This window comes from Pseudomonas aegrilactucae (assembly GCF_019168305.1).
Lineage (GTDB): Bacteria > Pseudomonadota > Gammaproteobacteria > Pseudomonadales > Pseudomonadaceae > Aquipseudomonas > Aquipseudomonas aegrilactucae.
This window is the reverse complement of record NZ_JAHTBI010000047.1, coordinates 1-54,989: the sequence shown is the minus strand read 5'-3', so window position 1 is coordinate 54,989 and position 54,989 is coordinate 1. Positions and strand designations below refer to the sequence as shown.

Annotated in this window: 55 protein-coding genes, 2 tRNA genes and 1 pseudogene (1 of these 58 running past the window's edge); 35 read left to right on the top strand and 23 right to left on the bottom strand. The window is 64.1% G+C overall.

The features are described from left to right. Window positions 1–1,378, top strand: partial view of a glutamine--tRNA ligase/YqeY domain fusion protein gene (locus tag KUO17_RS13745; protein WP_217976094.1) — the 3' portion only. Its footprint begins 326 nt before the window's first position; 1,378 of the gene's 1,704 nt are visible here — the last part of the coding sequence; its start codon lies off the left edge, out of view; its stop codon occupies window positions 1,376–1,378. A gap of 10 nt (window positions 1,379–1,388) precedes the next feature. Then, window positions 1,389–2,771, top strand: coding sequence for a cysteine--tRNA ligase (gene cysS, locus KUO17_RS13740; RefSeq protein ID WP_217976093.1), 1,383 nt, complete (start codon window positions 1,389–1,391; stop codon window positions 2,769–2,771). 102 nt (window positions 2,772–2,873) lie between these two features. On the opposite strand, the gene KUO17_RS13735 is transcribed toward cysS, so the two are convergent. The 3 genes from KUO17_RS13735 to KUO17_RS13725 form a co-directional block, all read right to left on the bottom strand. Then, entirely contained in the window at window positions 2,874–4,262 is a 1,389-nt protein-coding gene (locus KUO17_RS13735) for a sensor histidine kinase (protein ID WP_217976092.1), read from the bottom strand. Further along, window positions 4,240–4,920: a response regulator transcription factor gene (locus KUO17_RS13730; protein ID WP_217976091.1), complete on the bottom strand. Its 681-nt coding sequence runs from the start codon at window positions 4,918–4,920 to the stop codon at window positions 4,240–4,242. The genes KUO17_RS13735 and KUO17_RS13730 overlap by 23 nt, the downstream gene beginning before the upstream one ends. A gap of 173 nt (window positions 4,921–5,093) precedes the next feature. After that, entirely contained in the window at window positions 5,094–6,113 is a 1,020-nt protein-coding gene (locus KUO17_RS13725; RefSeq protein ID WP_217976090.1) for a branched-chain amino acid aminotransferase, read from the bottom strand. Between the two features lie 333 nt (window positions 6,114–6,446). On the opposite strand from KUO17_RS13725, the gene KUO17_RS13720 reads away from it, so the two are divergent. After that, a complete protein-coding gene (locus KUO17_RS13720) occupies window positions 6,447–6,977 on the top strand; it encodes a cysteine hydrolase family protein (protein ID WP_217976089.1) in 531 nt (176 codons plus the stop codon). Here the strand turns inward: KUO17_RS13720 and KUO17_RS27195 are convergent. From KUO17_RS27195 to KUO17_RS13710, 3 genes and pseudogenes are all read right to left on the bottom strand, one after another. Further along, on the bottom strand, window positions 6,888–7,658 hold the full coding sequence (locus tag KUO17_RS27195) for an ATP-binding cassette domain-containing protein (protein WP_425274857.1): 771 nt from the start codon (window positions 7,656–7,658) through the stop codon (window positions 6,888–6,890). The two genes, KUO17_RS13720 and KUO17_RS27195, sit on opposite strands and share 90 nt — an antisense overlap. Window position 7,659: 1 nt before the next feature. Beyond that, window positions 7,660–8,064: pseudogene (locus tag KUO17_RS27190) on the bottom strand (ATP-binding cassette domain-containing protein); the annotation flags it as partial. 227 nt (window positions 8,065–8,291) lie between these two features. Next, on the bottom strand, window positions 8,292–8,906 hold the full coding sequence (locus tag KUO17_RS13710; RefSeq protein ID WP_217976088.1) for a LysE family transporter: 615 nt from the start codon (window positions 8,904–8,906) through the stop codon (window positions 8,292–8,294). Between the two features lie 211 nt (window positions 8,907–9,117). On the opposite strand from KUO17_RS13710, the gene KUO17_RS13705 reads away from it, so the two are divergent. From KUO17_RS13705 to KUO17_RS13680, 6 genes are all read left to right on the top strand, one after another. Continuing rightward, a complete protein-coding gene (locus tag KUO17_RS13705; RefSeq protein ID WP_163943153.1) occupies window positions 9,118–9,342 on the top strand; it encodes an MbtH family protein in 225 nt (74 codons plus the stop codon). 10 nt (window positions 9,343–9,352) lie between these two features. Then, window positions 9,353–10,072: a thioesterase II family protein gene (locus tag KUO17_RS13700; RefSeq protein ID WP_217976087.1), complete on the top strand. Its 720-nt coding sequence runs from the start codon at window positions 9,353–9,355 to the stop codon at window positions 10,070–10,072. 113 nt (window positions 10,073–10,185) lie between these two features. Continuing rightward, a complete protein-coding gene (locus KUO17_RS13695) occupies window positions 10,186–10,737 on the top strand; it encodes a hydrolase (protein WP_217976086.1) in 552 nt (183 codons plus the stop codon). A 15-nt stretch (window positions 10,738–10,752) separates the two neighbouring features. After that, window positions 10,753–11,247 carry a DUF1543 domain-containing protein gene (locus tag KUO17_RS13690; protein WP_217976085.1) on the top strand — a complete coding sequence of 165 codons (495 nt, stop codon included), beginning with the start codon at window positions 10,753–10,755 and terminating at the stop codon, window positions 11,245–11,247. Between the two features lie 184 nt (window positions 11,248–11,431). Further along, window positions 11,432–11,737: a DUF6482 family protein gene (locus tag KUO17_RS13685; RefSeq protein ID WP_217976084.1), complete on the top strand. Its 306-nt coding sequence runs from the start codon at window positions 11,432–11,434 to the stop codon at window positions 11,735–11,737. 42 nt (window positions 11,738–11,779) lie between these two features. Further along, window positions 11,780–12,859 (top strand): DUF1615 domain-containing protein, encoded by a 1,080-nt coding sequence (locus KUO17_RS13680; RefSeq protein WP_217976083.1) that lies wholly within the window; start codon window positions 11,780–11,782, stop codon window positions 12,857–12,859. A 14-nt stretch (window positions 12,860–12,873) separates the two neighbouring features. Here KUO17_RS13680 and KUO17_RS13675 read toward each other — a convergent pair whose 3' ends face one another. The 3 genes from KUO17_RS13675 to pvdM form a co-directional block, all read right to left on the bottom strand. After that, window positions 12,874–14,208, bottom strand: a complete 1,335-nt coding sequence (locus KUO17_RS13675; protein ID WP_217976082.1) for a lysine N(6)-hydroxylase/L-ornithine N(5)-oxygenase family protein — start codon at window positions 14,206–14,208, stop codon at window positions 12,874–12,876. 113 nt (window positions 14,209–14,321) lie between these two features. After that, the gene (gene pvdN, locus KUO17_RS13670) at window positions 14,322–15,605 is read right to left on the bottom strand and encodes a pyoverdine-tailoring periplasmic protein PvdN (protein WP_217976081.1); all 1,284 of its coding nucleotides are present in this window, start codon (window positions 15,603–15,605) and stop codon (window positions 14,322–14,324) included. An 18-nt stretch (window positions 15,606–15,623) separates the two neighbouring features. Then, the gene (pvdM, locus tag KUO17_RS13665; protein WP_217976080.1) at window positions 15,624–16,970 is read right to left on the bottom strand and encodes a pyoverdine-tailoring dipeptidase-like protein PvdM; all 1,347 of its coding nucleotides are present in this window, start codon (window positions 16,968–16,970) and stop codon (window positions 15,624–15,626) included. A gap of 179 nt (window positions 16,971–17,149) precedes the next feature. On the opposite strand from pvdM, the gene KUO17_RS13660 reads away from it, so the two are divergent. After that, the gene (locus tag KUO17_RS13660) at window positions 17,150–17,602 is read left to right on the top strand and encodes a hypothetical protein (protein ID WP_217976079.1); all 453 of its coding nucleotides are present in this window, start codon (window positions 17,150–17,152) and stop codon (window positions 17,600–17,602) included. A gap of 40 nt (window positions 17,603–17,642) precedes the next feature. On the opposite strand, the gene pbpG is transcribed toward KUO17_RS13660, so the two are convergent. Beyond that, entirely contained in the window at window positions 17,643–18,566 is a 924-nt protein-coding gene (gene pbpG / locus KUO17_RS13655) for a D-alanyl-D-alanine endopeptidase (RefSeq protein ID WP_217976078.1), read from the bottom strand. Window positions 18,567–18,894: 328 nt separating this feature from the next. Here pbpG and KUO17_RS13650 point away from each other — a divergent pair, with 328 nt between their 5' ends. Beyond that, complete coding sequence (locus KUO17_RS13650) at window positions 18,895–19,710, top strand: shikimate 5-dehydrogenase (protein WP_217976077.1); 816 nt, start codon at window positions 18,895–18,897, stop codon at window positions 19,708–19,710. Between the two features lie 62 nt (window positions 19,711–19,772). Here KUO17_RS13650 and KUO17_RS13645 read toward each other — a convergent pair whose 3' ends face one another. Then, window positions 19,773–20,417 (bottom strand): YceH family protein, encoded by a 645-nt coding sequence (locus KUO17_RS13645; protein WP_217976076.1) that lies wholly within the window; start codon window positions 20,415–20,417, stop codon window positions 19,773–19,775. Between the two features lie 124 nt (window positions 20,418–20,541). On the opposite strand from KUO17_RS13645, the gene KUO17_RS13640 reads away from it, so the two are divergent. Further along, window positions 20,542–21,051, top strand: coding sequence for a DUF1993 domain-containing protein (locus KUO17_RS13640; RefSeq protein ID WP_217976075.1), 510 nt, complete (start codon window positions 20,542–20,544; stop codon window positions 21,049–21,051). Window positions 21,052–21,117: 66 nt separating this feature from the next. Here KUO17_RS13640 and sstT read toward each other — a convergent pair whose 3' ends face one another. Together sstT and nhaR are read right to left on the bottom strand one after the other, a co-directional pair. Continuing rightward, on the bottom strand, window positions 21,118–22,329 hold the full coding sequence (gene sstT, locus KUO17_RS13635) for a serine/threonine transporter SstT (protein WP_217976074.1): 1,212 nt from the start codon (window positions 22,327–22,329) through the stop codon (window positions 21,118–21,120). 234 nt (window positions 22,330–22,563) lie between these two features. Then, window positions 22,564–23,469 (bottom strand): transcriptional activator NhaR, encoded by a 906-nt coding sequence (nhaR, locus tag KUO17_RS13630; RefSeq protein WP_217976073.1) that lies wholly within the window; start codon window positions 23,467–23,469, stop codon window positions 22,564–22,566. 117 nt (window positions 23,470–23,586) lie between these two features. On the opposite strand from nhaR, the gene KUO17_RS13625 reads away from it, so the two are divergent. Continuing rightward, window positions 23,587–23,853, top strand: coding sequence for a hypothetical protein (locus KUO17_RS13625; RefSeq protein WP_217976072.1), 267 nt, complete (start codon window positions 23,587–23,589; stop codon window positions 23,851–23,853). Window positions 23,854–23,884: 31 nt separating this feature from the next. Further along, on the top strand, window positions 23,885–24,643 hold the full coding sequence (locus KUO17_RS13620; protein ID WP_217976071.1) for a TerC family protein: 759 nt from the start codon (window positions 23,885–23,887) through the stop codon (window positions 24,641–24,643). An 86-nt stretch (window positions 24,644–24,729) separates the two neighbouring features. Here the strand turns inward: KUO17_RS13620 and KUO17_RS13615 are convergent, their stop codons facing one another. After that, window positions 24,730–24,891, bottom strand: coding sequence for a hypothetical protein (locus tag KUO17_RS13615; protein WP_217976070.1), 162 nt, complete (start codon window positions 24,889–24,891; stop codon window positions 24,730–24,732). A 216-nt stretch (window positions 24,892–25,107) separates the two neighbouring features. Between KUO17_RS13615 and KUO17_RS13610 the strand changes: the two genes are divergently transcribed. Further along, complete coding sequence (locus KUO17_RS13610) at window positions 25,108–25,788, top strand: peptidase C39 family protein (protein ID WP_217976069.1); 681 nt, start codon at window positions 25,108–25,110, stop codon at window positions 25,786–25,788. 18 nt (window positions 25,789–25,806) lie between these two features. Here KUO17_RS13610 and KUO17_RS13605 read toward each other — a convergent pair whose 3' ends face one another. Continuing rightward, window positions 25,807–27,090 (bottom strand): NAD(P)/FAD-dependent oxidoreductase, encoded by a 1,284-nt coding sequence (locus KUO17_RS13605; RefSeq protein ID WP_217976068.1) that lies wholly within the window; start codon window positions 27,088–27,090, stop codon window positions 25,807–25,809. 204 nt (window positions 27,091–27,294) lie between these two features. Here KUO17_RS13605 and KUO17_RS13600 point away from each other — a divergent pair. Together KUO17_RS13600 and KUO17_RS13595 are read left to right on the top strand one after the other, a co-directional pair. After that, window positions 27,295–27,371: transfer RNA gene (locus KUO17_RS13600), tRNA-Val, on the top strand. A 157-nt stretch (window positions 27,372–27,528) separates the two neighbouring features. Next, window positions 27,529–27,605: transfer RNA gene (locus KUO17_RS13595), tRNA-Val, on the top strand. Window positions 27,606–27,722: 117 nt separating this feature from the next. On the opposite strand, the gene KUO17_RS13590 is transcribed toward KUO17_RS13595, so the two are convergent. After that, window positions 27,723–27,941 carry a hypothetical protein gene (locus tag KUO17_RS13590; protein ID WP_217976067.1) on the bottom strand — a complete coding sequence of 73 codons (219 nt, stop codon included), beginning with the start codon at window positions 27,939–27,941 and terminating at the stop codon, window positions 27,723–27,725. Window positions 27,942–28,087: 146 nt separating this feature from the next. Between KUO17_RS13590 and KUO17_RS13585 the strand changes: the two genes are divergently transcribed. Beyond that, entirely contained in the window at window positions 28,088–28,642 is a 555-nt protein-coding gene (locus tag KUO17_RS13585; protein ID WP_217976066.1) for an NADPH-dependent FMN reductase, read from the top strand. A 111-nt stretch (window positions 28,643–28,753) separates the two neighbouring features. Here KUO17_RS13585 and phnX read toward each other — a convergent pair whose 3' ends face one another. Continuing rightward, window positions 28,754–29,581, bottom strand: coding sequence for a phosphonoacetaldehyde hydrolase (gene phnX / locus KUO17_RS13580; protein WP_217976065.1), 828 nt, complete (start codon window positions 29,579–29,581; stop codon window positions 28,754–28,756). A 213-nt stretch (window positions 29,582–29,794) separates the two neighbouring features. Between phnX and KUO17_RS13575 the strand changes: the two genes are divergently transcribed. The 17 genes from KUO17_RS13575 to KUO17_RS13495 all read left to right on the top strand — a co-directional run bounded on the left by KUO17_RS13575 (window position 29,795) and on the right by KUO17_RS13495 (window position 50,763). Further along, window positions 29,795–30,667 (top strand): LysR substrate-binding domain-containing protein, encoded by an 873-nt coding sequence (locus KUO17_RS13575; RefSeq protein WP_217976064.1) that lies wholly within the window; start codon window positions 29,795–29,797, stop codon window positions 30,665–30,667. A 2-nt stretch (window positions 30,668–30,669) separates the two neighbouring features. After that, window positions 30,670–31,683 carry an AraC family transcriptional regulator gene (locus KUO17_RS13570; RefSeq protein ID WP_217976063.1) on the top strand — a complete coding sequence of 338 codons (1,014 nt, stop codon included), beginning with the start codon at window positions 30,670–30,672 and terminating at the stop codon, window positions 31,681–31,683. 82 nt (window positions 31,684–31,765) lie between these two features. Further along, complete coding sequence (locus KUO17_RS26965) at window positions 31,766–36,334, top strand: NEL-type E3 ubiquitin ligase domain-containing protein (RefSeq protein ID WP_217976062.1); 4,569 nt, start codon at window positions 31,766–31,768, stop codon at window positions 36,332–36,334. Window positions 36,335–36,472: 138 nt separating this feature from the next. Continuing rightward, window positions 36,473–38,125, top strand: coding sequence for an AMP-binding protein (locus KUO17_RS13560; protein ID WP_217976061.1), 1,653 nt, complete (start codon window positions 36,473–36,475; stop codon window positions 38,123–38,125). A gap of 9 nt (window positions 38,126–38,134) precedes the next feature. Beyond that, on the top strand, window positions 38,135–38,902 hold the full coding sequence (locus KUO17_RS13555; protein WP_217976060.1) for an SDR family NAD(P)-dependent oxidoreductase: 768 nt from the start codon (window positions 38,135–38,137) through the stop codon (window positions 38,900–38,902). A gap of 13 nt (window positions 38,903–38,915) precedes the next feature. Next, window positions 38,916–40,103, top strand: a complete 1,188-nt coding sequence (locus tag KUO17_RS13550; protein ID WP_217976059.1) for an acetyl-CoA C-acyltransferase — start codon at window positions 38,916–38,918, stop codon at window positions 40,101–40,103. An 8-nt stretch (window positions 40,104–40,111) separates the two neighbouring features. Continuing rightward, window positions 40,112–41,239, top strand: a complete 1,128-nt coding sequence (locus KUO17_RS13545) for an acyl-CoA dehydrogenase (RefSeq protein ID WP_217976058.1) — start codon at window positions 40,112–40,114, stop codon at window positions 41,237–41,239. Between the two features lie 14 nt (window positions 41,240–41,253). Continuing rightward, on the top strand, window positions 41,254–42,027 hold the full coding sequence (locus tag KUO17_RS13540) for an enoyl-CoA hydratase (protein WP_217976057.1): 774 nt from the start codon (window positions 41,254–41,256) through the stop codon (window positions 42,025–42,027). 122 nt (window positions 42,028–42,149) lie between these two features. Beyond that, entirely contained in the window at window positions 42,150–43,670 is a 1,521-nt protein-coding gene (gene exaC / locus KUO17_RS13535; protein ID WP_217976056.1) for an acetaldehyde dehydrogenase ExaC, read from the top strand. 108 nt (window positions 43,671–43,778) lie between these two features. Beyond that, window positions 43,779–43,850 carry a pyrroloquinoline quinone precursor peptide PqqA gene (pqqA, locus tag KUO17_RS13530; RefSeq protein WP_020289857.1) on the top strand — a complete coding sequence of 24 codons (72 nt, stop codon included), beginning with the start codon at window positions 43,779–43,781 and terminating at the stop codon, window positions 43,848–43,850. Window positions 43,851–43,976: 126 nt separating this feature from the next. Then, window positions 43,977–45,140 carry an alcohol dehydrogenase-like regulatory protein ErcA gene (gene ercA / locus KUO17_RS13525; protein WP_217976055.1) on the top strand — a complete coding sequence of 388 codons (1,164 nt, stop codon included), beginning with the start codon at window positions 43,977–43,979 and terminating at the stop codon, window positions 45,138–45,140. Next, window positions 45,124–46,806 carry a PAS domain-containing hybrid sensor histidine kinase/response regulator gene (locus KUO17_RS13520; RefSeq protein WP_217976054.1) on the top strand — a complete coding sequence of 561 codons (1,683 nt, stop codon included), beginning with the start codon at window positions 45,124–45,126 and terminating at the stop codon, window positions 46,804–46,806. Before ercA ends, KUO17_RS13520 begins: the two co-directional genes overlap by 17 nt. Window positions 46,807–47,055: 249 nt before the next feature. After that, on the top strand, window positions 47,056–47,460 hold the full coding sequence (locus tag KUO17_RS13515; protein ID WP_163947534.1) for a TraR/DksA family transcriptional regulator: 405 nt from the start codon (window positions 47,056–47,058) through the stop codon (window positions 47,458–47,460). 162 nt (window positions 47,461–47,622) lie between these two features. Further along, window positions 47,623–49,230, top strand: a complete 1,608-nt coding sequence (locus KUO17_RS13510) for a methyl-accepting chemotaxis protein (protein WP_217976053.1) — start codon at window positions 47,623–47,625, stop codon at window positions 49,228–49,230. 115 nt (window positions 49,231–49,345) lie between these two features. Beyond that, entirely contained in the window at window positions 49,346–49,555 is a 210-nt protein-coding gene (locus KUO17_RS13505) for a hypothetical protein (RefSeq protein WP_217976052.1), read from the top strand. Window positions 49,556–50,092: 537 nt separating this feature from the next. Continuing rightward, window positions 50,093–50,560 (top strand): hypothetical protein, encoded by a 468-nt coding sequence (locus KUO17_RS13500; protein ID WP_217976051.1) that lies wholly within the window; start codon window positions 50,093–50,095, stop codon window positions 50,558–50,560. Then, window positions 50,557–50,763, top strand: coding sequence for a hypothetical protein (locus KUO17_RS13495; RefSeq protein ID WP_217976050.1), 207 nt, complete (start codon window positions 50,557–50,559; stop codon window positions 50,761–50,763). Before KUO17_RS13500 ends, KUO17_RS13495 begins: the two co-directional genes overlap by 4 nt. A gap of 24 nt (window positions 50,764–50,787) precedes the next feature. On the opposite strand, the gene KUO17_RS13490 is transcribed toward KUO17_RS13495, so the two are convergent. The 6 genes from KUO17_RS13490 to mbhE all read right to left on the bottom strand — a co-directional run. Beyond that, entirely contained in the window at window positions 50,788–51,153 is a 366-nt protein-coding gene (locus tag KUO17_RS13490) for a Na+/H+ antiporter subunit G (protein ID WP_217976049.1), read from the bottom strand. Next, window positions 51,150–51,428 carry a K+/H+ antiporter subunit F gene (locus KUO17_RS13485; protein WP_043860103.1) on the bottom strand — a complete coding sequence of 93 codons (279 nt, stop codon included), beginning with the start codon at window positions 51,426–51,428 and terminating at the stop codon, window positions 51,150–51,152. Before KUO17_RS13485 ends, KUO17_RS13490 begins: the two co-directional genes overlap by 4 nt. Further along, the gene (locus tag KUO17_RS13480; protein WP_217976048.1) at window positions 51,425–51,913 is read right to left on the bottom strand and encodes a Na+/H+ antiporter subunit E; all 489 of its coding nucleotides are present in this window, start codon (window positions 51,911–51,913) and stop codon (window positions 51,425–51,427) included. The genes KUO17_RS13485 and KUO17_RS13480 overlap by 4 nt, the downstream gene beginning before the upstream one ends. After that, window positions 51,910–53,595 carry a monovalent cation/H+ antiporter subunit D gene (locus KUO17_RS13475; protein ID WP_217976047.1) on the bottom strand — a complete coding sequence of 562 codons (1,686 nt, stop codon included), beginning with the start codon at window positions 53,593–53,595 and terminating at the stop codon, window positions 51,910–51,912. The genes KUO17_RS13480 and KUO17_RS13475 overlap by 4 nt, the downstream gene beginning before the upstream one ends. Then, window positions 53,592–53,936, bottom strand: coding sequence for a Na+/H+ antiporter subunit C (locus KUO17_RS13470; RefSeq protein ID WP_010224297.1), 345 nt, complete (start codon window positions 53,934–53,936; stop codon window positions 53,592–53,594). The genes KUO17_RS13475 and KUO17_RS13470 overlap by 4 nt, the downstream gene beginning before the upstream one ends. Further along, on the bottom strand, window positions 53,936–54,989 hold a 1,054-nt coding region (gene mbhE, locus KUO17_RS13465), incomplete at its 5' end, for a hydrogen gas-evolving membrane-bound hydrogenase subunit E (protein WP_217976046.1). The genes KUO17_RS13470 and mbhE, both read right to left, overlap by 1 nt.

The window sequence follows — 54,989 nt, the reverse complement described above, 5'->3', positions numbered from 1 at the left end:
GGTGCGCTACGCCTCGCAGTACTTCGACCAACTGCATGCGTGGGCCGTCGATCTGATCAAGGCGGGTAACGCCTACGTCTGCGACCTGACCCCCGAGCAGGCGCGCGAATACCGTGGCAACCTGACCGAACCGGGCAAGAACAGCCCGTTCCGCGAGCGCAGCGTCGAGGACAACCTCGACCTGTTCGCACGCATGAAGGCCGGCGAGTTCAAGGACGGCGAGCGCGTGCTGCGCGCCAAGATCGACATGGCCTCGCCGAACATCAACCTGCGCGACCCGATCCTGTACCGCATCCGTCATGCCCATCACCACCAGACCGGTGACACATGGTGCATCTACCCGATCTATGACTTCACCCACGGCCAGTCGGACGCCATCGAGGGCATCACGCATTCGATCTGCACCCTGGAGTTCGAAAGCCACCGCCCGCTGTACGAGTGGTTCCTCGAGCACCTGCCGGTGCCGGCCAAGCCGCGCCAGTACGAGTTCAGCCGCCTGAACCTGAACTACACCATCACCAGCAAGCGCAAGCTCAAGCAACTGGTCGACGAAAACCACGTCAATGGCTGGGACGACCCGCGCATGTCCACGCTGTCGGGCTTCCGTCGTCGTGGCTACACCCCGGCCTCGATCCGCAACTTCTGCGAAATGATCGGCACCAACCGTTCCGACGGCGTAGTCGACATGTCGATGCTCGAGTTCAGCATCCGTGACGACCTGGACCGTACCGCGCCGCGCGCCATGTGTGTGCTGCGCCCGCTGAAGGTGGTCATCACCAACTACCCCGAAGGCCAGGTCGAGCAGCTCGAACTGCCGCGTCATCCCAAGGAAGACATGGGCGTGCGTGCACTGCCGTTCGAGCGTGAAATCTACATCGATCGCGACGACTACATGGAAGCGCCGCCCAAGGGCTACAAGCGCCTGGAGCCGGCCGGTGAAGTGCGCCTGCGTGGCAGCTACGTGATCCGTGCCGACGAGGCGATCAAGGATGCCGAGGGCAACATCGTCGAGCTGCGCTGCTCGTACGACCCCGACACCCTGGGCAAGAACCCCGAGGGGCGCAAGGTCAAGGGCGTGATCCACTGGGTGCCGGCAGCGGCCAGCGTCGAGTGCGAAGTGCGCCTGTACGACCGTCTGTTCCGCTCGGCCAACCCCGAGAAGACCGAAGACGGCGGCACTTTCCTTGACAACATCAATCCCGATTCGCTGCAGGTGCTGAGCGGTTGTCGTGCGGAACCTTCACTGGGCCAGGCCCAGCCGCAAGACCGCTTCCAGTTCGAGCGCGAAGGCTACTTCTGCGCCGACCTGAAAGACTCCAAGCCGGGTCAGCCGGTGTTCAACCGCACCGTGACCCTGCGCGATTCGTGGGGCAGCTAAGGAACTCGTCGTGCTAAGCATTTACAACACCCTGAGCAAGACCAAGGAAGTTTTCGTTCCGCTCGATGGCAACAAGGTCCGGATGTACGTCTGCGGCATGACCGTGTACGACTTCTGCCACCTGGGCCATGGTCGCAGCATGGTCGCGTTCGACCTGGTCACCCGCTGGTTGCGTTACAGCGGCTACGACCTGACCTACGTGCGCAACATCACCGACATCGACGACAAGATCATCAACCGTGCCAACCAGAACGGCGAGTCGTTCGAGGCGTTGACCGCACGCATGATCGACGCGATGCACGAGGACGAGCGGCGCCTGAACATCCTGCCGCCCGACCAGGAGCCGCGTGCCACCGACCATATCGCCGGCATGCACGCGATGATCCAGACCCTGATCGACAAGGGCTACGCCTACGCGCCGGGCAATGGCGACGTGTACTACCGTGTCGGCAAGTTCGTCGGCTACGGCAAGCTGTCGCGCAAGAAGATCGAAGACCTGCGCATCGGTGCGCGCATCGAGGTCGACGAGGCCAAGCAGGACCCGCTCGACTTCGTGCTGTGGAAGGGCGTCAAGCCTGGCGAGCCGAGCTGGCCGTCGCCGTGGGGCGCAGGCCGTCCGGGCTGGCATATCGAGTGCTCGGTGATGTCGACCTGCTGCCTGGGCGAGAGCTTCGACATCCATGGCGGGGGTAACGACCTGGAGTTCCCGCACCACGAGAACGAGATTGCCCAGAGCGAAGCGGCCACCGGCAAGCAGTACGCCAAGGCGTGGATGCATTGCGGCATGATTCGCATCAATGGCGAGAAGATGTCCAAGTCGTTGAACAACTTCTTCACCATTCGCGACGTGCTCGACAAGTATCACCCGGAGGTGGTGCGCTACCTGCTGGTGTCGAGCCACTACCGCAGCTCGATCAACTACTCCGAAGACAGCCTGCGCGAGTCCAAGGGGGCGCTGGAGCGCTTCTACCATGCGCTGCGTGGCTTGCCGCGCGTGGCGGCGCAGGGTGGCGAGGCGTATGTCGAGCGCTTCACCGCGGCGATGAACGACGACTTCGGTACGCCGGAAGCCTGTGCAGTGCTGTTCGAGCTGGTGCGCGAGATCAATCGCGTGCGCGAGGCCGAGCCAGAGGTCGCCGCTGGCCTGGCGGGCCGTTTGCGCGAGCTGGCTGAACTGCTGGGTGTGTTGCAGCTGGAGGCCGATGACTTCCTGCGTGCCGGTGCCGAAGGCAAGGTCGATGCGGCCGAAGTGGAGGCGCTGATCCAGGCGCGTCTGCAGGCGCGTAGCGACAAGAACTGGGCCGAATCGGACCGTATCCGCGACCAGCTGACCGCCATGGGCGTGGTGCTGGAAGACGGCAAGGGTGCGACGACCTGGCGTTTGGCTGACTAGCCCGCGCTGACCCTTTCGCTGGCAAGCCAGCTCCCACAGGTACAGCGGTGCCTTCAAGATCACCGCATACCCTGTGGGAGCTGGCTTGCCAGCGAAGAGGCCCTAACCGGCCACCTTCGGCCGACACTGCAACACCAGCCGCGCCCCACCCAATTCGCTGTCCCCCACCTCAAGCCCGAAGCCGTGCAGGTCGACGATCGCCGCAACGATCGACAACCCCAGCCCGAACCCGGTGTGCCGATGGCCTTCCTCGCTGCGGTAGAAACGTTTCAGTACCGCCTCTCGCTCGTGCGCTGCAATCCCCGGCCCGCTGTCTTCTACCTCGATCAGCACGCCCTGGGCATCCCCACGCGCACGCATCAGTACCTGGCCGCCGGCCGGAGTGAACTTGATCGCATTGCTCAGCAGGTTGGCCAGCGCCTCGAACAGCAGCTCGCGGTCGCCCTTGAGCGCCGGCAGCGTGTCGGGTAGCGCCAGGGTCAGCTGGATCTCGCCATCCTCGGCCAGCGGCAGGTAGAAGTCGTGCAGCTCTACCAATAGCGCCCGTGGGTCGAGCTCGACAAACCCGGCCCGGCGCTGGCGGTCTTCCAGTTCGCTGATGCGCAGCAAGCCGCGAAACCGCGCCATCAGCGTGTCGGTTTCACTGATGGCCTGGTCCAGCTGATCGGCCTGGGCCGAGTCTTCCCCGGCCTGCTGGCGGATCCTGTACAGCTGGGCACGCAGGCGCGTGAGTGGCGTACGCAGGTCGTGTGCAATGTTGTCGCACACACCCTTGACCTCATGCATCAGCCGCTCGATGCGGTCGAGCATGGCATTGACGATGGCCGCCAGCATGTCCAGCTCGTCACGCCGTTGCGACAGCGGCAGGCGATGGGTGAGGTCACCGGCCACGATCAGTTCGGCGCTGTCCTGAATCGCGCGGATGCGCTTGAGTGGCCGCCGGCGCAGCAGGTACCAGCCGGCTATGCCGGGAATGATGGTCAGCGACAGGCCCCAGAGCAGGGCATGCAGGATGATCCGCGTGACCACGAACAGCGAGCCGTTGTCCCTGACCAGCACCAGCCAGCGGCCGTCGCGTACCTTGAGGGCCACCGCGTCGCAGCTGTCCTTGGGGGTGCGCGGGTCGTCGGCGTCCAGGCAGCGGCTCAGTTCATGGATCTTGCCGTCCAGGCCCAGCTCGGGCGGCACCTGGCGAACCTGCCCGCCCAGCGGGTTGAACTGCGCGTCGAACAGCCCGTAGGCGTCGAAGCTGCGCTCATCGAACGCCTGGCTGGCGATCAGGGCATCGTCCAGTTGCTTGCCGCTCATGTGCGCGAACAGGTGCTGGCGCTGCAGCAGCGAGTGGCGGGTGAGTTTGTTGAGGTAGCCGGACACCTCGAAGTACAGCACCCCCATCAGGATGCTGCTCCAGGCCACGAACAGGAAGCTGTACAGCGCCAGCAGGCGGCTGGTGGACGAGCTCCAGCCCTTAGACGGGTTCGGCAATGGCATAGCCGCAGCCCCGCACCGTGCGAATCAACGGGGTCTGGCCGGCAGCATCGATCTTCTTGCGCAGGCGCCCGATGTGCACATCGATCAGGTTGGTGCCGGGGTCGAAATGATAGCCCCAGACTTCCTCGAAAATCATCATGCGGGTAATCACCTGGCCGGCGTGGCGCATGAGGAATTCCAGCAGTTTGTATTCGGTAGGCAGCAGGTTGAGGGTCTGTTCGCCGCGGCGGGCTTCGTGGCTGATCAGGTCCAGCTCCAGGTCCGCGACCTGCAGGCGGGTTTGCGCCATCGGTACGCTGTTGCGGCGCAGCAGCACTTCCACGCGCGCTGCCATCTCGTCGGAGGCGAAGGGTTTGGTCAGGTAGTCGTCACCGCCGGCGCGCAGGCCGCGAACGCGTTCGTCGACATCGGAGAGGGCGCTGATCATCAGGATCGGTGTGGTGATCTTGAGGTTGCGCAGGGTGGTGACGATGGTCAGGCCATCGACCTCGGGCAGCATGCGGTCGAGGGTGATCAGGTCGTAGCCGCCGGCAATGGCCTTGGCCAGGCCTTCACGGCCGTTGTCGGCCCAGTCGACCTCCAGGCCATGGGCAGAAAGTTCGGCAACGATTTCCTGGCCGGTGACGGCATCGTCTTCGATAGTCAGTACGCGGGGCATGCTCTTACCTGGGCGGCGTGTGGAGACTTGATTGTGCCAAAGAATAGGCGGGGCCCGGGTTAAAGAAAAATTCATCTTGCAAAGGCGGGCTGCTGCACAGCCCATCGCGGGTCAAGCCCGCTCCTACAAGGATCGCATCGGTCCGTGTGGGAGCGGGCTTGCCCGCGAGACGCTTAGGCGACCTTGACGATCCAGCCTGCTGGCGCTTCGACGTCGCCGCTCTGGATGCCGGTCAGCTCGTTGTAGAGCTTCTGGGTCACCGGGCCAACCTCGGTCTCGCTATGGAACACGTGCAGCGTGCCGTCGTACTGGATGCCACCGATCGGGGTGATCACCGCGGCGGTACCGCAGGCGCCGGCCTCGATGAAGCGGTCCAGCTGGTTGATCAGCACGTCGCCCTCGATCACCTTCAGGCCCAGGCGCGATTCGGCCAGTTCCATCAGCGACAGACGGGTGATGCCCGGCAGCACGGAGGCGGATTTTGGCGTGATGAACTCGTTGTTGGCGGTGATGCCGAAGAAGTTGGCCGAACCCACTTCCTCGATCTTGCTGTGGGTCAGCGGGTCGAGGTAGATGCAGTCGGCGAAGCCGGCTTTCTTGGCCTCGTAGCCTGGCTGCAGGCTGGCTGCATAGTTGCCGCCGACCTTGGCTGCGCCAGTGCCTTGGGGGGCGGCACGGTCGAAGTCGGAGATCAGGAACTTGTGCGGGGTCATGCCGCCCTTGAAGTACGAGCCGACCGGGATGGCGAAGATCGAGAAGATGAACTCGGGGGCCGTGCGCACGCCGATGTTGTCACCCACGCCGATCACGAACGGACGCAGGTACAGCGCGCCCTTGCCATGCGGCGGCACGAAACGCTCGTTGGCCTTGACCACCTGCTTGCAGGCTTCGATGAACTGCTCGGTGGGCACCCGCGGCATCAGCAGGCGGTCGCAGCTGCGCTGCATGCGCAGGGCGTTCTGGTCGGGGCGGAACAGGTTGATCGAGCCATCCTTGCAGCGGTAGGCCTTCATGCCTTCGAAACATTGCTGGCCATAGTGCAGGGCGGTGGAGCCTTCGCTGATGTGCAGCACGTTGTCTTCAGTCAGGGTGCCCTGGTCCCACTCGCCATCACGGAAGTGGGAAAGGTAGCGCTTGTCGGTCTTGATATAGTCGAAGCCCAGCTTGTCCCAGTTAATGCTTTCGTTACTCATGGCACCCTCGATCGGTTGGCAAATGCCTGTATGGTCAGGCCACGCATCTTGCGCAAGCAGCCACGATAATACATCCCGTGCAGATCGGGAACGGGCAGTCGAAGATTGGCCGACCGTTCGTGTGTCTGTCGGGTATTGACCACCCGTGCGCCGATGCCGCACTGTATTGGCATGACGAACCTGCCGCTCACCTCGACCGCCACCACCACGACCGCCAACGGCGGGCGTCGGGCGACTGTGTAGCGTACCTGCAGCAGGTAACCCAAGGCCCCGCCAGCAATGGACGGGGCCTTTTCGTTGGCGCCTCCGGCTGGCCTTTCAAGGAGAGGCACCATGCCCATACAGCGCGCACTACTGATTCTGGATATGCAGGTCGGCCTGTTTCACGGCCCCGAACAGCCCTGGCAGGGCGAGCGGGTGCTGAACAACATCAACCGCCTGATCAAGACCGCACACGCCGCACAGGCCCCGATCTTCGCTGCCCGCCATACTGGCCCGCAGGGTTCGCCGATCGAGGCAGGCAGTGCACTGTGGCAACTGCTCCCGACACTGGTGATCGATCCGCAGCGCGACAGGCTGTTCGACAAGACCCGGCCCAGCGCTTTCTACGGCACGCCCTTGCGCGAGTGGTTGCAGCAGGCGGCGGTCGAGGAGGTGGTAATCGCCGGCATGAAGACTCAGTACTGCGTCGACACCACCTGCCGTATCGCCGCCGAACTGGGCGTACGGCCTGTGCTGGTCAGCGATGCGCACACCTGCATGGACACGCCCGGCCTAAGCGCCGAGGCCATCGTCGCCCATCACAACCTCACCCTGGCGGGAGCCTTCGCCACTGTCTGCGCCACCGAAGCTGTGCAGTTCTGAACAGGGTAGGTGCAGTTGCTCGGTCAACTGCAATCGCTGCAGGAACACCGCGTCGTGGGACGCCACCACCAGCGTCCCCCGATACTGGCAGAGCATCTGTTCAAGGGCTTGCAGTGACGGCAGGTCAAGGTGGTTGCTGGGTTCGTCGAGCAGCAGCAACTGCGCTGGGTGATCGCTGTAGAGCAGCGCGGCGAGGGCGGCCTTGAGCCGTTCGCCACCGCTGAGCAGGCCGCTGGGCAGGGCAATGCGCCGAGCATCCAGGCCCAGTTGGGCCAGGCGCGTACGCAAGCTGGCGTGATCGAGCAGGCGACACGCATCGCGCAGTTGCGCCAGTACCGGCAGGCAGGGGTCGAGCAGGCTGCAGTGCTGGTCCAGGTACGCCACGCTGGCGCGGGTCTGGCAGTCGCCCTCCCTTGGCGGCAACTGCCCTGCCAGCACCTTGAGCAGGGTGGACTTGCCGTTGCCGTTGGCGCCGGTGAGGGCGATACGCTGGCCAGCCTGCAACACCAGGTTGAACGGGCAGGGGTGTGCCACATGGGGCAACCGCAGGTCGTGCAGCCAGGCGATCTGGCTGCCGTGCTGCAACTGGCACGCAGGGGCGTGCAGCACCATGGCTTGGGTGTGGTCTACCCGCTGGGCGGCCGCCGTAGCTGTGCAGGCCTGCAGGCGACAGCTAGACAATGCGCAGCATGCCGAGCTGTTCGCGGGCGAGATGAGCGTGCAGCTGTTCGCGTATGTTCCAGCGCTCGCCGACGGTTTCGAATTCTGCGGGGGAGGTACTGCCGGCTTCGATACGTTGCACGGCTTCGATCACGTGGCGCACCTGGGCCAGGTCAGCGACGGTGGTATCGGCAGTGATCACCTGCTGGGCGAGGTAGTGGGCGCGGCCGTGGCGATGGCAGCGGCCCAGGGTGGGGTCCAACTGGCCGGCCAACAGGCGCGCGAGTACCGACTTGCCCACGCCGTTACGCCCCACCAGGCCGGTGCGGCGTTGGTCGAAACGTTCGTTGAGGTTGGAAAACAGCAACCTGCCATCGGGCAGTGCATAGGTGACGCTGTTCAGCGTCAGGGATGACGTGTTCGTCATGCGAACCTCCAAGGATGCCTGGTGCTTCCCCCGGTAAAGGGGTTGAAGACGGGCCGTCTGGAACGACGGTGGCATCAATGGCGCATTGGACGAACACCTCGGGAGTACGGTTGAAGGCCTGCAGCTTAAGGGGCCATTGGGGGGCGGAAAAGCCTCTCGTGCTTCATTTCGCCTCACTTGCCGCGCCGCTGGAAGGTTCGGCAAGTGTGGTAGACCCGCGCCAGGCGTCAGCGCAGTACCGCCAGCTTGATGCTGAACCCCACCAGGCACACACCTGCCAGGCGCTCCAGCAGGTTGGATACCGTGGGGTTGGCACGCAACCGTTCCGCCAGGTTGTGGGTCAGCAGCACCGCAATCAGGCCATACAGGAAGGTCAGCACCGCGATGGTCAGCGCCATGAAGCCGAACGTCACCAACCCCTGGTGCCTGACCGGGTCGACGAACAGCGGAAAGAACGCCATGTAGAACATGATCGCCTTGGGGTTGAGCACGGTGATCATCATGGTCTGGCGCAGGTAGTGGTTGGACTTCATGGCCCGTACCGGCGCGCTGCCAGGCTTGGCCAGTGCCATGCGCAGCCCGAGGTAGGCCAGGTACGCCGCACCCAGCCATTGCACGGTATGGAAGGCCGCCGGGTACGCGGTCAACAGCGCGGCAACGCCCGCCACCGCCAGCCACAACAGCACCTGGTCACCGAAAATGATGCCGAAAGTGGCGGCCAGGCCACCTTTTATCCCGCCCTTGCCGGTCGCGGTGATCAGCGCGAAATTGCCAGGCCCCGGGATCGCGAGCAGCACGATGAAAGCAATCACGAATGCGCCGTAGTCCGTTACACCAAGCATATGGATCAGCTCCTGAGTTGTGATGTGCACACTTTATACCCGGTAGAGGGGAACTGGTTACGGGATATTTCATGATTGAGGCCCGCGCGCCCGAGGCTGCCGGGGCCTGATTTTCGCCGAACGGCTAATTTATCCGGGCCTTGGCTCGTTCCCTCAATAGCGCCCGTACGCCTTTTGCGCGACGCGCCTCATTCAACGAAGGAGACAGGCAATGACTTCCGTATTCGATCGCGACGATATTGTGTTCCAGGTTGTGGTCAACCACGAGGAACAGTATTCCATCTGGCCAGATTACAAGGCTATCCCGAATGGCTGGCGCACCGTCGGCAAGAGTGGCCTGAAGCCGGAATGCCTGGCCTACATCGATGAGGTCTGGACGGACATGCGACCGCTGAGCCTGCGCCAGAAGATGGCCGAAACCGCTACGGCGCAGTGAGGGCTGGCTTGTGTCGTCATTGACCCTGCTGTGCCTGCCGTATTCGGGCGCCAGCGCCATGGTCTACAGCCGCTGGCGACGCAAGTTGCCGGCCTGGCTGAATGTGCGCCCGGTGGAACTCCCCGGGCGTGGCGCGCGCCTGGGCGAACCGCTGCACACCGACATGCAGGCGCTGGCCCGGCAACTGGCCAGTGAACAGTGCCTGACGGCCCACCAGCCGTATGCGGTGCTTGGCCATAGCCTGGGGGCGTTGCTCGCGTTCGAGTTGGTGCACGAGCTGCAGGCACTCGGCTGTCCGCCACCGGTGGCGCTGTTTGCCTGCGGTACGGCCGCGCCGACCCGTCGCGAGGACTACGATGGCAAGGGCTGGCGCGACCCCAAGACCGATCCGGAACTGATCGACGAGTTGCGCACCCTGGGCGGGACCCCGGAAGAGGTGCTGGCCAATCAGGAACTGATGAGCCTGACCTTGCCGGTGCTGCGTGCCGATTTCCTGCTGTGCGGGCGTTACCAGTACCGCGAACGGCCGGCGTTGCGCTGCCCTGTGCATGTGCTTGGTGGCGAGGCGGATCGCGCGAATCGGGAGCAGTTGCTGGCCTGGCGCCAGGAAAGCCGGGGGGACTTCTCGCTGGAGCTCTTCCCGGGTGGGCACTTCTTCATCCACGAGCAGGAAGATCGAGTGCTGGGCGTGCTCAGCCAGGCACTGGAGCCACACCGCCTGACCGCATGAATGCTGCGTGGTAGCATTCGGCGGGCTCGGGCAGCACCCGTTGCCGGAGCTTGAGCCCGAATGCTGCCAGGCGGCCACTGTGTCGACCCGGCGCCCGCCCAGGAGCGCACGCAATGCTGATCGACCCCTCCAAGGCCACCTTGCTGGTCATCGACGTCCAGGAAAAACTCATCGGCGCCGTCAGCGATCCAGGCGGGACCCTGGCGCGGACCCGCTGGCTGCTGGCGGCCACCGCCCAGCTGGAGCTGCCGACGGTGATCTCCGAGCAGTACCCCAAGGGCCTGGGGCCGACAGTCGCCGCGCTTACGGCGGCCGCACCGGCAGCGCAGGTCGTTGAAAAACTGCATTTCTCCTGCGTGGCCGCCAACTGCCTGCCGGCGAGCCTGATGGCCCGTGGGCAGGTGATCGTGTGCGGCATGGAAACCCACGTCTGTGTGTTGCAGACCGTACTGGGGCTGCGTGCGCTGGGCAAGCAGGTGTTCGTGGTCGAAGATGCCTGCGACAGCCGCACTGCTGCCAACAAGGCTGCGGGCCTGCAGCGCATGCGCGACGCGGGCGCGTCTATCGTGACCCGTGAAATGGTGGTGTTCGAGCTGATGGGCAGCGCCAGTCATCCGGATTTTCGGGCCATCAGCAAGGCTTTTCTGGTCGGCGAGCAACCTTAGGGTGACGGTGAACTCATGCTCTACGTCGTGATGCTGGGGGGCAAGCACCCGCGTGCCCGTATCGAGGTCCACGATGTTGCGTTCGTGGTGGCGCCCACCCTGGAAGCGGCCTATCCGCAACTGCGTGAGCAATGGTTTGGCAGCCCCAAGGGGGTGCACATCGATTCATGGCTTGAGGTCGATGGGCTCGAAGGCTACAGGCTGCAGTGGTCCGAGGCGCAGCCGGCGCCGGGGGAGCCACGCCTGTACTTCATCAACCTTGGCGGCTACGAGCCTGGCTGCTTCGGCGAGGCGCACCGCTATGTGCTGGTGGTGGCGACCGACAAGGCCCAGGCCAGGCGCCTGGGCAAGCAGTACATGGCACGCGACTGGGGGCAGGCGCATACCGATGCGCTGCTGGATGTGGACGACTGCATCGCCATTGACCAGTTGGGTGGACGTTTCGTGCACCTGGTGCCGGGGCCGCACGCGCCCTTGGTGCAGCGCAGCGATTTCATCGTGCTGGGATGAGGCGGTGGGCGGCCTTTTCGTTTTTGGCTGTACAAACTCCGATTTGTGTACAACTATTTGAAGCATGTACCTCCTTCTGAGGTAGTGTGCGCATCGAGCCGGCCTGACGGTTCGCATGCCCGCCGTTGCCAGCGGCGCCATCGGCAACGCCTGTGCAAGGCTGACCCGATGAGGAGCACTGACGATGAACCTTCAACAATTGACCGAACTGGCTCAGGCCGGGCAGATCGACGAGTTGCGCCTGGTGTCGCTGGAGGGCGGCATCTACGTGTTGCAGGCGCGACGCGGGGCCACTGTGCACGGTGTGCTCGACGAGCAGGGCGCAGGTTTGCGCGTGCGTTCCACCAGCCATGCCCGGCAACTGTTGCACGGATTGCCGGCCGTGCCGTGCGTGCTGGTGCAGAAGGTGGTGCATGACGAAATGTGCGGCCTGGCGCCGGCCGCCGAAGAGCCGTTGAAAATCCCCTTCACCTTGCACCTGCCCGGTTGAACTGCGTACTGTGCGGCATCGGCTGGGTGTTGGAGGTGGCGCATGGGGGTACGGGGTTGGGTAGGGCTTGGGGCAGCACTCATGCTGTTGCAGGGGTGTGTGAGCCGGCCTGGCCCACAGCAGCCTTCTGCCGCCCAGGTGCGCGCCACGCTGGTCGCCCTGATTCCCGGCACCACACCTGATCGCGAGGGTTGGGCGGCCGATATCCAGACCGCGTTCGCTGCGCAGCAACTCGACCCCAGCCGCAGCAACCTGTGTGCGGTACTGGCCGTCACCGAGCAGGAATCGACTTTTCAATCCGACCCGCAGGTGCCCAACCTGGGCCGCATTGCCCGTGCCGAGATCGATCGCCGTGCGGCGGGCCTGCATGTGCCGCAACTGCTGGTCAATGCCGCGCTGCAAACCCGCTCACCGGATGGCAAGACCTACCAGCAGCGCCTTGCGGCGGCCCGCAGCGAGAAGCAGTTGAGTGCGATCTTCGATGACCTGATCGGTTCGTTGCCGCTGGGCAGCAGCGTGCTCGGTGGCCTGAACCCGGTGCACACCGGCGGGCCGATGCAGGTCAGCATCGCGTTCGCCGAGCAGCACGCCAGGGACTACCCGTACCCGTACAGCGGTACCCTTCGCCAGGAGGTCTTTACCCGTCGCGGCGGCCTGTATTTCGGGATTGCCCACCTGCTGGGGTATCGGACCCATTACGAGCGGCCGCTGTATCGTTTTGCCGACTTCAATGCCGGCTGGTATGCGAGTCGCAATGCCGCGTTTCAGCAGGCGCTGAGCAGGGTGTCGGGAGTGGTGCTGGCGCTGGACGGTGACTTGATCGCGCCGGGGTCGATCTTCCCCGGGGCAACGGAGAAGGCCGCGCGCCAATTGGGTGACAGGCTTGGTCTGCGCAACCCGACCCTTCGCAGCCAGCTGGAGCAAGGCGACAGCCTGGAATTCGAGCAGACCCGCCTGTATCTGCAGGTCTATGCCCTGGCAGACAAGGCAGCGGGCAAGCCGCTACCGCGTGCGCAGTTGCCGGGTATCGAGCTCAAGAGCCCGAAGATTACCCGCCAGCTGACCACGGCGTGGTTCGCCAGGCGGGTGGATGAGCGCTATCAGCGCTGCATGAAGCGCTGACAGGTTCAGGCATTTCAGGCGCTGGCCAGGGTCGCGGCAGGGCGTGCGTTGGCCGCGCGCTTGCCCAGGCGCTGGTACAGCGACTGACCGATCTCGGCGGCCCGCACGGGCAGCACCGACAGCAGTGTATCGCTCAAGCCGTGCGAGGCCTCACAGAAACCTTGCAGGTACACTGGCGCGTCGAGCTCCGGCGATGCCAGTACGCGGTAGTCACGGCCGACTTCGAAGTCCTTCAGGTGCTGTTGCAGCGGGGCCAGCAGCTCGCGATGCGAACGACGCTCATACCCGGTTGCCAGGATCACGGCGTCGTACACCTGGGTGTGCTGGATATCGGTGGCCAGGTCGCGCAGGGTCAACTCGATGCCTTTGTCGGTGTTGACCACCGCCTCGATATGCCGTCGGCAGAGCACGGCGTGGCGATACTGGTGCGCGACTTTCTGGCGGTAGAGCATGCCGTAGATGCGTTCGATCAGGTCGACGTCCACCACCGAATAGTTGGTGTTGTGGTACTCGGAAATCAGCTTGGCGCGTTCGGCCTTGGGCTGATTGAACACCAGGTCGGTGTAGTCGGGCGTGAACACCTCGTTCACGAATGGGCTGTCGTCGGCCGGCTTGAGCGCAGAGCCACGCAGGATCATGTCCGCCTTGACCGATGGGTAGCTGTCGTTCAGGTCGATCAGTGCTTCAGCGGCGCTCTGCCCGGAGCCGATGATCGCAATGCGCATGGGCTTGCCCTGGCTGCAGGGCAACTGCTGGAGGCTGTTCAGGTACTGGGAGTGGTGGAACACCCGCGGGTCGCCCTTGAACGGCGCGAAGGCCGCAGGAATCTTCGGCGTGCCGCCGCTGCCGACCACCACCGAGCGCGCGCGACGCTGGTGTTCCTGGCCCTGCGGGTCGCGTGAAATGACGCGCAGGTGATCGATGCGCCCGTTCAGCAGTTCCGGTTCCACCCGCAGGATTTCCTCACCGTACACGGCCTGGGTGGCGAAGTGTTCGGCGGCCCAGCGCAGGTAGTCGTTGTACTCCAGGCGGCAGGGGTAGAACGTGCCCAGGTTGATGAAGTCGGCCAGGCGTTTTTTCTGGTGCAGGTAGTTGACGAAGCTGTAGGGGCTGGTGGGGTTGCGCAGCGATACCAGGTCCTTGAGGAATGAAATCTGCAGTTCGCTCTGGGTCGCCAGGGTGTTGCCGTGCCAGCGGTAGTCGCTCTGTTTGTCGATGAACAGCGCATCGAGGGCGTGGCCGTTGGTTTGGGCAAGTTCTTCCAGGGCAATGGCCAGGGCCAGGTTGGAAGGGCCGAAGCCAACGCCGATGAGGTCGTGGATTTTTTCGGATGCAGCGGTCTGGCTCATGGTTGCGATTCCTTGGATGGTCGATTTGGGGCGTATGGCGCGCTCGCCCCAATCCTGCGCAAGTACACCGATAGAACGAGCTGTCAGGGCCGGAATTTACTGGCAGGCCCGCTTCACCATTGCCGGGCCAGCAGGCGCATGGCCTGATCGATCTGCTGCTCATCGTTAAGCAGGCTGGGTGCAAAGCGGATCACTGCGCCCGCATCGCGCTCCACCGCGTCGACCATCACGCCGTTCTGCACCAGGTAGGCGGCCACGGCGTCGGGGTCACGGTCCTTGATCCGAAAGAAGGTGAAGCCGGCTGAGTGCTCGCGGCTCAGCGGCGTCACCAGCTCGATGGCCTTGTGTTCGCGCAGGCGCTGCTTGAGGGCATCGTTGAGCTGGTGGATGCGTGCCTGCACGTCGGCCTTGCCCAGTTGCAGGTGCAGCTCGAACGCTGTGCCCAGCGCCCAGCGGTGTTCGAACGCGTGGTAGCCGCCCGGGGTCATGATGGTGGCGAAGTCTTCGTCCTCGGAGAAGGTGGCGAAGGTTGGAACCAGATGCTGCATCTTCTCGGATGCTGCGCAGATGATCCCCGTGCCGCGCGGGCCGAACATCCACTTGTGGGTGCCGGCAATGAAGTAGTCGCAGTTGAAGTCGTCGAAGCGTTGATTCTCGACCCCAAAGCCGTGCACGCCGTCCACCACATACAGGATGCGCTCCTGCTCGCTGCGCTCGCGATTGTGGCGGCGTACCAGTTCGCCGATCTCGCCGACCGGCAGCTTGACGCCACTGCCCGAGTGCACCCAGGTCATGCCCAGCACACGGGTGTTGGGGCGGATGTTCTGCTCGATGGTGCTCAGCACCTGGTCGGTGGACACCTGCCAGGGCTGCTCGAACAGGCGCAGCTTGCGGACTTTCGTGCCCTGGCGCTGTTGGCGGAACGCCAGGCAGTTGTGGGTGCTGTAGTGCTCGTGCACGGTGGTCAGGATCTCCTGCTCGGGGCCTACCTGCAGGCCACCGTAGATCATGCCCAGCCCTTCGGTGGTGCTGCCGGTCAGGGCGATCTGGCGGGGCTTGACCTCCAGGTAGCGGGCGGCCCAGTTGCGCACTTCGCCCTCGCGTTTCCACTCGTTCTGGCTTTCCCAGTCCATCTGCTCGGCGGGGTTGCGGTCGAGTTCGGCACGGAACCGGTCGATGGCATCCTGCACCGGCCTGGGGTGGGCTGTGACCAGGAAATTGGCGAAATGCGCCACGTTCGGGTCCAGCGGGAACAGCTGGCGCAGGTTGCGCCACTTGTCCGGGCCGCTCAGTGGCGCGGCCGTGGCCGCCTGTGCCGCGGGCAACAGGCTGCTGGCCAGGGGCAGGCTGGCGGCGAGTACGCCGGCCTGCTTGAGAAACGTACGACGGTCAGTCATGTCTGCGCTCGATAGGGTTCAAGGGGTCAGCGTGGCGACGGGCTGTGCGGCGGCCTGCACCTGGGCCCAGACGCGCAGGAAGTTGCCGCCCCAGAGCTTGGCAATGTCGGCCTCGGAATAGCCGCGGCTGAGCAGTTCGGCGGTGACGTTGCGGATTTCGCTGACATCCTTCCAGCCGTCCAGCCCGCCGCCATCGTTGAAGTCGGAACTGATGCCGACATGGTCGATGCCGATCTTCTTCACCACGTAGTCGATGGCATCGCCCAAGTCCTTGAGGGTGGCCTTGGGCTCCTCGTCGATGATCCCGTAGAGGCTGCCGGCGTACTCGCCAAAGCGTGCTTCGGGCCAGATCGCGATCACTGCATCGCCTGGCATCAGGGCATTGGTCAGGCTTTGCAGCGGTTGCAGGTCGAAGCGCGCGCGCAGTGCCTCAAGCTTGTCCAGGGTCGGCTTGCTCAGGGGCTTGAGGTAGGTGCCGAACCCGACCACCTGTACTACCCCGTCGCTGTCCTTGATCAGTTGCAGCTCCTTGTCGCTGAGGTTGCGCGGGATATCCACCAGCGCCCGTGGCGCCGAGTGCGAGGCCACGATCGGCGTGCGGCTCAAGCGGGCCACGTCTTCCAGGGCCAGGGTCGACATCTGCGAGACGTCGATGATCACCCCCAGGTCGTTGAGGCGCTTGACCGCCTGCTCACCGATCGGTGACAGCCCGCCCAGGGCGTCGGCTGTGTCGTTGAAGAACGGCAAGGGGCGCGAGGAGTCCGCCCAGTCGTTGTTGCCGGTGTAGCTGAAGCCGAACATGCGCATGCCGCGTGCGGCCCACAGGTCGAGCTGGGACAGGTCGTTGCCCAGCGGATAGGCGTTGAGCATGCTGATGAAGATGGCGAACTTGCCTTCGCCATGCAGGCGTCGGAAGTCGGCCGGGGTGTAGGCGATGCCGATCTGGTTGGGGAAGTCGCGCACCATGGTGGTGATGATCTTGTAGCGCACTTCCTGCTGGTTGCGTGCCTCGTCGACGAAACCGGGGGTAGGGCGGTGCGGTGCGTTCGGGCCGTTCCACAGTTCCGGCCAGCCGAAGATCGTCAGCGCGGCGCCGGACAGACGGCCGTGGCCGGCCTTGACCAGGTCCAGTTGCCCGCCGCTGTCCTTGTCCACTTCGTGGCCGGCGCTGCCCATGTTCAGGGGCACGGTCACGTGGCTGTCGAAGGACAGCATGTGCTCGTGCAATGCATTGGCCTGCTCGATGATGGCGCGTGGGTAGGCGGGCGTCGGCGGCCAGTACAGATAGGCAGCAGCGCCAAGGGCCGCCACCAGCGCAAGGGGCAGGCCGATGGTCAGGGCTTTTCGGGAACGGGTTCTGGTCATTGCCATCTCGGTCGCAATACTGATCGGTTCGACGTGCCGGGCAGGCGCCAGGCAAAGGTCGGGTGTCAGGGGAAGGACGAAGAGTGGCGAGGTAAATTTATCCCCGGGGGCGGCCGGCTAAAGTTTTATGGAATGCAGCCGATAGCTGGGCAATCCCACAGCCTCAGGACGGCATGATCATGACAGTAATCGGTTCGGCAGGGCTGAACATCGCGGGTCTGGCCCAGGTTGCCAGTGACAGCAAGACGCTGATCAAGGGAAGCGAAACCAGTGCGCTGGCTGCCGCTGATGAAACCACCCAGGACGCTACCGAGGCCAAGAGCGGCGAAGCGACCAAGGCAGGTGGTGGTCCGGCCGAGGCTGAGTCGAGCAGCAGCGAGTCGGCGCATATCCAGCAGTTGCGTCAGCGGATGAAGGAATTGCAGGAACAGTTGGCCGAGCAGCAGAAGCAGTTGCAGCAGGTCATGGCCAGCAAGATGGAGGCGGACGCCAAGGTGGTGGCGGTGTTGAGCGCGCAAACGGCGGTGAACGGCACCACCTCGGCACTGGCGCAGGTCACTGCGGCGTTGCTGTCTGCGTTGAACGAGACCGGTACCAGCAGCGCGGGCTCTGCGGTCGACACCACGGCTTGAGAATGACCGCTGCCGTGCGCAAGGCACGGCAGCTTCCAGGTCAGTCGGCCAGCGGGCGGTTCTGGCTGCGCTCGGCCTTGTAGCGGATGGCCACCGCCGGCGCCGGCTTGGCGCTGCCGGTTTCCAGCCACTGGCGCATGCGGCTGGCATCGGCAAAGTGGGTGTATTTGCCGAACGCATCCAGGATCACCATCGCCACCGGGCGGTTGTCCATCCTGGTCAGCAGCACCAGGCAGTGGCCGGCCTCATTGGTGAAGCCGGTCTTGGTCAGCTTGATATCCCAGTTGCTCTTGTTGACCAGGTGGTCGGTATTGCGAAAACCCAGGGTGTAGTTGGGCTTGCGAAAGGCCACGGTCTTCTCGCGGGTGGTGCTCAGCTCGCTCAGCAGCGGGTAGCTGCGGGCGGCCATCAGCAACTTGCTCAGGTCGCGCGCAGTGGACACGTTGCTGGTCGACAGCCCGGTGGGCTCCACGTAGCGCGTATGGCTCATGCCCAAGGCCTTGGCCTTGGCGTTCATCGCCTTGATGAAGGCGCCATAGCCGCCCGGGTAGTGGTGGGCGAGGGTGGCGGCGGCGCGGTTCTCCGACGACATCAGGGTGATCAGCAGGGTATCGCGACGGTTCAACTCACTCCCTAAGCGAACCCGCGAGTATACGCCTTTCATTTCCTTGGCCTGGGCGATGGTGATGGTCAGGGGTTCGTCCATGGCCTGTTTGGCGTCGAGCACGACCATGGCGGTCATCAATTTGGTCACCGAGGCAATCGGTACCACGCGGTCTGGATTGCTCGCGTACAGCACCTTGTTGGTCTGCAGGTCGATCAGCAGTGCACTGCCGGAGGCCAGGTGCAGCTTGGACGGGTCTCGCTGGACCTGCGGGGCGGGTTGCGCAACAGCATTCGACGTGACGCTGGCAGTGCCAGTGAGCAACAGCAGCAGGCTGAGGATAGACAGGGAGGTTTTCACGTTGGTGCTCACTAAATGTGGGTATGTCGTTGGCTGTGCAAGGGTTTTTCTTATTACAAGCCGTTACATTTTATGAGTATGGTTGATGTTGTGTCGATTGCCCCGTAAACATTGGGCCAACTATGAAATTTATTTAACCCTGTACCAATGTTGTAACGATAAAAGGCACTCCATCGAGTGTTGTACGTGCAGGGCGCCCGCCATGCCAGCCGCCCCCACCATGGGCGGCGGCTTACACCGACGCTGGTGTTTTCGATAAACCCATGACAGGGCGCGGGGATAACAGTTGTGCATACTGGTGCACCCGCCGTTTTCAAGGAGTCGCCTGATGTTTCCCAGCAAAGACACCGTACTGTGCATGTCCCTGGCAGGCCGGCCCGGCACCTTCGGGGTGCGTTTTCATAACCATCTGTACCAGCAGCTGGGGCTCGATTATTACTACAAGGCCATGACCACCGGCGACCTGCCGGCGGCCGTGGGTGGTATTCGCGCGCTGGGCGTGCGCGGGTGTGGGGTGTCGATGCCATACAAGGAGGCCTGCATCCCGTTGCTCGATGAACTGGACCCGTCGGCGGCCACGATCGACTCGGTCAATACCCTGGTCAATACACAGGGGCATCTGAAGGGTTACAACACCGATTATCTGGCGGTGCGCCAGTTGATCGAGCAGCATCGGCTGGACCCCGCATCGAGCGTGGCACTGCGCGGCAGTGGCGGCATGGCCAAGGCGGTGGCGTGCGCGTTGCGTGATGCCGGCTTCAAGGCCGGGACAATCATTGCGCGCAACCGTGAGGCGGGTGAGCGCCTGGCCCAGGTGTGTGGCTATCGCTGGCAGGCCGAACTACACGATGTGCGTGCGCAGGTGTTGGTGAACGTGACGCCGATCGGCATGGCCGGCGGTGCCGAGGCGCAGCAGTTGGCGTTCGGGCAAGCGGCGATCGAGGCGGCGCAGGTGGTGTTCGATGTGGTCGCCATGCCGGCACAGACGCCGTTGATCGTGGCCGCCCAGGCCGCAGGCAAGCCGGTGATCACCGGGCTGGAGGTGATTGCGCTGCAGGCGCTGGAGCAGTTCGTGCTATATACCGGCGTGCGCCCGGATGCACGGCAGGTGGCTGCGGCGGTGGCGTTTGCTCGGGGCGATTGATGGGTAGGGGGCTGGCGCATCTGCAGCACAAAAATCAACGCCGCCCCCAGCGTCAATCCACGCTACTCCAGCAATGCCAGCCGTTCTTCCAGCGCCGCAATCCGTGCTTCCAGCGCTTCGATCCGCTCTGGCGACACAGCGCCGCTCGAACGCTCGGTGCCTTGTTGGCGTGCCGAGAGAATCGCCTCGATGTCCGCCGGGTCGCCAAAGGCATGGGTATAACGGTCTTCACGCTGCCCGGCCTGGCGCGGCAGGTGCAGGGCCAAGCCCCTGGCGATCAGGCGCTCGAGCTGATGCACCACCTGTTCCGAGTCTTCGAACTCATGCATGCGGTTGCTGCGGGTCAGCAGCTCATTGACCGTCTGCGGCCCGCGCAGGAACATAAGCCCCAGCAGGATCAACTGCGCCGGTACCAACTCCAGCGCCTTGTCGATACGCTGCTCCCAGCGGTCGGCGCGGCTGCCCATCTGCAAGCGCGCCATGCCTTGGCCTTCCAGGGACCGCAAGGCCTGGCCGACCTGGCCCTGGGTCAGGTTCATCACCGGTTCTCGGCTGGTCTTCTGGTTGCAGGCCAGCACAACGGCGTTGAGGGTGAGCGGGTAGGTTTCAGGGCTGGTCGCCTGCTTTTCGATCAGGGCGCCGAGGACCCGGATTTGCGTGCTGTCGAGGCGCGGTTCGTCATCGCGGGTGTCTTGCTCTGTGCTCATCACGCTTTCCCTATGCTGTGGAAGGTCACCAGCCTAATCCTTGCAGGATAAAAGACAAGCCGCCTGCTGCACGCAAGCCGGTCTATAATCGCGCCAGTCCTTTTTTCACCCTGTCGAGATCATCATGACCATTTCCCTTTACGCCGCTTCCGTTCCAGTCTTCAAGCAGATGCTCAACGCCCTGAGCGATGTGCTGAACAAGGCCCAGGCACATGCCGAGGCGAAGAACATCGATGCCAACGCCTTCCTGCAGGCCCGTCTGTACCCCGACATGTTCCCGCTGGTGCGCCAGGTCCAGATCGCCGTCGACTTCGCCAAGGGTGTTTCGGCGCGCCTGGCCGAGGTCGAGCTGCCCAAGTACGACGACAGCGAAGCCACCTTCGCCGAGCTTCAGGCCTTGATCGCCAAGGTGCTGGCCTTCATCGAGCAGATCCAGCCGCAACAGATCGATGGAAAGGAAGGCATCGAGATCGTCACCCGTCCCGGCACGCCGAAGGAGAAGCGCTTCAGCGGCCAGTCCTACCTGCTGACCTACGGCTTGCCGCAGTTCTTCTTCCACGTCACCACCACCTACGCGATCCTGCGCCACAACGGTGTGGAAGTCGGCAAGCGTGACTACATGGGCGCGTTCTAGACCGCCGCGCACAAAAAAAGCCCGGCAAGGTGTGAGCCTTGCCGGGCTTTTTCATTGTTCGGCGTGTCAGGCAGCCTGACGCTCTTCGGCCTCGCAGGCGGCCGCCGTGAACAGCACGTCGGTGGAGGAGTTCAGCGCGGTTTCGGCCGAGTCCTGCAGGATGCCGATGATGAAGCCCACCGCCACCACCTGCATGGCGATTTCGCTGGGAATACCGAACAGGCTGCAGGCCAGCGGGATCAGCAGCAGCGAACCGCCCGCCACACCCGAGGCGCCGCACGCACAGACTGCAGCGACGATACTGAGCAGGATGGCGGTCGGCAGGTCGACGGTGATGCCCAGGGTGTGCACGGCCGCCAGGGTGAGCACGGTGATGGTGATCGCGGCGCCGGCCATGTTGATGGTTGCACCCAGCGGGATAGAGACCGAATAGGTGTCTTCGTGCAGGCCGAGCTTTTCGCTCAGGGCCAGGTTGACTGGGATGTTGGCGGCCGAGCTGCGGGTGAAGAAGGCGGTGATGCCGCTTTCTCGCAGGCACAGCAGGGTCAGCGGGAACGGGTTGCGGCGAATCTTCCAGAACACGATCAACGGGTTCATCACCAGTGCCACGAACAGCATGCAGCCGATCAGCACTGTCAGCAGGTGCAGGTAGCCCAGCAGGGCGCCCACGCCAGACTCGGCCAGGGTCGCCGCCACCAGCCCGAAAATGCCCAGGGGAGCGAAGCGGATCACCAGGCGTACGATCTGGGTCACGCCGTTGGACAGGTCGTCGATGGCCGTACGTGTGGTATCGCTTGCGTGGCGCATGGCCACGCCCAGGGCGATGGCCCAGGCCAGGATGCCGATGAAGTTGGCATTGACCAGCGCCGTGACCGGGTTGTCGACCACGCTCAGCAGCAGGCCCTGCAGCACGTCACTGATGCTGCCGGGCGGGTTCATGCTGGCATTGTGTGTGGCCAGCACCAGCTCCGAGGGGAACACCATGCTGGCGATCACCGCCACCACTGCAGCACCGAAGGTACTCAGCAGGTACAGCGTCAGGATGGGCCGGATGTGGGTTTGCTGGTCCTGCTTGTGGTTGGCGATCGACGCCATCACCAGCACGAAGACCAGGATCGGAGCCACCGCCTTCAGGGCGCTGACGAATACCTTGCCGATAAAGGCCAGGTTCAGCGCCGCCGCCGGCCATAGCAGTGCCACGGCAATACCGGCCACCAGGCCGACGACGATCTGCAGTACCAGGCTGGTACGGTTCAACAGGTTAAGCACTGGAGTCATGACAGGTGTTTCTCGTTCTTGTGCACGGGTGCGGTACTGGCGCAGCGCGTCGGGCTATGCCGGTTGCGAAAGGGGCGCGACTTTAGCACAGCACGCCAGCGCTTAGCGCAGGTGGCTGCTTGTGGTAGGTGAGGCCGGGTGTCGCTGTTAGTATGCGCGCCGCTTATATGAACGGTTGCGGCCGTGGGTTGTTTAACGTCGGGGTGTAAATGTCACTGGCGAACCGTGCGCGGTTCACGTCACCGGCCAGTTGAACAGCTCGCGCCGTGCGCCTTCGGTGATCGCCACGATGCCCGGGTGCTTGACCTTGCGCTCCACCGAAATGGCGTAGAACGATTCGGTTACCGCGTCGGTCTGGCCGATCAGCTCCACACCATACTGGCGGCACACTTCATCGGCGATCACGCTGGGCGCGATGAAGATGCCGCTGCCCGATTGGCCGAAGGCCTGCATCAGCGCACTGTCGTCGAATTCGCCGACGATGCGCGGTTGCAACTGCTGTTCGGCAAACCAGCGCAGCAGCCGGCTGCGCACCACCGTCTCCTGGCCGGGGATGAGCATCGGTGCGTGCTGCAGGCCGACGGGGAAGGGCGCCGGGTGCAAGGCGGCCAGTGCCGGGGTGGCGAAGAAGCTGATGCCGCATTCACCGAGCTTCTGGCTGTAGCCCTTGATGTCCAGGTGGCTGGGCATGGGGCTGTCGGAAATGACCATGTCCAGGCGCTGGATCGCCAGGTCCGCGAGCAGCCGCTCGAGCTTGTCTTCGCGACAGCTCAGGCGCAGTGGCTCGGGCAGCTCCATGGTGGGGGCGAGCAGGCGGTACACGATCGACTTGGGCACCACATCGGCCACCCCGACCCGGAACAGGATCTGCTGCTCGTTGGGCTGGGCGCGCAGTACCGCTTCGAGCTCGCCGCCAATCTGGAACATCTGTTCGGCGTAGGACAATGCCTGGCGCCCGGTTTCGGTCAGCTCCAGCTGGCGGCCCACGCGGCGAAACAGCTCGATGCCATAGCTGTGTTCGAGCAGGCTGATCTGCCCGCTGATGGTCTGAGGGGTAAGGTTGAGCTGTTCGCCGGCGCGCACGATGCTGCCGGTTTTGGCTACCGCCCAGAAGTAATGCAACTGCCGGTAATTGAGCATGGCGATCCCCGATTCGTAAAAACCGAAGTATAACCGCTGAAAATACGAATTTTCCTGATGTTTCGTGCTCTTTAGAATGCCTCGCTATCAATGCCAGACGTGCAAAGCGAGGAACCCATGCTTCAATTCAAATCGATCGGTACACCCTTGGTGATGCTGTTGGCGCTGTTTGCCATGAGCGGTTGCGACCAGGCGGAAAAGTCCGCGCAGCAGATGCTCAACCAGGCGGCCGAGTCGGCCAAGGAAGCGATCGACAAGACCAACGACGCGGCCCAGCAGGCGCTTAGCGATGCCACCGGCTCGCAGTTGGCAAAAAAGCCTGACGATGGCCAGGACACGCCCCAGAGCAAACCCGAGCGCGATAAAAGCGCCCAGGAAATCTGACCCTTTCTTCACACTGATTCAGGATTGATCCATGGAATACCTGCTGGAACTTGCTGCAAGCCCGACCGCCTGGGTCGCCCTGGCCACTCTGGTGGCGATGGAAATCGTGCTGGGTATCGACAACCTGATCTTTATCTCGATCCTGACCAACAAGTTGCCCGAGCAGTTCCGCTCCAAGGCGCGGCGCATCGGTATCAGCATGGCGCTGGTGATGCGTTTGGGCCTGCTGAGCACCATCGCGTGGATCGTGCAACTGACCGAGCCGGTGATCGATGTGTTCGGGCATGCATTCTCGTGGAAGGACATGATCCTGATCGCGGGCGGCCTGTTCCTGTTGTGGAAGGCCACGTCGGAAATCCACCACAGCGTCGATCCGCGTGCCAAGGAAGAAACCAAGGCGTCGTCCACCGTCACCCTGGGCTTCGCTGCGGCTATCGGTCAGATCCTGGTGCTGGACATCGTGTTCTCGATCGACAGCATCATTACCGCCGTGGGCATGACCGAGCACTTGCCGATCATGATCATCGCGGTGGTCAGTGCCGTGATCGTGATGCTGGTGGCGGCCGACCCGCTGGCCAAGTTCATCAACGACAACCCGACCGTGGTGATGCTGGCGCTGGGCTTCCTGATCATGATCGGCATGACCCTGATCGCCGAAGGTTTTGGCGCGCATGTGCCTAAAGGCTACGTGTATGCCGCCATGGCGTTCTCGACCTTGATCGAGGTCCTCAACATCATGTCGCGCCGTGCGCGTGAGAAGCGCGAAGCGCTGGAAAACCAGGCTGGATAAAACCTTCGCCGGCAATGCTTGCTCCTTGCAGGAGCCAGCGTTGCTGGCGAAAGCCGTTACGCGGATTGGGTCAGTTCACCCGTGCATCAATGCGCGTTGGCGTGTCGTTGTACCGCAGGTGCAGCCTTGCGCGGCTGCGGGTGGTGCAGGTGATGGCGCCGCGCAATGCGCAACACGCCCCAGAGCATGGCCGCGGCAACCACCAGCCACGTGCCGATCAACAGAAAGATTCCCATCGTCAGACTCATTGCGTGCCTCCTTCGACTGGGCAAGCTGGGCTCGCCATTCGGACACAAGCTCAGTCTAGCCCATCGCCTGTGACAATCGGTTGACCAATGGCCCCGCGCCTTGGTTCAGTTCGCTCTAAGCCCGCTTCGGGCTATACCCCACGCTTCAGCGGGCCTATCATCGCAGGCCAGTGGCCGGGCGTTCGTGTACCTGGCATCAGCCCAAAGCGAGTGTCCATGCTGCCCATTGCCTCGAAACGTCGTCTCTCCCGTCACCTGTTGCTGGCCTGCGCGCTGGCCGCGAGCCTGGTCGGCTGTGCCAGCCAGCCCTCGTCCCAGCTCAAGAGCCTGCCGCAGCGGGTCGAGCTAGGTGCGGTGCCGTTCTACCGGGGGGTTGCCTACCAGAGCGCGCCCATGGCCCTGGCTGCGATCCTCTCGCAGCAGGGCGTGCGCATCACCCCCGGCCTGCTCGAGGGCGCGCTGCAACTGCCTCAGGGCGTGGACAAACTGCAGGGGTCGATGCAAACCGCAGCCCGCCAGTACGGCATGCTGGTGTACCCGCTGGACGCCAGCCTGCCGGCCTTGCTGGCCCAGGTGGCCGCGGGCAATCCGGTGCTGTTGCGCTATCAGGAAGGTTCTGCGTTCTGGAGCGAGCCGCGCTATGGCGTGCTGATCGGGTATGACCGCTATAAATCGCGGGTGCTCCTGCGCGCAGGCAACAACCGGCGCCTGCTGATGGACTTCGACGATTTTGCCGGCGCCTGGAAGAAAGAGGGAAGTTGGGCGGTGCTGGTGCAGCCGCCAGGCCAACTGCCGGCCCAGGTGGACCGGCAACGCTGGCTCAAGGCCGCCAACGAACTGGCACAGGCCGGCCAGGAGCAGGCGGCGCGCCAGGCCGTCACCGCCCTGGGGCAATGACGGCCGGGTGGTGCGCGGTTACACGCCCAGGCGGTCGCGCAGGCTGTAGTACCACGCACCCAGCGCGCTGAACGGTACGCGCAGCATCTGCCCGCCGGGGAATGGGTAGTGCGGCAGTTCGGCGAAGGCGTCGAAGCGCTCGGCCTGGCCGCGCAGGGCCTCGGCCAGCACCTTGCCAGCCAGGTGGGTATAGGTCACGCCGTGACCGCTGCAGCCCTGCGAGTAATAGATGTTGTCGCCCAGGCGACCCACCTGTGGCAGGCGCGACAGGGTCAGCAGGAAGTTGCCGGTCCAGGCGTAGTCGATCTTCACATCCTTGAGCTGCGGGAAGGCCTTGAGCATTTTCGGACGAATGATGGCCTCGATGTTGGCCGGGTCACGCGCGCCGTACACCACACCACCGCCGAAGATCAGGCGCTTGTCGCCGGTCAGGCGGTAGTAGTCGAGCAGGTAGTTGCAGTCCTCGACACAGTAGTCCTGGGGCAGCAGGGTACGGGCCAGTTCTTCGCTCAACGGCTCGGTGGTGATCACCTGGGTGCCGCACGGCATCGACTTGGAGGCCAGTTCCGGTACCAGGTTGCCCAGGTAGGCGTTGCCGGCCACGATGATGAACTTGGCCCGCACCTTGCCTTGCGGGGTGTGCACCACCGGGTTGGCACCACGCTCGATGCGGATGGCCGGGGACTGTTCGTAGATCTTGCCGCCCAGCGATTCAACGGCGGCGGCTTCGCCCAGCGCCAGGTTGAGCGGGTGAATGTGGCCGCCGCTCATGTCGAGCATGCCGCCAATGTAGCTGTCACAGGCGACCACTTCGCGGATGCGGCGCTGGTCCATCAGTTCCAGCTGGGTGTGGCCGTAGCGCTCCCACAGGCGTTGCTGAGACTCCAGGTGGCCCATCTGCTTGCTGGTCAATGCAGCAAACACGCCACCGTCTTTCAGGTCGCACTGGATGTTGTACTTGGCCACGCGCTCGCGGATGATGCGCCCGCCCTCGAAAGCCATCTGGCCCAGCAGTTGCGCCTGCTTGGGGCCGACGGTGCGCTCGATCACGTCGATGTCGCGGCTGTAGCTGTTGACGATCTGCCCGCCGTTACGGCCCGAAGCACCAAAGCCGACCTTGGCGGCTTCGAGCACGGTCACGCTGAAGCCGTTCTCGAGCAGGAACAGGGCGCTGGACAGGCCGGTGTAACCCGCACCGATCACGCAGACGTCGGTCTGTACTTCTTCCTGCAGGCTTGGGCGCTGTGGGACGGGGTTGGCCGAGGCGGCGTAATACGACTGGGGGTAGGGGGTGTTGGCCATGCGCGGGCACCTCTGGGTTTGTAGTTGTATGTTCTATATTTTTTACGATTGCGCAGATCGTATCAACAATAATAAACACCCGCCAGCCGGACGGTACAAATCGCTGAATCTTGGCCGTTGATAAAAAATATTAGTATTCAGTGGCTTAGCGTCAAAAAAAGTATTGACACTGTGGTTCGTTTGCGTAGAATGCCGCCTCACAGCAGGCACATAGCTCAGTTGGTTAGAGCACCACCTTGACATGGTGGGGGTCGTTGGTTCGAATCCAATTGTGCCTACCAAACATTTCCGCCCCTGCTGGCGGAACACAAAAAGGCGATCCGCAAGGGTCGCCTTTTTCGTTTGGGCGGTTGCTGGGCCCAGGTTCAAAGTCGCTGATTTTTTTGCACATTTCGCTTTACGCAAGGGGCTGAACCTGAGTAGAATGCGGCCCTCAGCAGGCACATAGCTCAGTTGGTTAGAGCACCACCTTGACATGGTGGGGGTCGTTGGTTCGAATCCAATTGTGCCTACCAAACATTTCCGTCCATGCTGGCGGAACATAAAAAGGGCGATCCGCAAGGATCGCCCTTTTTATTTGCCTGCACAAAGGCGCGTGGCGCGACTCGAATGCTCAAGCCGCGCAGGGTACGTCAGGGAATACGGATGATCTCCACACCGCTCTGTACCAGCTCGAAGCGATCCTCGCCCAAGTGGTTGACCCGGTCGCCGATAGCCAGCCGGTAGCTGGTGATCGGCAGGGTGGCGGCACTTCCATCGGCCTGCAGGGTGGCTTCCTGAAATTCATGGACGGGGTAGATGCGTCCTTCAGCATCCCGAGCATGAAATTGTCCGACCAGTACTGCTGTCATTTAGCGTGTGACCTCTGAAGTGTTCTCTATGGGGCATAGACCACTGTTTTGCCTGGGAAGTTTTGTCCTGGCGGAAAAAAACCTGTGGGCGGCGGTGTAGCGTCTATAACTACCACTTCTCTATGTCGATCAGGTGGGAGTGTGCCATGAGCCAGGTCTATAAGGTTGCGGTATTGGTGGGCAGCTTGCGCAAGGCGTCCATCAACCGCAAGGTCGCCCATGCCCTGGCGCAACTGGCGCCGGCCAGCCTCACGCTGGAGATTGTCGAAATTGGCGAGTTGGCACTGTACAACGAGGATATCGACGTCGACCCGCCAGCGGCCTATACCGCGTTCCGTGAGCAGTTGCGCGCCAGCGACGCGGTGCTGTTCGTCACACCTGAATACAACCGTTCGGTGCCGGGCGTATTGAAAAACGCCATTGATGTCGGCTCGCGGCCCTATGGGCAAAGCGCCTTCGGCAAGAAGCCGGGCGCGGTGATCAGTGTGTCGCCTGGGGCGGTGGGGGGCTTTGGTGCCAACCATCATTTGCGCCAGTCGCTGGTGTTCCTCGATGTGCCGTGCATGCAGCAACCGGAAGCCTACGTGGGCGGGGCGGCGACGCTGTTCGATGAGCATGGCGCATTGTCGGAGAAGACTCGGCCGTTTCTGCAGAGCTTTATCGACAGTTATGCGGCGTGGGTGGCGCGCCACCTGGGCTGATATCGCGGCGCTCCCTGCGCGGGCAAGCCAGCTCCCACAGTTACCCCGCCGTGCTCACGAGCAGTGGTGTCTGTGCGGGGTTTGGCTTGCCAGCGAAAGCGTCCGTGATGTCTATACCGCCTGAGGCATCTCGCCCAGCGCCAGGCGCCGGTTGATATCTGCCACCACCTCAGGCAGCTCGTTGAGGGTGTCGATCAGGTAGTGCGGGCGCGAGCCCTCGAACAGTGCGTGAATGCGCGAGCGCTCGGCCGCCAGTTGCTGCTGATCCAGTGCACGGTAGCTTTCATAGGTAAGCCCCAGGGCATTGCCCGAGCACACCAGGGCCACCGTCCACATGCCAGCGCGCCGGCCTTCGAGAATGCCCGGCACGGTGTCATCCACCTTCACGCAGGCCGCCACATCGTCGATCCCCAGTGCAATCACGTTGGCCAGCGCCTGGGCCGGCCACGGGCGGCCATTGGGGGTTTCATCGGTAGCTACCACATGGTCGGCCACATAGCCATTGCGCGCTGCCAGGGCCACCACCTTGTCCATCACCACTTTCGGATAGCCGGAACACGAGCCGATCTTCAGGCCTTGCTGGCGCAACTGGTTGATGGTGCCCAGCGCGCCGGGTATCAGCGCCGAATGCGTGGCGATCTTTTCGATCTGCAACGGCATGAAGCGGTTGTACAAGGCCGTCACGTCCTCATCGCTCGGCGTGCGCCCGAACACCTTGCGGTAGCGCTCGGCGATCTGTGGCTGGTCGCACAGGGTGCGGATATGGTCCCACTTGCCCATGCCCATCGGGCCGCGGGCTTCTTCGATGGACACCTGTACATCGAACTCGGCAAAGGCTTCGACGAAGATCTGCGTCGGGGCGAAAGAGCCGAAGTCGACCACGGTGCCGGCCCAGTCCAGGATCACGGCGTGCAAGTGGGTGGGTTGGGTGTAGTTCATGGTGTATTCCTTGGTCTGTCATGCCGCTGAAAGGGGTCAACTTGCCCGGGTAGAGGATGAAGCCCTTGGCCTGAGGTCAGCAGGACAGGGTGATTGCTCATTAAGGTGGGCCTCGCAAGCGGTGGGCTGAAACTACGGGGCCTACGTTGCAATTACGCGCACTATCAATCAAATTGTTTGTTGTTATTCCAGGCATAAGTCAGGCCGATAGATATGAACCTGTTCCAGCTCCGCGCGTTCGATGCCGTAGCCCGTGAGGGCAGCTTTACCCGCGCGGCTGCGCGGCTTTTCATCAGCCAGCCGGCCGTGACCGGGCACATCAAGGCGCTGGAGGAGCATTACCAGCTCACCTTGCTGCGACGTACTGCACGTCGGGTCGAACTGACCGAGGAGGGCATCCGTCTGGCGGCGATCACCCGCGCCATGTTCGGCCTGGCCGAAGAGGCCCAGGCTTTGCTGGAGGCCAACCGGCAGTTGCTCTCCGGGCGGCTTGAAGTCGCCGCCGACGGCCCGCATCTGGTCATGCCGATGCTGGCCCGGTTACGTGAGCGCTATCCCGGCGTCACGGTCAACCTGCGCCTGGGCAATGCCCAGCAAACCCTGGCTGCGTTGTTGTCCGAACATGCTGATGTGGCGGTGCTGACCGAGGTCGAGCCGCGCCATGGCCTGTACCTGCAAAGCCTGGGAGGTTCGCGGATCTGTGCGTTGCTGCCGGCAGGGCACCCCTGGGCAGTGACTGACGATGACGTGCCCCTGGCTGAACTGGACCAGCAGATCATGGTGCTGCGTGAGCCCGGCTCGATCACCCGGCGTACCTTCGACCAGGCCTGCCGACAGGCCCAGGTGCAGCCACGGGTGCTGCTGGAACTCGACAGCCGTGAGGCGGTGACCGAAGCCGTGGCGGCGCAGTTGGGCATGGGGATCGTGTCATCGGCCGAAATCAGTCATGATCCGCGCGTGGTGACAAGGCCGATCAGTGGGGCAGGGCTGGTCAACCAGCACATGCTCGGGTGCCTGCAGCGGCGCCGCGAGTTACGCCTGATCCAGACGTTCCTGAACCTGGCGGTCGAGCAACGAGACGAATGAGCATGCGTGACAAAGACACGATAGCCATGCAACTGGTGCGCGAAGCGCTGTTGCAGAGCTGCCCGCAAGAACAGGCCAGCAGTGCGCTGCTGCAGCGCGTAGGGATCGACCCGCAGCGTTTGCACTGCATCGAGGCGCGGGTGCCGGCCACGGCCTATGCGCACCTGTGGCGTTTGCTGGCGCGGCGCAGCAATGACGAGTTTTTCTGCATGGACCCGCGTGGCCTGCGCAGCGGCAGTCTGGCGTTTTTGTGCCAGGCGTCGATGGTGCAGCCCAGCGTCGGTGCGGCACTGGACTGCGCGTTGAGCTTCCTGTCGTTGATGCTCGAGCACCTGCAACCGGTACTGGTGCGTCAGCAGAGCCTGGCAGAGATCGTGATCGGCGAGCCCCAGAGCACTCCACGACGTGCCTTCACCTATTTCACCTTCTGGATGATCGTGCATGGTGTGGCCTGTTGGCTGGCCGGTCGGCGCATTCCGATCCTGGCCATCGAACTGCGCTGCGCTGCGCCCGACTTTTGCGACGACTACCGCGTGATGTTTTCGCAGAACCTGCAGTTCGATCGTCCGCGTACCCGTATGATTTTCGCTGCCGATTGCCTCGAACTGCCGATCAGGCGCAGTGCCGACGAACTGCAACGCTTTCTCGCCCAGGCGCCGGCCAATATCCTGGTCAAGTATCGCGATCCAGACAGCCTGGCGCGGCGGATCAAGGACGACCTGCGCCAGTTGCCGGCGGTGTACTGGCCGGAAACCGAAACACTGGCCCAGCGCTTGTGCATTTCAGCCTCCACCCTGCGTCGCCGCCTGGCCGACGAGGGCCAGACTTATCAGGCGCTCAAGGACAGTGTGCGCCGCGAACTGGCCATCGCTTGGCTGGCCGATGCCCAGGTCAGCTACGGGGAGATTGCCGAGCGCCTTGGGTTTGCCGACCCCCGTTCGTTCTACAAGGCCTTTCGCAAATGGTCGGGGTGCAACCCTGGGCACTACCGTAGCGTCGTGCTCGGCTCGGGCTGAGCACGCAAGGCAAGCCTTCCTGCTCCCTTGCCAGAGCTGCTGCTCCTAGTCTGGCTGCCCACCCTTCAGCGGAGCAGGCGCAGTGAGCCAGACCTCGAGCACCAGTACTACCTTTGAGCCACCCGATGACTCCATCCTTCTTGATCGCTTCATCGGTGAGCGCCTGCCGGAGTGGCTCAAGGCTGCATCCACGGAGCAGGCGCACGCATTGACTGCTGCGCTGGTTCGCCAGCAACAGTCTCTGGAAGCGCTGACCGAGCTGTTCCAGGGGCTGCAGTCACCTGGCGCGTTCGGTGCGCCGTTGCTGGAGCAGGCCCTGCGCGACACCCTGGGGCTGCAACTCGATACACGCACGGCGCACTGGAAGGAGGTGCGTCTGCGTCAGGTACGTCCTGGGCTTTCGGCCACTCCCATGCCGGTACTTGAGGCGCTCGAAATCGAAAGCCCGCTGTTGCAGCGCGCATTGCAGAACTTCAGCGAGGCTGCAGGCGGCTATTGGGGGTTCTTCCAGGGGACGGCGATCGTTTCTGCCGGGCAGACACTGGGGGTCGCCCCCGAACGCTTTGCCGGCCTGTGCCGTAGGCTGGATCTGGGCCAGAAGTATCAGGCTCACCTGGACGCTGTGTTCGACCCGCCGGATAACGCGCTCAAGCGCCAGCGTCATGGGCTGCTGGCCGCTGAGCAACGTCACCAGCTGGAGGCAGCCACGCATATCAGCTACCTGAAAAAAGACATCGATGAGGCGGCCTACCGCATGCTGTGCCAGGTGGTCGAGGGGGCTGGCCAGGTGACCTACGCCGAGCACCCGGTCAGGGTGCGCAGCATTGAGGTGTTGGGGCAGTACGTGCACGGCGCCGTCGCCTTCCTGGCCCGTGGCACGCCGCTGGAGGGATCGGTGCGCTGGACCGAGGCGGGGCTGGTACGCCAGGTCGTGGTGTTTCTGCCAGGCGACCTGCAGCGTCCACTGCGTCAGTATCCATCATGGTATGCGTGCGCAACGGATCTGGGGCTGGCCTTGAAAACGGCCGACTACCTGGCCTACTTCCAGGGCTTGATCGGTCTGGAGGGGCGCGCCGCGTTCCTTGCGGCGTGGCAGGCGCAGCGCGAAGCGGCGCGGCCGGAACTGCAACTGCTGGATTACGCGCTGACGGGTGAGCTGTTTGCCAGCCTTGCGCAGTTGCGTATCGCCAGGCTCAAGGCCGACGCGGCGGTGCTTGCCGTACCTACGGCCAAGGTCGACGACGCGCAGGCCGAGGCGCGCCGTCAGGCCTACCTGGCTGCTGGTCAAACCCTGCTCGGGATCGCGGCCTCGTTCATCCCCGGGATCGGCCAGATCATGCTGGCCAGTAGCGTCGGGCAACTGCTCGAGGAGGTCTATGAGGGCGTTGTCGACTGGAACCAGGGCCAGCGCAGGCAAGCCCTGCTTCACCTGACCGGGGTTGCACAGAACGTGCTTGCCAGCGTTGCAATGGGGGCGGGCGTCGCGGGGCTGGTGGCGGTGGCAACGCGTACGGCGTTCGTCGATGGGCTCATGCCAATGGTGCGCAGCAGCGGTCAGTACCGCCTATGGAGCGAGGACCTGGCCGCCTATCGCCATGCGCGTGTGATGGCTGACACCCTGGTGCGGCGCAGTGATGGGCTTTATGAAGACGCCGAGGCACTCTGGCTCAAGCATGATGGGCACATTTATCAGGTCCGCGAGCGCGACGGGCGTTGGCTGCTGCAGCACCCGCAGCGTGACCAGGCGTATGCGCCTGTGCTGCAAGGCAATGGCGAAGGTGCCTGGCGCCTGCCTGGCGAGCATCCGTTGCAGTGGTCGGGCAGTGCCTTGCTGATGCGACGCCTGGGCCCTCTGGGTGAAGGACTGAGTGACGCGCAGGTCGCTCAGGTCCTGGTGATCGCTGATATCGACGAAGCGCGCTTGCGCGGTTTGCATGTGCAAAACCGACGCATGCCGGTCCGTCTGCGCGATACGCTGGTGCGCCTGGGCATCGATGCCCGCATCTCGACATTCTTCGAGCGCCTGCATCGGCAGACCGATACCCAAGGCCTTGATCCTGTGCTCTATGCCTTCTGCAGGGAACACGTGCAGGCCTCGGAGGATGCCGAGCAGGACTCGGAGCTCGATCGTATCTGGGAACAGATGCCACGCTTGCGCCTGGCGCTGTTCGAGCACCTTGAGGCTGCCACGCTGACCGAAGCGGATGCCAGCGTGGGCGTGTTGCAGCGGGACTTCCCCGGCTTGCCGCACCGCTACGCCCAGTCGCTGATCGAGCAGGCCGACGCAACGCAACGCCAGGCCATGCAGCAGACCCGCCGTGTCCCCTTGGCCGTGGCCGAGCAGGCCCGCCATACCTTGCGTGAAGTGCGTCTGAGTCGGGCGCTGGAAAGCCTGTGCCTGCACAACGTGTACAGCGTCGACGGTGTGCGCCTGGCCTTTGGCCTGCTGCGGCGCATGCCGGCCTGGCCCGACGGACTCAACCTGGAGCTACGCGAGCGCTCGCCCAGCGGACGTCTGCTCGAGCGTCAGTTGTCGCTCAGCGATACCCGCCTGACCCGGGTGCTGGTGCGCCACGACGGGCGTTTTTCGGTGTACGACAGCGAAGGCTACGAGATCGACGACCCGATCCCCGCGCCGCAGGGGTTGTTCGAGGCCATCGCCTGCTGCCTGACCCGCGAACAGCGTCGGGCCCTGGGTTGGACGCGCCATGACAGCGCCGCAGAGATACGTCAGGCCCTGGCTGCCCTGGCATTGGCCAATACGCGCGACGCGGCGCGTCTGATCGGGCAGGTCCAGCCGTCGGGGCGCTTCAGCCCGCCCCGGCGGCTGGCGGACGGTCGCCTCGGGTATCCGCTCAGCGGCCGTGGCAACGCCGCACACCAGCCGCTGGTGAGCGTGGTACGTACCCTGTTTCCAGGCTATGACGCACTTCAGATCGATGTGCTTCTGACCGAGTTGCAGGGGGGCTCGGTTGCGCCGATGACGGCATTGATGCGCTTGCTCGAGCAGTATCAGAGCCTTGATGTGAGCCTGCAGTTGTGGTGTTGCGAAGTGTTTGGCCAGTCGCGCCAGTGGCGCCGCCAGGTGGCCGATGAGCTGCGCCGATGCTGGCGGCGACAGACAGATCGAGTGATCAATGGTGGCGGAATGCTGATCGGTTATCGTCTGAACCTGGTATCGATACCGGTGGGACATTTGCCGGTCCTGGCAGCCGACATCGATTTTTCCCATGTAATCGACCTTACATTGATGGGCATGGGCTTGACCGAGCAGTCCAACAGCTTTCTGCAGCGTTTCGTCGGCGTGCGCTGGCTCAACCTGGCGAACAACCACTTCGGTCGTATCCCACCTGCGTTGAACCGCATGACCTGGCTCCGTGAGGTGAACCTGAACCTCAACCAGATCAACCTGCGCAACACCGGCGTCAATACCCTTGCGTCACTGCATCGGCTTGAAGTGTTGAACCTGGATAACAACCCCATTGAAGTTTTGCCGAACATGTCGGGCATGTCCAACTTGCGCCATGTGTGGTTGCGCAGTGCCCGTCTGCAGCTGTTTCCCGCGGGGTTGCTCACGTGTCCGTTTCTGGATTTCGTCGACTTGCGCGACAACTACATCACTCAGTTGCCGGAGCAGTTTTTCGTGGCCGAGTCGCCGAGTATCTACCTGCTGCAGCGTAACCCTCTGCCGCAGGCCGTCTGGGACCGCATCAGCGAGCTTCAGCAGTTGGCACCCGCGCTGGACGCAGCGGCCGGTGCTGTCGTCCCCGCTGCAAACATCACGCAGAGTCGCGCGCTTTGGCTCGAACTGACCGACGAGGCGCAGCTCCAGGCGCGTAGCCGTTACTGGGAAAGCCTTGTTGCAGAACCTGCTGGCTCGGATTTTTTCCAACTGTTGACCGCACTGACCGGGTCGGCGGATTTCCAGCATACCCGTGCCGAACTGGACCAGCGTGTGTGGCGCATGCTCGAGGCGATGGTGCAGAGCACTGCGCTGCGCGAGGAGATGTTCGAGCTGGCCGCCAGCCCGACGACCTGCGTAGACAGTGTGTCGTCCACCTACAGTGCGCTGGAGGTGCGCTTTCTACTGTTTCAGGCCGTGGGCACCGACAGCCCGGGCGATCAGCGGGGTGAGGCGCTGCTTGCTTTCGCGCGTCGGCTGTTTCGCCTTGAGCAGGTCGAGCAGTTCGCCCGCGCCGACATCCAGGCGAGGGGGCTGGAGGGGCGCGGGGTGGATGAAGTCGAGGTGAGCCTTGCCTACCGCACCCGCCTGGCCGCCGCGCTGGACCTGCCTGGGCAGCCGCGCAACATGCAGTTCGCCGAAGTGGCTGGCGTGGCGCCGGCGCAGATAGACCAGGCCCAGCAGGTCGTACTCGCTGCCGAGCGGACCGACCAGTTGGCGACGTTCATCAGTGGCCGGGACTTCTGGCTGGCGCACCTGCGCCGGGTGCATGACGGCGAGTTCGAGCACGTCGAACAACCGTTCTGGGATCGCCTCGAAGGGCTGGCCGCGCAACAGGACACGCTGGCGGAAGGGGCGTATCTGATGCAAATGAACACGCTGCGCAGCGAACGCGAGGCGGCGGTGCAGGCGCTGGTGGTGCGCCTGACCCAGGCGGCGTTGCAGGCTGCCTCGCCGCCTGCGGGCTAGCGAGGCGGGCCCCGTGCAGTCAGTGGCCAAACCAGTCATCCAGATTGACAGCTTTGGCCATTGTCGATGCACTGCAGTGGCGCGACTATCGTCAGATCATTCGTTCTATTCCAACAATAAGAAACGAGGAGTCTGGCGATGCGTGACTACAGTGGCGCGGCAGGTCGCTTCAATTACATCCAAACCGCTGCTCAGGGGCTGCAGGGCAGCCTGGATGCGCTCAACGCGTGCGTGGAGTGCTGTGACCGGCATGTGGCCAGCGGCAGTGTTGCGCTGTACTGGGAAGGCCGTGACGGGCGCAGTGCCGAATATACCTTCGCAGCGTTGCACGCCCAGGCCCAGCGCATGGCCAACGTGCTCAAGGCCCAGGGCGTCGGCCAGGGTGACCGCGTGGCGGGCCTGCTGCCGCGCACCGTCGAGCTGCTGATTACGGTACTGGCCACCTGGCGCCTGGGCGCGGTCTACCAGCCGCTGTTCACGGCCTTCGGGCCAACGGCCATCGAGCACCGCCTGCACGGGTCCGGGGCGCGGGTGGTGGTCACCGACCGCACCAACCGGCCCAAGCTCGACGACGTCGAGGGCTGCCCGCATATCATTACCGTGGACGCCGACCCGCAGTCTGCCGACCTGGACTTCCATGGTGCACTGCAGGGCGCCAGCGAGCACTGCCCGGCCGTGCTGCTGCACGCCGATGCAGCGTTTCTGCTGATGTTCACCTCCGGCACCACCGGCCCGGCCAAACCACTGTATGTGCCGCTGCGCGCGATTGTGGCGTTCCAGGGCTACATGCGCGACGCCATCGACCTGCGCCCGCAGGATGCGTTCTGGAACCTGGCCGACCCGGGCTGGGCGTACGGGCTGTATTACGCGGTCACCGGGCCCTTGGCGCTGGGCCATGCCACCACCTTCTTCGATGGCCCGTTCAGCGTCGAGAGTACCTGCCACGTCATCAACAAGTACCGCATCACCAACCTGGCCGGCTCGCCCACTGCCTACCGCATGCTGATCGCCGCGGGCGAGGCGTTCGCGGCACCGATCAAGGGCCGCCTGCGGGTGCTCAGCAGCGCCGGCGAGCCGCTCAACCCCCAGGTGATCCGCTGGTTTGCCGAGCATCTGGACGTGACCATTCACGATCACTACGGCCAGACCGAGCTGGGCATGGTGCTGTGCAACCACCATGGCCTTGAACACCCGGTGCACATGGGCTCGGCCGGCTTCGCGGTGCCTGGCCACCGCGTCGTGGTGCTCGACGAACAGCAGCGCGAACTGCCCGCCGGGCAACCGGGAACCCTCGCGGTGGATCGCGAGCAGTCACCGCTGTGCTGGTTTGGCGGCTATCACGGCGGGCCAACCAAGGCGTTCGTCGGCAAGTACTACCTGAGCGGCGACACGGTCGAGCTCAACGAGGATGGCAGTATCAGCTTCGTCGGCCGCAACGACGATGTGATCACCACCTCCGGCTACCGGGTCGGCCCGTTCGACGTGGAAAGCGCGCTGATCGAGCACCCGGCCGTGATCGAGGCCGCCGTGGTCGGCAAGCCCGACCCGCAGCGCACCGAACTGATCAAGGCGTTCGTGGTGCTGGCCGCCGGCGTGGAGGGCACGCCGGAGCTGGCCGAAAACCTGCGCCAGCAGGTGCGCCAGCGACTCTATGCGCACGCCTATCCCCGCGAAATCGAGTTTGTCAGCGAGCTGCCCAAGACCCCGAGCGGCAAGCTGCAGCGTTTCATCCTGCGCAATCAGGAAATTGCCAAACTACATGCCGCGCCGACGCCAGCCGCCAGCGCCTGAGGACGACTTATGCTCATTGCCAACAAGAACTTCATCGTCAGCGGTGCCGCCTCCGGGCTGGGCGCCGCCACTGCCGACATGCTGATCGCCGCCGGCGCCCAGGTGATGCTGGTGGACCTGAACGCCGAGGCCGTGGCCGCCAAGGCGGCGGCCCTGGGCGACAAGGCCCGCTTCGCCGTGGCCGACATCAGCCAGCAGGCGCCGGCCAAGGCCGCAGTGGACGCTGCCATCAGTGCATTCGGCAGCCTGCACGGGCTGGTCAACTGCGCCGGCATCGTCGGCGCCGAAAAGGTCCTGGGCAAACAGGGCCCGCATGGTCTGGACAGCTTCAGCCGGGTGATCAACGTCAACCTGATCGGCAGTTTCAACCTGCTGCGCCTGGTGGCTGCGGCCATGGCTGAAGGCGAGGCGGGGGCGGATGGCGAGCGCGGGGTCATCATCAATACCGCGTCCATCGCCGCCTATGACGGCCAGATCGGCCAGGCCGCCTATGCAGCGTCCAAGGGCGCGATTGCCAGCCTGACCCTGCCGGCTGCGCGTGAGCTGGCGCGCTTCGGGATCCGTGTGATGACCATCGCGCCGGGTATCTTCGAGACTCCGATGATGGCCGGCATGACCCAGGAAGTGCGCGACTCGCTGGCGGCCGGCGTACCGTTCCCGCCGCGCCTGGGGCGCCCGCAGGAGTACGCCGCGCTGGCGCGCCACATCATTGAAAACAGCATGCTCAACGGCGAGGTGATCCGCCTTGACGGTGCCTTGCGCATGGCTGCCAAATAATCAGGAGAAGAGCATGACCCGTGACCCGATCGTTATCGTCAGTGCCGTGCGCACGCCCATGGGCGGCCTGCAGGGCGACCTGAAAAGCCTGACCGCGCCGCAACTCGGTGCTGCCGCGATTCGCGCGGCGCTCGAGCGGGCCGGCGTGGCCGCCGACAGCGTCGACCAGGTGTTGTTCGGCTGCGTGCTGCCGGCCGGCCTGGGCCAGGCCCCGGCGCGTCAGGCCGCCCTGGGCGCCGGCCTGCACAAGGGCACCACCTGCACCACGCTGAACAAGATGTGCGGTTCGGGCATGCAGGCCGCTATCATGGCCCATGACCTGCTGCTGGCCGGCACTGCCGAGGTGGTGGTGGCCGGCGGCATGGAGAGCATGTCCAACGCGCCGTACCTGCTGGACAAGGCGCGCAGTGGTTACCGCATGGGCCACGGCAAGATCATCGATCACATGTTTTCCGACGGCCTGGAGGATGCCTACGACAAGGGCCGCCTGATGGGCACCTTTGCAGAGGATTGCGCGCAGGCCCTGGGCTTCAGTCGCAAGGTGCAGGACGACTTTGCGATTGCCTCGCTGACCCGTGCGCAGCAGGCGATCGAGAACGGCAGCTTTGCCGCCGAGATCGTGCCGGTGGAGGTAACCGAGGGCAAGCAGACCCGCCTGGTCAGCCATGACGAGCAACCGCCCAAGGCGCGCCTGGACAAGATCCCCCAGCTCAAGCCGGCGTTTCGCGACGGCGGTACGGTGACGGCGGCCAATTCCAGTTCGATCTCCGACGGCGCGGCGGCGCTGGTGCTGATGCGCAGGTCCCAGGCCGAGCAGCGTGGCCTCAAGCCGCTGGCGGTGATTCACGGGCATGCGGCGTTCGCCGATGAGCCGTCGCTGTTCCCCACCGCGCCGATCGGCGCGATCGACGCGCTGCTCAAGCGCACCGGCTGGAACCTGGCCGAGGTCGACCTGTTCGAGATCAACGAAGCCTTTGCCGTGGTCACCCTTGCCGCGATGAAGCAGTTGGACCTGCCCCATGACAAGGTCAACGTCCACGGTGGCGCCTGTGCCCTGGGCCATCCGATTGGCGCATCGGGGGCGCGCATTCTGGTCACCTTGCTCGCGGCGCTGCGCCAGAAGGGCCTGCGCCGCGGTATCGCGGCTATCTGCATTGGCGGCGGCGAAGCCACAGCCATGGCCGTCGAGTGTCTGGACTGAGGTGCACCATGCTAGTCAATGACGAACAACAGCAAATCAGCGATGCCGTCCGCCAGTTCGCCCAGGAGCGCCTGCGCCCCTTTGCCGAGCAATGGGACCGCGAGCACCGGTTCCCCCGCGAAGCCATTCAGGAGATGGCCGAGCTGGGACTGTTCGGCATGCTCGTGCCGGAGCAGTGGGGCGGCAGCGACACGGGTTATGTCGCCTACGCCATGGCCCTGGAAGAGATCGCCGCCGGTGACGGTGCCTGCTCGACCATCATGAGCGTGCACAACTCGGTGGGTTGCGTACCCATCCTTAAATTCGGCAGCGAGCAGCAGAAACAGCAGTTCCTCACGCCGCTGGCCACCGGCGCGATGCTCGGTGCCTTCGCCCTGACCGAGCCGCAGGCCGGTTCCGATGCCAGCAGCCTGAAAACCCGTGCGCGCCTGGACGGCGAGCACTATGTGCTCAATGGCTGCAAGCAGTTCATTACCTCGGGGCAGAACGCCGGCGTGGTCATCGTGTTTGCCGTCACCGACCCGGCGGCCGGCAAGCGCGGTATCAGTGCCTTTATCGTGCCCACCGATGCGCCCGGTTACCAGGTGGCGCGGGTCGAGGACAAGCTCGGCCAGCATGCCTCCGACACCTGCCAGATCGTGTTCGATAACGTGCGCGTGCCGCTGGGCAACCGTCTTGGCGAGGAGGGCGAGGGCTACCGGATCGCCCTGGCCAACCTGGAAGGCGGGCGTATCGGTATCGCCTCGCAATCGGTGGGCATGGCGCGCGCCGCGTTCGAGGTGGCGCGCGACTATGCACGCGAGCGCGAAAGCTTCGGCAAGCCGCTGATCGAACACCAGGCGGTGGCCTTTCGCCTGGCCGACATGGCCACGCGCATCGCCGTGGCGCGGCAGATGGTGCATCATGCCGCCGCCTTGCGCGATGCCGGGCGCCCGGCGCTGGTGGAGGCCTCGATGGCCAAGCTGTTCGCCTCGGAGATGGCCGAGAAGGTCTGCTCCGATGCCTTGCAGACCCTGGGCGGTTATGGCTATCTGAGCGACTTCCCGCTGGAGCGCATCTACCGCGACGTGCGGGTCTGCCAGATCTACGAAGGCACCAGCGACATTCAGCGCATGGTCATTGCGCGCAATCTTTGAAGGGAGCAGCTTGCATGAGTTTCGAAACCATTCTGTTGGACATCCGCGACAAGGTCGGCCTGATCACCCTCAACCGGCCCCAGGCGCTCAATGCGTTGAATGCGCAGATCGTGCGCGAGTTGAACCAGGCGCTGGACCAGCTCGAAGCGGACCCGAGCATCGGCTGCATCGTACTCACCGGCTCGGAAAAGGCCTTTGCCGCCGGCGCCGACATCAAGGAAATGGCCGAGCTGACCTACCCGCAGATCTATCTGGACGACCTGTTCAGCGACAGCGACCGTATCGCCAACCGACGCAAGCCGATCATCGCGGCGGTGTCCGGTTTTGCCCTGGGCGGTGGCTGCGAGCTGGCACTGATGTGCGACTTCATCCTGGCCGGCGACAACGCCAGGTTCGGTCAGCCCGAAATCAACCTCGGCGTGCTGCCGGGCATGGGCGGTACCCAGCGCCTGACACGTGCGGTGGGCAAGGCCAAGGCCATGGAACTGTGCCTGAGCGGGCGCATGATGGGCGCCGAGGAAGCCGAGCGCGCCGGCCTTGTGGCGCGCATCGTGCCCAAGGAACAGCTGCTTGAGGAAGCCCTGAAGGTGGCGGCGCAGATCGCGAAGAAATCCGTGCCGGTGGCCATGATGGTCAAGGAGAGCATCAACCGCGCCTTCGAGGTCAGCCTGTCGGAAGGCGTGCGTTTCGAGCGTCGGGTGTTCCATGCAGCGTTCGCCACCGAAGACCAGAAGGAAGGCATGGCCGCGTTCATCGCCAAGCGTGAGGCGCAGTTCAAGGACCGCTGAGCGACTACTACCAAATGACGAGCCGTTCCCTGCCAATGGGCCATTCGTGCGGGCGGGCGCGCTGACTAAGATCGGGTCACTGCCTGTCGCCGCGACAGGCCTGGATCAACAGAGGCCCGATCATGATCTATGCAGCGCCCGGCACTCCAGGTGCCCTCGTCAGCTTCAAGCCCCGTTATGGCAACTACATCGGTGGTGAATTCGTCGCGCCGCTGGGTGGGGAGTACTTCAGCAACAGTTCGCCGGTCACCGGCCAGTTGATCGCCGAGTTCCCGCGTTCCGGCGCCGCCGACATCGATGCGGCGCTGGATGCGGCCCATGCCGCCGCCGACGCCTGGGGTCGCACCTCGGTGCAGGACCGCTCGCGCATTCTGCTCAAGATCGCGGACCGCATCGAAGAACACCTTGAAGTGCTGGCCATCAGCGAGACCTGGGACAACGGCAAGGCCATTCGCGAAACGCTGAATGCGGACGTGCCACTGGCCGCCGATCATTTCCGCTATTTTGCCGGCTGTATTCGTGCCCAGGAAGGCAGCGCCGCCGAAATCAACGAGCACACTGCCGCCTATCACTTCCATGAGCCACTGGGCGTGGTCGGGCAGATCATTCCGTGGAACTTCCCGCTGCTGATGGCCGCGTGGAAACTCGCCCCGGCCCTGGCCGCCGGCAACTGCGTGGTGCTCAAGCCCGCCGAGCAGACCCCGCTGTCGATCACCGTGTTCGCCGAGCTGGTCGGCGACCTGTTGCCCCCAGGTGTGCTGAACATCGTGCAGGGCTTGGGGCGTGAAGCCGGCGAGGCGCTGGCCACCAGCAAACGTATCGCCAAGATCGCCTTCACCGGTTCCACCCCGGTCGGTTCGCACATCATGAAGTGCGCCGCCGAGAACATCATCCCGAGTACCGTGGAACTGGGCGGCAAGTCGCCGAACATCTTCTTCGAAGACATCATGCAGGCCGAGCCGAGCTTTATCGAAAAAGCCGCCGAGGGCCTGGTGCTGGCGTTCTTCAACCAGGGCGAGGTGTGCACCTGCCCATCGCGTGCCGTGGTGCAGGAGTCGATCTATGAGCCGTTCATGGCCGTGGTGATGAAGAAGATCGCCCAGATCAAGCGCGGCGACCCGCTGGACACCGAGACCATGGTCGGCGCGCAGGCGTCTGCACAGCAGTACGAGAAGATCCTCTCGTACCTGGACATTGCGCGCGAAGAGGGTGCCCAGGTATTGACCGGCGGCGCCAGCGAGCGCCTGGCTGGCGACCTGTCCAGCGGCTATTACATCCAGCCGACCCTGCTCAAGGGCCACAACGGCATGCGTGTGTTCCAGGAAGAGATCTTCGGCCCGGTGGTCGGGGTGACCACCTTCAAGGACGAAGCCGAGGCCCTGGCCATCGCCAACGACACCGAGTTCGGCCTGGGCGCTGGGGTGTGGACCCGTGACATCAACCGTGCCTACCGCATGGGGCGCGGGATCAAGGCCGGCCGCGTGTGGACCAACTGCTACCATCTGTACCCGGCACATGCCGCGTTCGGTGGCTACAAGAAGTCCGGGGTGGGCCGTGAGACCCACAAGATGATGCTCGATCACTACCAGCAGACCAAGAACCTGCTGGTCAGCTACGACATCAACCCGCTGGGATTCTTCTAGCGCCCGGTGGTTCAGAGCACACAGTGCCAAAGTAGCATTCGACCTGCGCCGGCAACGGTGTATTAATAGACACGCCACAATCCTGTGGCGCCAGAAGAGGATGGACTTATGTGGAAAAAACCCGCGTTCACTGATCTGCGTATCGGTTTTGAAGTGACCATGTACTTCGCCAGCCGTTGATCCCTCTTGCGCCGGCGCCTGTCTGCAGGTGCCGGCGCTGCCCCTCGCAGGCCTGCTGATGGTCTGATTGCAATCCCCACCTGATGCTTTAGGCTGGCGCTATCTTAAAGAACAAGAAGGCGTTGCATGAGCCCGAAACTGAGCCAGTTGCGTAAATTCGTCTCGCCCGAAATCATCTTCGGCGCTGGCTGCCGGCACCATGTGGCCAACTACGCCAAGACCTTTGGCGCACGCAAGGTGCTGCTGGTCAGCGACCCCGGCGTGATCGCCGCCGGCTGGGTTGCCGACATCGAGGCCAGCCTGCAGGGCCAGGGTATCGACTACTGCCAGTACCACGCCATTTCGCCCAACCCCCGTGTCGAGGAAGTCATGGCGGGTGCCGAGCGCTACCGCAGTGAACAGTGCGACGTGATCGTCGCCGTCGGGGGTGGCAGCCCGATGGACTGCGCCAAGGGCATCGGCATCGTGGTGGCCCACGGTCGGCACATCCTCGAATTCGAAGGCGTGGACACCATCCGCGTGCCGAGCCCGCCGCTGATCCTGATCCCGACCACCGCCGGCACCTCGGCCGACGTGTCGCAGTTCGTGATCATTTCCAACCAGCAGGAACGCATGAAGTTCTCCATCGTCAGCAAGGCGGTGGTGCCCGATGTGTCGCTGATCGACCCTGAAACCACCTTGAGCATGGACCCGTTCCTGTCGGCCTGTACCGGCATCGACGCGCTGGTGCATGCCATCGAGGCCTTCGTGTCCACCGGCCACGGGCCGCTGACCGACCCGCATGCGCTGGAGGCGATGCGTCTGATCAACGGCAACCTGGTGCAGATGATCGCCAACCCGCAGGACATCGCCCTGCGCGAGAAAATCATGCTGGGCAGCATGCAGGCCGGGCTGGCTTTTTCCAACGCGATCCTGGGGGCGGTGCATGCCATGTCGCACAGCCTGGGCGGGTTCCTCGACCTGCCGCATGGCCTGTGCAATGCCGTGCTGGTCGAGCACGTGGTGGCGTTCAACTATAGCGCTGCGCCCGAGCGCTTCAAGCTGATCGCCGAAACGATGGGCATCGACAGTCGCGGCCTGAACCACAGCCAGATCCGCCAGCGCCTGGTCGAACACCTGATCGCTCTCAAGCACGCGGTGGGCTTTCACGAAACCCTGGCGCTGCACGGGGTGGGCAGCAGCGACATTCCGTTCCTGTCCCAGCATGCCATGCACGACCCGTGCATCCTGACCAACCCGCGTGTGTCCAGCCAGCGTGATGTCGAGGTGGTGTATGGCGAGGCCCTCTGAGCCTGGCGCGGATGCGCTGGCCGGGCTGCTGGGGCTGAGCAACCATACCGTACGCAAGAGCCACTATCCGGAACTGGCGGCGCGCCTGGATGAACTGGAAACCGAACGCAAGCGCTATTCATGGCTGTTCGAACACGCGGTGCACGGCATTTTCCAGGCCAGCCTGGACGATGGCCTGCGCGCCGCCAACCCTGCACTGGCACGCATGCTCGGGTACGCCGATGCGCAAGCGGTGCTGTTCTCGCGCCGGGACCTCGCCAGCCATCTGTTTGTCGGAGGCCAGGCCGAGCTGCTCGAAATCGCCCAGGTGCTGCAGCGCGAGCAGGCCCTGCTGGGTTACGAGACGCAGTTGCGACGCAAGGACGGCAGCAGTATCGATGTGCTGATGAACCTGTTGCTGCGCCCCGACGAAGAGGGCGTGGTCGAAGGCTTCGTGGCCGACATCACCGAACGCAAGCTGGCCCAGGAGCGTCTGCAGCAGCTCAATGACGAGCTGGAACAGCGCGTCGCCGAGCGTACCAACCAGCTGATCGAGGCACGGGATGCGGCCCAGGCCGCCAACCGCAGCAAGGACAAGTATCTGGCGGCCGCCAGCCATGACCTGCTGCAACCCCTCAATGCCGCGCGGCTGCTGATCTCGACCTTGCGTGAGCGCGCGTTGCCAGCAGGCGAGCACGTGCTGGTGGAGCGCGCGCATCAGGCTCTGGAGGGGGCCGAAGACCTGCTCACCGACCTGCTGGATATCTCCCGGCTCGACCAGGCGGCCATCCGTCCGGACCTCGACCTGTACCTGCTGGACGATGTGCTGGCGCCGCTGGCGTCGGAGTTCCAGTCGGTGGCCGCTGCCGAGAACCTGGGCCTGCGGGTGCGCAGCGGGCGGCAGGTGATCCGCACCGATGTGCGCCTGCTGACGCGCATCCTGCGCAACTTCCTCAGCAATGCCTGCCGCTATACCGAGCGCGGAGGTATCCTGCTGGGGGCACGTCGGCGCGGCGATCAACTGCGGCTGGAGGTGTGGGACAGCGGTCGCGGCATTGCCCAGGAGCGCCTGGCGTCGATCTTTCTCGAGTTCAACCAGCTCGACGTGGGCCGTGCTGCCGATCGCAAGGGGGTGGGCCTGGGCCTGGCGATCGTCGAGCGTATCGCGCGGATTCTCGACTACCGCGTGCAGGTGCGTTCCTGGCCTGGGCGCGGTTCGGTGTTCAGTATCGACGTGCCCTTGTCTGCCGAGCTTCATACCCCGGCCGTGCAGGCGCCGACGCCGTTGCCCGGGGTCGGTGACCCGCTGCCTGGGCGTCGCCTGCTGGTGCTGGACAACGAGCTGAGTATTTTGCAGAGCATGGCCGCTTTGCTCGCCCAGTGGGGCTGCGAGGTGTTGACGGCCACCGACCGCGATAGCGCTTTCGAGGCGTTGCAAGGGCGCGCGCCGGAACTGGTGCTGGCCGATTTTCACCTCGACCACGGCGTAACCGGCTGCGAAGTGGTGCGCGACCTGCGTGTGCATTTCGGTGTGGCGATATCGGCGGTGATGATTACCGCCGATCGTAGCGACCAGAGCCGGCGTGCGATGCAGCGTCTGGGGGCACCGCTGCTCAACAAACCGGTGAAACCGGGCAAGCTGCGCGCGGTACTGAGCCAGTTGCTGGGGGAGGCCGCTACGCGATAAATGTGCACACCCCCCCGGTGTACGGTTTTTTTTGCTATAAAGGCCGCCCTCAGGGGGACTTCGCTCAAGCCTGAGGGGCTTTTCAGACAAAACCACCCTCATTTCTGTTGCCCCTTGCGAATCTCGGCCGTAGACTGCCGCCCCCTGTAAATTGAGTGCCGGATGGTGCTTGAAGAATTGCGCCGCCGTCGAGCTGATCGCCGGCAGCACCCGATCGCCTAAATGCACGTATTTTTTATAGAGAAATCAATGACAAAGGAAAAGTTGCTGGCCATGCCGGCCGATGACTACATGAACGCTGAGCAGCATGCCTTCTTCACCGAGCTGCTGCAGTCGATGAAGTCCGAGATCCATGAGCGCATCGAGCAGAATCGTGTAGCCATCGAAAGCCTGGACACGCCTGCCGATCCTGCCGACGCCGCCTCGGTTGAAGAAGAGCGCCACTGGCTGGTCAACACCATCGACCGCGACCAGCGTCTGCTGCCGCAACTGGAAATTGCCCTGGGCCGCATCAAGGATGACAGTTTCGGCTGGTGCGAAGACAGCGGTGAGCCGATCGGCCTCAAGCGCCTGCTGATCAGCCCCACCACCAAGTACTGCATCGAGGCGCAAGAGCGTCACGAGCAATTGGACAAGCACCAGCGCCAGGCCTGACGCCAGCGGTAGTGCTGCACAAGCCCCGGGTTTGAAACCCCGGGGCTTTTGCGTTTTTGTCCTGCATCAAGGGGGCCGGTTCTACATCCAATGAAGCATGGATAATGGCCTGGTAGTGGCGTTTAATGGCTGCACAATAACGACACTGCGCGAGGCTTAGTCATGATGCGAGAAGGATCTCTGCCAGGCACGCTGGCGCAACCGGCGACTACTTCAGGCGGTGTGCGTCGCTGGTCGGGCCCGGCGCTGCAAAGCCTGGTGCTGATTGTGCTGCTGGGTGCCATGGGGTTTGCACAGGTGTCGGTGTATGTGTGCCTGCCGCTGGCCCTGATCACCTTGTGGCTGCCACTGATACGCCGTCAGCCTGCCGAAGTGGTGACCCGCGCCGACCCGCTCGGCGACCTGACCCGTGACCTGTCCCAGGCCACCAGCCACAATGCCCTGTCGGCTGCGGGCGTGGCGTTTGCGGTGCAGCAATTGGCGAGCAAGCTGCAGTCGCAACTTGGCGCGGCGGCGCAGATCGTCACCAGCGCCGAAGTGATGATCGGAACTGAAAAAGCCACCTCCCAGCTCAGCCAGCAAGCCCTGAAGGCGGCCCGCGAGGCCCACCAGAGCAGCGCGGCCGGGCGCAGGGTGTTGGCGGAGTCGATTCAACGCATGCACCAGCTCAGTGCCCGTGCGAACGCCAGCCGTGAACTTATCGAAGCCTTGCACCAGCGCAGTGAAGACATTGCCCGGGTCACGCTGGTGATCCAGACCATCGCCAGCCAGACCAATCTGCTGGCGTTGAACGCCGCCATCGAGGCGGCCCGCGCAGGCGAGCACGGCCGCGGTTTCGCGGTGGTGGCCGATGAGGTGCGCGGCCTGGCCGGGCGTACGGCCAGTGCCACCGAAGAGGTCGGGCTGATGGTGGCGGATATCCAGCAGCGTACCGCGCAGGTCGTGGAACAGATCCGCGAGCTGTCCGATGACCTGCACAGCGGTGTCGACCAGGTCGAACATACCGGTGAGCAGTTGGACACCATCGCCGGGCTGGCCGCTGGTGTAGAGCAGCAGATCGATGCCATCGCCGCCGGCACCGAGACCAATCGCACCCAGCTCGACAGCCTGTTTCAAGCCGTGGCGCAGATGCGCGGGGACCTGGAGGTCAGCGACCAGCAGACCCAGCGCCTGGCGCAGTCGGCGGTGCAGATGGAAGGGCAGGCCGAACGCATCAGCGAACGCCTGGCCGAGGTCGGCCTGGACGACTACCACCAACGCGTCTACGACCTGGCCCGTCAGGGCGCGCAGCAGATTGCCCGGCAGTTCGAAGCCGACATCGCGCAGGGACGGGTGAGCGTGGAGGCATTGTTCGACCGTCAGTACCAGGTGTTGCCAGGTACGCGTCCGGCACGTTATCGCTCCCGCTTCGACGACTACACCGACCAGGTGCTGCCGGCGATCCAGGAGCCATTGCTGGCTCAGCACGAAGGGCTGGTGTTTGCCATCGCCTGTACGCAGCAGGGGTATGTGCCCACCCACAACAAGGCCTTCAGTCAGCCCTTGACCGGTGACGAAGCGACCGACACCGCGCACAATCGCAGCAAGCGCAAGTTCGACGACCGCACCGGGATACGCTGCGGTAGCCATCAACAGCCCGTGCTGCTGCAAACCTACACCCGTGATACCGGCGAGCTGATGCATGACCTGTCGGTACCGATCCAGGTACAGGGTCGCCACTGGGGCGGGCTGCGCCTGGGTTACCGCCCGCAACAGGGCGTGAAGACGTGAGCGGCTTTGTTGCAGTTGATGCAATACAGCTATGTTGGGGATAGCTTTTTCCGGCGAGGGCCAGGGTTTATCATCGCCGCATCGTTAGTTTGCTAATGAAATTCCGGAGGGGATCATGCATAGCAGAGTCGATGTGGCCGTGATGATCGGCAGTGGAGTACCGGCGTCTCTACGCGTCTTGGGTAACCGTGCGTGCTGGGTGGTGATGGTCAACGGCGAGCGCCGCGGTGCTGCGTTCGCCACCCGTGGCGAAGCCCAGGAGTGCCAGGCTGCCTGGCTGGCGTATATCGATGCGCACGCGTCGTCGGCACGTCAGGCTGGCTGAGCCAGGCTTGCAGCCTCGAGGGTATGTGCCAGGGCGCAGGCTTCGCCATGGTGGCGTCGAAAGCCCCTGACCTGGCCGGTAGCGAACTCGGTAATGTGAAAAAAACCGATGCCGGCGGGTACTACAATGTAGCGTGGGTGGGCACTGCACGGGCAGAGATCGGTTTTTTTTGCTACTGCAAGTGTATTGGCCACTCGACGGGTTTCAGTGTTTTCGTGCATATTCGCTTCCCTGTGCAGTGAACGTGTTCGCCCAGAGATCCCCTGTCTGGGAATCTTTCTTTCAGCTATCGCATTTTTCCCGCGAATACGCTGTCAGAAAAATCGGTTGCACTTCAGGAATGGTCTGTTTGTTATTGCCAGGAGATCACTGGCACAACACGGCGTGTTTTCCTTCGCAACCCGGTGTCTGTGTGTATGAACGCTGCTGGCACTTATCCACTAGTCTTTCAGACTTCAAATTGAAGAACCGGGGCCTTCGCGGCACAGAGCTGTCTGCGAGGTGGCGGGGGTGATGTTGGTTTTGAGGAATTAATCATTGGCAGTCAGTAATCTGGATATGCATGCCCTCTTCGTGCTGGGCGACCTGCGGGCCAAGTTGGTCAAACAGTTTCAATCGCGATATGTCTATGTGACCGAGCAAAGCGCCGAAGGGATCTACTTGGCCGAGATCGACACCCAGGAGGGGCTGGTGGTCGATGACAAGCCGCGGCTGGAGTTGAAGGTGGGCGACCACTTCCGTGCGGCGGTATTGCCAAGCCGCGAGGGCGGCAAGCTGGAGATCCGCTTTCGCGAGATCAAGCTGACGGTGTACGGGCTTGGCGACTATGCGTTCGTCACCGTACCCGAGGGGCATGGCATCGTGTTTCGCGAGGGGCAGTCGGTGGTCATGGTGTTCGCCGCCCACCAGCAGTTGCAGGAAGGTCTGAGCAAGACCTTGAAGGCTGCCACGGCCAAGGCTGCCAAGTGGCGCAAGGGCGAACTGACCTTCAAGGCCAGCGAGTGAGCAGCGCCGAGGGCGCTGTCAGCCGAGCGCAGTACCACGCGGCGCACCACGCCCGGGCCGAGGCCTTGGCGCGTGACTGGATCGCGCAACGTGAGGTGCTGCAGGGCGCCTGGCTGGATTGGGTGGCCGGGCAGCTGTATCAGCTGAACCCACCCGAATACGCGGCCATGGTGCGCCGCCAGCTGCAGCAGCTGGCCGGCTGAACAGGCGAGGCCACCAACGCCGACTCAGTGGCCGATGTCGCGGCCGCTGCTGACTTCCTCCGGCACGTCATCCCTGGCCATCCGTTTGCGAAACAGGGCTGCTCGCGCCAGCAGCAGGGTTGTCACCGGTACGGTGATCGACAGCAGGATCGGGATCAGCCAGGCGTGCAGCACGGGCGAGTGCTTGAGGCCTGAGAAATACAGGATCGATGCCAATGCCACGCACCAGGTGCCCAGGGTCGATGCCAGTGCGGGCGGGTGCATGCGTTGGAAGAACGCCTTCAGGCGCAGCAGGCCGACCGCACCGCTGAGGGCGAACAGGCTGCTGATGACCAGCAAGGCGGCGGTGAGCGCCTCAAGCCAGAGTGGCAGTTCATTGAGTGCATTCATTCGATCACCTCGCCACGCAGGAGGAATTTGGCCAGGGCAAACGAACCGACGAAGCCGAACAATGCGATCAACAGTGCGCCTTCGAAATAGGTGTCGCTGGCATAGCGAATGCCCAGCACCAGCATCATCAGCATGGCCAGGATGTACAGGTAGTCCAGCGCCAGAACCCGGTCCTGGGCCGAAGGGCCCTTGAACAGGCGCACCAGGGTCAGGGCCATGGCCAGGGCAAAGATGAACAGGCTGGCGAGAATGGCGTTGGCGAGCAGGCCAGTCATTCGAAGATCTCCATCAGCGGGCGTTCATAGGTGTGCTTGAAGTGTTCGATGAAGCGCGCCTCATCGTCCAGATCGAAGACATGCAGCAGCAGGATGCTGCGGTCCAGGGCGAGCTCCGACCAGATGGTGCCGGGAACCACTGTGGTGATCATCGACAGCGCGGCCAGCCCATGAGCATCGCGCAGGTGTAACGGAATGCGGATGAAACGCGAGCGCGGCGGGTGACGGTGGGCACGCCATACGCTGCAGGCGACCTGCAGGTTGGACACCACCACATCGATACCCACCCGCACGATCAGGCGCACGATAGTGCCGGGCTTGCGGATACGTACCGGCAGCGGGCGCAAAGGGGCCATGAGCAGTGGCGCCAGCAGGCCCAGCAGGGCGCCGAGCAGCAGGTTGCCGGCGCTGAGCGAGAGGTTGAGCAGCAACCACAGCCCGCCTAGCGAAAGCGACAACAGCGGAGCAGGGAATACGCGCTTCATGGCTGCACCTGCCCGGCAATCGCCTCGCTGGAGGGCCCGGGCAACGGTCGTGTGCCCATCACCGCATTCACGTAGTTGCTGGGGTCTTTGAGCCCGGCAGCGGTATCCTGGGTGTAACGCAACAGCGGCTCGGCGCGCACACTGAGCAGCACGCACAACCCCAACAGCATCACGATGGGAATGCACTCGTAGCGGCGCAGCAGGGGCGAGGGGCGCTCCTGAGGCGTCCAGAAGCGCTGAATGCCGACGCGGGTGAGGGCGATCAGCGAGGCCAGGCCCGACAGTACCAGCAGCGCCACAAGGGCCCAGCCGGTCATTGGCAGCACCTGGTCGACGGGGTTGCCCAGGCCGTTGGGGTTGAACAGTGCGCTGATCAGGCTGAGCTTGCCGATGAACCCGGACAGAGGCGGCATGCCGATGATCAGCAGTGCGCAGGCAATGAAGCTCAGGCCCAGGAAGGCCATGGTCCAGGGGATCACCTGGCCGACCACGGCTTTCTGCTCGTCATCCAGGTTGATGCCCTTGGGCGGTTGCAGCGACTCCAGCGGCGAGGGCAGGGCATCGCCATCGTCTTCCAGCGGGATCTCGTTGGCCGAGCGCGAGCGTTCGATCAGTTCGGCCAGCAGGAACAGTGCGCTCAAGGCCAGTGTCGAGCTGACCAGATAGAACAGCGCACCGGCGGTCAGCGCCGCCTGGCCGAAGCCGATGGCCGCCAGCAGGATGCCGGCCGACACCAGGATGCTCAGGCTGGCCATGCGCTCGAGGCGTTGCGCGGCGAGAATCGATACCGCCGCGCAGCCCAGGGTTGCCAGGCCGCCGTACACCAGCCATTCACCGCCAAAGAACGCCGATGCGCCCGCCTGCCCTGAGAACAGCAGGGTCCACAGACGCAGCACGGTGTAGATGCCGACCTTGGTCATGATCGCGAAGAGTGCGGCCACCGGGGCACTGGCCGACGAATAGGCCGGTACCAGCCAGAAATTCAGCGGCCAGATCCCGGCCTTGGCCAGGAACGCGGTGGCAAGGATCGCGGCCCCTGCGTGCAGCAGGCCACGGTCGGCCTCGGGCACCAGTGGGATCTTCAGCGCCAGGTCGGCCATGTTCAGGGTGCCGGTGACCCCATAGAGCATGGCCGCGCCCACCAGGAACAGCGAGGACGCCAGCAGGTTGATGGCGATGTAGTGCAGGCCTGCCTTGACCCGTGCGCGCCCCGAACCGTGCAGGATCAGGCCGTAGGAAGCCGCCAGCAACACCTCGAAGAACACGAACAGGTTGAACAGGTCGGCGGTCAGGAATGCGCCGTACAGCCCCATCAGTTGAATCTGGAACAGCGCATGGAAGCTGGCCCCTGCCCGGTCCCAGCGGGCCATGGCGAACAGCAGGGCACTGACCCCGACGACCCCGGTGAGCACCAGCATCAGCGCCGAAAGGCGGTCCAGCACGAGCACGATGCCGAAGGGCGCCTGCCAGTTGCCCGGCAGGTACACGCCGATGGAACTGGCCTGGCCCTGGGCCTGGACCCACAGCAGCAGGCTGACCGAGATACCCAGGCCCAGCAGGCTGGAGACCAGGTTGATGCGGGCCTTGAGCGGGCGGCGTTTTTCTCCCAGCAACAACATGACAGCAGCGGTCAGCAGCGGCAGCAGGATGGGGGCGACGATCAGTTGGTTCATCACGCTCATTCGTTAGGCTCCCGGCCATCGACGTGGTCGGTTCCGGTCAGCCCGCGCGAGGCCAGCAGCACCACCAGGAACAGGGCAGTCATGGCAAAGCTGATGACGATGGCGGTGAGTACCAGCGCCTGGGGCAGCGGGTCGGTGTAGTTGAGCAGGTCCTGCGGCACGCCGTCCTTGATGATTGGCTCCTTGCCGATGAACAGGCTGCCCATGCTGAAGATGAACAGGTTGACCCCGTAGGACAGCAGGCACAGCCCCATCACCACCTGGAAGGTCCGTGGGCGCAGGATCAGCCAGACCCCCGAGGCGGCAAGCACGCCGATGGCAATTGCGATCACTTCTTCCATCAGGCGGCTCCCGGGCTGGCGGTGGGTTTGGGCTGGCTGCTTGGGCGGTGGCTGCGCACCGACTGGTGGGCCAGTGCGGTAAGGATCAGCAGGGTAGAGCCCACCACCACGGTAAAGATGCCGGTGTCGAAGAACAGCGCGCTGGCGACATGGATATCACCCAGTACCGGCAGGTGCAGGTGGGCGGTGTGAGTGGTCAGGAACGGATACCCGAACAGCATCGCCCCGGCCCCGGTGAGGGTGGCGAACAGCAGTCCGGTGCCCATCCAGCGCAACGGCCGAAGGCTCATCTGCGCCTCGACCCACTGGGTGCCGGCGACCATGTATTGCAGGATGAACGCCACCGACATCACCAGGCCGGCAACGAAGCCGCCGCCCGGCTGGTTGTGGCCACGCATGAACAGGTACATCGAAATCACCAGGGCAATCGGCAGCAGCAGGCGCACCAGCGCGGCCGGCACCATCATGAAGCCCAGCGCGGTATCGGCGGCCTGGCGTGGGTTGACCAGGTCGGTGACCACGTCGGGCGCCAGCAGGCGCTGCTGGGCGGGCAACTGGATGCTTTCCTTGGGCGGGCGGAAGCGTCGCAGCAGGGCGAACACGCTCAGCGCTACGGCGACCAGCACGGTGATCTCGCCCAGGGTATCGAAACCACGGAAGTCGACCAGCATCACATTGACCACATTGGTGCCACCGCCTTCGGGCAGGGCACGGCTGAGGTAGAACGAGGAGATCACGTTGGGGGTCGGGCGTGTCAGCATCGCGTACGACAGCAACGCCATGCCGCCACCGACCAGCACCGCCAGCAACAGGTCGCGCAGGCGACGTGCCACCGCGCGCTCCTTGCTGCCGGGCAATGGCGAGATGTCTTCGATACGCCGCGGCAGCCAGCGCAGGCCCAGCAGGATCAGCACCGTGGTGACCACCTCGACCACCAGTTGGGTGAGCGCCAGGTCCGGGGCGGAAAACCACACGAAGGTGATGCAGGTCATCAGGCCGCACACGCTGACCATGGTCAGTGCCGCCAGCCGGTGGTACTTGGCCTGCCACGCG

Excerpts from the sequence above, each read along its gene's own strand:
- KUO17_RS13690 (WP_217976085.1), top strand. The coding sequence starts at position 10,753 with ATGCTCTACGTCGTGATGCTGGGGGGCAAGCACCCGCGTGCCCGTATC.
- KUO17_RS13735 (WP_217976092.1), bottom strand. The coding sequence starts at position 4,262 with ATGCCATTGCCGAACCCGTCTAAGGGCTGGAGCTCGTCCACCAGCCGC.
- KUO17_RS13570 (WP_217976063.1), top strand. The coding sequence starts at position 30,670 with ATGCGTGACAAAGACACGATAGCCATGCAACTGGTGCGCGAAGCGCTG.
- KUO17_RS13615 (WP_217976070.1), bottom strand. The coding sequence starts at position 24,891 with ATGAGTCTGACGATGGGAATCTTTCTGTTGATCGGCACGTGGCTGGTG.
- KUO17_RS13730 (WP_217976091.1), bottom strand. The coding sequence starts at position 4,920 with ATGCCCCGCGTACTGACTATCGAAGACGATGCCGTCACCGGCCAGGAA.
- KUO17_RS13710 (WP_217976088.1), bottom strand. The coding sequence starts at position 8,906 with ATGCTTGGTGTAACGGACTACGGCGCATTCGTGATTGCTTTCATCGTG.
- KUO17_RS13585 (WP_217976066.1), top strand. The coding sequence starts at position 28,088 with ATGAGCCAGGTCTATAAGGTTGCGGTATTGGTGGGCAGCTTGCGCAAG.
- KUO17_RS13625 (WP_217976072.1), top strand. The coding sequence starts at position 23,587 with ATGCTTCAATTCAAATCGATCGGTACACCCTTGGTGATGCTGTTGGCG.
- KUO17_RS13485 (WP_043860103.1), bottom strand. The coding sequence starts at position 51,428 with ATGACTGGCCTGCTCGCCAACGCCATTCTCGCCAGCCTGTTCATCTTT.
- nhaR (WP_217976073.1), bottom strand. The coding sequence starts at position 23,469 with ATGCTCAATTACCGGCAGTTGCATTACTTCTGGGCGGTAGCCAAAACC.
- KUO17_RS13680 (WP_217976083.1), top strand. The coding sequence starts at position 11,780 with ATGGGGGTACGGGGTTGGGTAGGGCTTGGGGCAGCACTCATGCTGTTG.
- KUO17_RS13640 (WP_217976075.1), top strand. The coding sequence starts at position 20,542 with ATGACCATTTCCCTTTACGCCGCTTCCGTTCCAGTCTTCAAGCAGATG.
- KUO17_RS13550 (WP_217976059.1), top strand. The coding sequence starts at position 38,916 with ATGACCCGTGACCCGATCGTTATCGTCAGTGCCGTGCGCACGCCCATG.
- KUO17_RS13515 (WP_163947534.1), top strand. The coding sequence starts at position 47,056 with ATGACAAAGGAAAAGTTGCTGGCCATGCCGGCCGATGACTACATGAAC.
- KUO17_RS13645 (WP_217976076.1), bottom strand. The coding sequence starts at position 20,417 with ATGAGCACAGAGCAAGACACCCGCGATGACGAACCGCGCCTCGACAGC.
- KUO17_RS13490 (WP_217976049.1), bottom strand. The coding sequence starts at position 51,153 with ATGAATGCACTCAATGAACTGCCACTCTGGCTTGAGGCGCTCACCGCC.
- KUO17_RS13720 (WP_217976089.1), top strand. The coding sequence starts at position 6,447 with ATGCCCATACAGCGCGCACTACTGATTCTGGATATGCAGGTCGGCCTG.
- KUO17_RS13510 (WP_217976053.1), top strand. The coding sequence starts at position 47,623 with ATGATGCGAGAAGGATCTCTGCCAGGCACGCTGGCGCAACCGGCGACT.
- KUO17_RS13705 (WP_163943153.1), top strand. The coding sequence starts at position 9,118 with ATGACTTCCGTATTCGATCGCGACGATATTGTGTTCCAGGTTGTGGTC.
- exaC (WP_217976056.1), top strand. The coding sequence starts at position 42,150 with ATGATCTATGCAGCGCCCGGCACTCCAGGTGCCCTCGTCAGCTTCAAG.
- KUO17_RS13605 (WP_217976068.1), bottom strand. The coding sequence starts at position 27,090 with ATGGCCAACACCCCCTACCCCCAGTCGTATTACGCCGCCTCGGCCAAC.
- KUO17_RS13620 (WP_217976071.1), top strand. The coding sequence starts at position 23,885 with ATGGAATACCTGCTGGAACTTGCTGCAAGCCCGACCGCCTGGGTCGCC.
- ercA (WP_217976055.1), top strand. The coding sequence starts at position 43,977 with ATGAGCCCGAAACTGAGCCAGTTGCGTAAATTCGTCTCGCCCGAAATC.
- KUO17_RS13685 (WP_217976084.1), top strand. The coding sequence starts at position 11,432 with ATGAACCTTCAACAATTGACCGAACTGGCTCAGGCCGGGCAGATCGAC.
- KUO17_RS13505 (WP_217976052.1), top strand. The coding sequence starts at position 49,346 with ATGCATAGCAGAGTCGATGTGGCCGTGATGATCGGCAGTGGAGTACCG.
- KUO17_RS13675 (WP_217976082.1), bottom strand. The coding sequence starts at position 14,208 with ATGAGCCAGACCGCTGCATCCGAAAAAATCCACGACCTCATCGGCGTT.
- KUO17_RS13545 (WP_217976058.1), top strand. The coding sequence starts at position 40,112 with ATGCTAGTCAATGACGAACAACAGCAAATCAGCGATGCCGTCCGCCAG.
- pvdN (WP_217976081.1), bottom strand. The coding sequence starts at position 15,605 with ATGACTGACCGTCGTACGTTTCTCAAGCAGGCCGGCGTACTCGCCGCC.
- KUO17_RS13575 (WP_217976064.1), top strand. The coding sequence starts at position 29,795 with ATGAACCTGTTCCAGCTCCGCGCGTTCGATGCCGTAGCCCGTGAGGGC.
- KUO17_RS13520 (WP_217976054.1), top strand. The coding sequence starts at position 45,124 with ATGGCGAGGCCCTCTGAGCCTGGCGCGGATGCGCTGGCCGGGCTGCTG.
- sstT (WP_217976074.1), bottom strand. The coding sequence starts at position 22,329 with ATGACTCCAGTGCTTAACCTGTTGAACCGTACCAGCCTGGTACTGCAG.
- KUO17_RS13540 (WP_217976057.1), top strand. The coding sequence starts at position 41,254 with ATGAGTTTCGAAACCATTCTGTTGGACATCCGCGACAAGGTCGGCCTG.
- KUO17_RS13590 (WP_217976067.1), bottom strand. The coding sequence starts at position 27,941 with ATGACAGCAGTACTGGTCGGACAATTTCATGCTCGGGATGCTGAAGGA.
- KUO17_RS13470 (WP_010224297.1), bottom strand. The coding sequence starts at position 53,936 with ATGGAAGAAGTGATCGCAATTGCCATCGGCGTGCTTGCCGCCTCGGGG.
- KUO17_RS13555 (WP_217976060.1), top strand. The coding sequence starts at position 38,135 with ATGCTCATTGCCAACAAGAACTTCATCGTCAGCGGTGCCGCCTCCGGG.
- KUO17_RS13480 (WP_217976048.1), bottom strand. The coding sequence starts at position 51,913 with ATGAAGCGCGTATTCCCTGCTCCGCTGTTGTCGCTTTCGCTAGGCGGG.
- KUO17_RS13725 (WP_217976090.1), bottom strand. The coding sequence starts at position 6,113 with ATGAGTAACGAAAGCATTAACTGGGACAAGCTGGGCTTCGACTATATC.
- KUO17_RS13475 (WP_217976047.1), bottom strand. The coding sequence starts at position 53,595 with ATGAGCGTGATGAACCAACTGATCGTCGCCCCCATCCTGCTGCCGCTG.
- KUO17_RS13560 (WP_217976061.1), top strand. The coding sequence starts at position 36,473 with ATGCGTGACTACAGTGGCGCGGCAGGTCGCTTCAATTACATCCAAACC.
- KUO17_RS13660 (WP_217976079.1), top strand. The coding sequence starts at position 17,150 with ATGACAGTAATCGGTTCGGCAGGGCTGAACATCGCGGGTCTGGCCCAG.
- KUO17_RS13695 (WP_217976086.1), top strand. The coding sequence starts at position 10,186 with ATGCTGATCGACCCCTCCAAGGCCACCTTGCTGGTCATCGACGTCCAG.
- KUO17_RS13610 (WP_217976069.1), top strand. The coding sequence starts at position 25,108 with ATGCTGCCCATTGCCTCGAAACGTCGTCTCTCCCGTCACCTGTTGCTG.
- KUO17_RS13650 (WP_217976077.1), top strand. The coding sequence starts at position 18,895 with ATGTTTCCCAGCAAAGACACCGTACTGTGCATGTCCCTGGCAGGCCGG.
- pvdM (WP_217976080.1), bottom strand. The coding sequence starts at position 16,970 with ATGACCAGAACCCGTTCCCGAAAAGCCCTGACCATCGGCCTGCCCCTT.
- phnX (WP_217976065.1), bottom strand. The coding sequence starts at position 29,581 with ATGAACTACACCCAACCCACCCACTTGCACGCCGTGATCCTGGACTGG.